The organism is Rhizobium sp. NLR8a (assembly GCF_019685235.1).
Classification (GTDB): Bacteria; Pseudomonadota; Alphaproteobacteria; order Rhizobiales; family Rhizobiaceae; genus Rhizobium.
Map to the genome: position 1 here is coordinate 109538 of NZ_JABDWI010000004.1, position 56892 is coordinate 166429.

The 56892-nt window shown below is 62.3% G+C and carries 56 protein-coding genes and 1 pseudogene (2 of these 57 only partly in view); 20 read left to right on the top strand and 37 right to left on the bottom strand.

Annotated features, from left to right (window positions below; genetic code table 11):
• The 3 genes from HJC04_RS08770 to ubiE all read right to left on the bottom strand — a co-directional run.
• Nucleotides 1-526, bottom strand: the beginning of a protein-coding gene (locus HJC04_RS08770; protein WP_221145793.1) for an aromatic amino acid lyase. 1052 nt of this gene lie to the left of the window's left edge; only the first 526 of its 1578 coding nucleotides appear in the window; its start codon is at nt 524-526; its stop codon lies beyond the left edge, outside the window.
• 88 nt (nt 527-614) lie between these two features.
• Complete coding sequence (ubiB, locus tag HJC04_RS08775; protein WP_221145795.1) at nt 615-2189, bottom strand: 2-polyprenylphenol 6-hydroxylase; 1575 nt, start codon at nt 2187-2189, stop codon at nt 615-617.
• Nucleotides 2190-2408: 219 nt separating this feature from the next.
• Nucleotides 2409-3185: a bifunctional demethylmenaquinone methyltransferase/2-methoxy-6-polyprenyl-1,4-benzoquinol methylase UbiE gene (gene ubiE / locus HJC04_RS08780; RefSeq protein WP_221145797.1), complete on the bottom strand. Its 777-nt coding sequence runs from the start codon at nt 3183-3185 to the stop codon at nt 2409-2411.
• Nucleotides 3186-3333: 148 nt separating this feature from the next.
• Here ubiE and mutM point away from each other — a divergent pair, with 148 nt between their 5' ends.
• From mutM to HJC04_RS08805, 5 genes are all read left to right on the top strand, one after another.
• Nucleotides 3334-4224, top strand: coding sequence for a bifunctional DNA-formamidopyrimidine glycosylase/DNA-(apurinic or apyrimidinic site) lyase (gene mutM, locus HJC04_RS08785; protein ID WP_221145799.1), 891 nt, complete (start codon nt 3334-3336; stop codon nt 4222-4224).
• 23 nt (nt 4225-4247) lie between these two features.
• A complete protein-coding gene (locus tag HJC04_RS08790; RefSeq protein WP_221122713.1) occupies nt 4248-5021 on the top strand; it encodes an enoyl-CoA hydratase in 774 nt (257 codons plus the stop codon).
• Nucleotides 5022-5212: 191 nt separating this feature from the next.
• Nucleotides 5213-5491, top strand: a complete 279-nt coding sequence (gene rpsT / locus HJC04_RS08795; RefSeq protein WP_064800423.1) for a 30S ribosomal protein S20 — start codon at nt 5213-5215, stop codon at nt 5489-5491.
• Between the two features lie 839 nt (nt 5492-6330).
• Complete coding sequence (gene dnaA / locus HJC04_RS08800; protein ID WP_210629463.1) at nt 6331-7881, top strand: chromosomal replication initiator protein DnaA; 1551 nt, start codon at nt 6331-6333, stop codon at nt 7879-7881.
• A gap of 124 nt (nt 7882-8005) precedes the next feature.
• Nucleotides 8006-9088 carry a saccharopine dehydrogenase family protein gene (locus HJC04_RS08805; RefSeq protein ID WP_210629462.1) on the top strand — a complete coding sequence of 361 codons (1083 nt, stop codon included), beginning with the start codon at nt 8006-8008 and terminating at the stop codon, nt 9086-9088.
• A gap of 61 nt (nt 9089-9149) precedes the next feature.
• Here HJC04_RS08805 and hemW read toward each other — a convergent pair whose 3' ends face one another.
• The 4 genes from hemW to rph are packed head-to-tail and all read right to left on the bottom strand — an operon-like array spanning nt 9150 to nt 12148.
• Complete coding sequence (gene hemW, locus HJC04_RS08810) at nt 9150-10352, bottom strand: radical SAM family heme chaperone HemW (protein ID WP_221145801.1); 1203 nt, start codon at nt 10350-10352, stop codon at nt 9150-9152.
• A gap of 9 nt (nt 10353-10361) precedes the next feature.
• The gene (rdgB, locus tag HJC04_RS08815) at nt 10362-11006 is read right to left on the bottom strand and encodes an RdgB/HAM1 family non-canonical purine NTP pyrophosphatase (RefSeq protein ID WP_210629460.1); all 645 of its coding nucleotides are present in this window, start codon (nt 11004-11006) and stop codon (nt 10362-10364) included.
• Entirely contained in the window at nt 11007-11432 is a 426-nt protein-coding gene (locus tag HJC04_RS08820; RefSeq protein ID WP_221145803.1) for a VOC family protein, read from the bottom strand. It abuts the gene before it with no gap.
• Nucleotides 11429-12148 carry a ribonuclease PH gene (rph, locus tag HJC04_RS08825; RefSeq protein WP_064809389.1) on the bottom strand — a complete coding sequence of 240 codons (720 nt, stop codon included), beginning with the start codon at nt 12146-12148 and terminating at the stop codon, nt 11429-11431. The genes HJC04_RS08820 and rph overlap by 4 nt, the downstream gene beginning before the upstream one ends.
• A gap of 126 nt (nt 12149-12274) precedes the next feature.
• Between rph and hrcA the strand changes: the two genes are divergently transcribed.
• The gene (gene hrcA, locus HJC04_RS08830) at nt 12275-13363 is read left to right on the top strand and encodes a heat-inducible transcriptional repressor HrcA (protein ID WP_210629458.1); all 1089 of its coding nucleotides are present in this window, start codon (nt 12275-12277) and stop codon (nt 13361-13363) included.
• Nucleotides 13364-13474: 111 nt separating this feature from the next.
• A complete protein-coding gene (gene grpE, locus HJC04_RS08835) occupies nt 13475-14110 on the top strand; it encodes a nucleotide exchange factor GrpE (RefSeq protein ID WP_210629457.1) in 636 nt (211 codons plus the stop codon).
• Between the two features lie 39 nt (nt 14111-14149).
• On the opposite strand, the gene HJC04_RS08840 is transcribed toward grpE, so the two are convergent.
• Nucleotides 14150-15094 (bottom strand): nucleoside hydrolase, encoded by a 945-nt coding sequence (locus HJC04_RS08840; RefSeq protein WP_210629456.1) that lies wholly within the window; start codon nt 15092-15094, stop codon nt 14150-14152.
• Between the two features lie 281 nt (nt 15095-15375).
• Between HJC04_RS08840 and HJC04_RS08845 the strand changes: the two genes are divergently transcribed.
• Nucleotides 15376-15801 carry an Hsp20 family protein gene (locus HJC04_RS08845; RefSeq protein ID WP_210629455.1) on the top strand — a complete coding sequence of 142 codons (426 nt, stop codon included), beginning with the start codon at nt 15376-15378 and terminating at the stop codon, nt 15799-15801.
• 47 nt (nt 15802-15848) lie between these two features.
• Nucleotides 15849-16106 carry a DUF1150 family protein gene (locus HJC04_RS08850; RefSeq protein ID WP_088684489.1) on the top strand — a complete coding sequence of 86 codons (258 nt, stop codon included), beginning with the start codon at nt 15849-15851 and terminating at the stop codon, nt 16104-16106.
• A gap of 139 nt (nt 16107-16245) precedes the next feature.
• Here the strand turns inward: HJC04_RS08850 and HJC04_RS08855 are convergent, their stop codons facing one another.
• The 16 genes from HJC04_RS08855 to HJC04_RS08930 form a co-directional block, all read right to left on the bottom strand.
• A complete protein-coding gene (locus tag HJC04_RS08855; protein WP_221122714.1) occupies nt 16246-16947 on the bottom strand; it encodes a tRNA (guanosine(46)-N(7))-methyltransferase TrmB in 702 nt (233 codons plus the stop codon).
• A complete protein-coding gene (gene metK / locus HJC04_RS08860; protein WP_210629453.1) occupies nt 16944-18197 on the bottom strand; it encodes a methionine adenosyltransferase in 1254 nt (417 codons plus the stop codon). The genes HJC04_RS08855 and metK overlap by 4 nt, the downstream gene beginning before the upstream one ends.
• 178 nt (nt 18198-18375) lie before the next feature.
• Nucleotides 18376-18795: a helix-turn-helix domain-containing protein gene (locus HJC04_RS08865; RefSeq protein WP_064707753.1), complete on the bottom strand. Its 420-nt coding sequence runs from the start codon at nt 18793-18795 to the stop codon at nt 18376-18378.
• Between the two features lie 147 nt (nt 18796-18942).
• Entirely contained in the window at nt 18943-20547 is a 1605-nt protein-coding gene (lnt, locus tag HJC04_RS08870) for an apolipoprotein N-acyltransferase (protein WP_221145805.1), read from the bottom strand.
• A gap of 111 nt (nt 20548-20658) precedes the next feature.
• Nucleotides 20659-21804 carry a hemolysin family protein gene (locus HJC04_RS08875; protein WP_210629451.1) on the bottom strand — a complete coding sequence of 382 codons (1146 nt, stop codon included), beginning with the start codon at nt 21802-21804 and terminating at the stop codon, nt 20659-20661.
• On the bottom strand, nt 21801-22316 hold the full coding sequence (gene ybeY, locus HJC04_RS08880; RefSeq protein ID WP_210629450.1) for an rRNA maturation RNase YbeY: 516 nt from the start codon (nt 22314-22316) through the stop codon (nt 21801-21803). Before ybeY ends, HJC04_RS08875 begins: the two co-directional genes overlap by 4 nt.
• Nucleotides 22316-23368 carry a PhoH family protein gene (locus tag HJC04_RS08885; protein ID WP_064707756.1) on the bottom strand — a complete coding sequence of 351 codons (1053 nt, stop codon included), beginning with the start codon at nt 23366-23368 and terminating at the stop codon, nt 22316-22318. The genes ybeY and HJC04_RS08885 overlap by 1 nt, the downstream gene beginning before the upstream one ends.
• 18 nt (nt 23369-23386) lie before the next feature.
• Nucleotides 23387-24796 (bottom strand): tRNA (N6-isopentenyl adenosine(37)-C2)-methylthiotransferase MiaB, encoded by a 1410-nt coding sequence (miaB, locus tag HJC04_RS08890; RefSeq protein ID WP_210629449.1) that lies wholly within the window; start codon nt 24794-24796, stop codon nt 23387-23389.
• Between the two features lie 49 nt (nt 24797-24845).
• Nucleotides 24846-25643, bottom strand: coding sequence for a 1-acyl-sn-glycerol-3-phosphate acyltransferase (locus tag HJC04_RS08895; RefSeq protein ID WP_210629448.1), 798 nt, complete (start codon nt 25641-25643; stop codon nt 24846-24848).
• 27 nt (nt 25644-25670) lie between these two features.
• The gene (locus tag HJC04_RS08900; protein ID WP_085776722.1) at nt 25671-26099 is read right to left on the bottom strand and encodes a Fur family transcriptional regulator; all 429 of its coding nucleotides are present in this window, start codon (nt 26097-26099) and stop codon (nt 25671-25673) included.
• An 81-nt stretch (nt 26100-26180) separates the two neighbouring features.
• Nucleotides 26181-26675 (bottom strand): GNAT family N-acetyltransferase, encoded by a 495-nt coding sequence (locus HJC04_RS08905; RefSeq protein WP_221122717.1) that lies wholly within the window; start codon nt 26673-26675, stop codon nt 26181-26183.
• A gap of 2 nt (nt 26676-26677) precedes the next feature.
• Nucleotides 26678-27340, bottom strand: a complete 663-nt coding sequence (tsaB, locus tag HJC04_RS08910; RefSeq protein ID WP_210629446.1) for a tRNA (adenosine(37)-N6)-threonylcarbamoyltransferase complex dimerization subunit type 1 TsaB — start codon at nt 27338-27340, stop codon at nt 26678-26680.
• 89 nt (nt 27341-27429) lie between these two features.
• Nucleotides 27430-27996 carry a NifU family protein gene (locus HJC04_RS08915; RefSeq protein ID WP_210629445.1) on the bottom strand — a complete coding sequence of 189 codons (567 nt, stop codon included), beginning with the start codon at nt 27994-27996 and terminating at the stop codon, nt 27430-27432.
• A 109-nt stretch (nt 27997-28105) separates the two neighbouring features.
• Entirely contained in the window at nt 28106-28597 is a 492-nt protein-coding gene (locus HJC04_RS08920) for a universal stress protein (protein ID WP_011423764.1), read from the bottom strand.
• Nucleotides 28598-28708: 111 nt separating this feature from the next.
• Nucleotides 28709-29773, bottom strand: coding sequence for a tryptophan--tRNA ligase (trpS, locus tag HJC04_RS08925; protein WP_221122718.1), 1065 nt, complete (start codon nt 29771-29773; stop codon nt 28709-28711).
• A gap of 87 nt (nt 29774-29860) precedes the next feature.
• A complete protein-coding gene (locus HJC04_RS08930; RefSeq protein WP_221122719.1) occupies nt 29861-30268 on the bottom strand; it encodes a VOC family protein in 408 nt (135 codons plus the stop codon).
• Between the two features lie 185 nt (nt 30269-30453).
• On the opposite strand from HJC04_RS08930, the gene HJC04_RS08935 reads away from it, so the two are divergent.
• On the top strand, nt 30454-30882 hold the full coding sequence (locus HJC04_RS08935; RefSeq protein ID WP_210629442.1) for a D-Ala-D-Ala carboxypeptidase family metallohydrolase: 429 nt from the start codon (nt 30454-30456) through the stop codon (nt 30880-30882).
• Between the two features lie 116 nt (nt 30883-30998).
• Here HJC04_RS08935 and murJ read toward each other — a convergent pair whose 3' ends face one another.
• The 4 genes from murJ to mutS form a co-directional block, all read right to left on the bottom strand.
• Nucleotides 30999-32579: a murein biosynthesis integral membrane protein MurJ gene (gene murJ, locus HJC04_RS08940; protein ID WP_210629441.1), complete on the bottom strand. Its 1581-nt coding sequence runs from the start codon at nt 32577-32579 to the stop codon at nt 30999-31001.
• Nucleotides 32580-32589: 10 nt separating this feature from the next.
• A complete protein-coding gene (locus tag HJC04_RS08945) occupies nt 32590-35493 on the bottom strand; it encodes a [protein-PII] uridylyltransferase (protein ID WP_210629440.1) in 2904 nt (967 codons plus the stop codon).
• Nucleotides 35494-35623: 130 nt separating this feature from the next.
• A complete protein-coding gene (locus HJC04_RS08950; RefSeq protein WP_210629439.1) occupies nt 35624-35899 on the bottom strand; it encodes a hypothetical protein in 276 nt (91 codons plus the stop codon).
• An 11-nt stretch (nt 35900-35910) separates the two neighbouring features.
• Entirely contained in the window at nt 35911-38637 is a 2727-nt protein-coding gene (gene mutS / locus HJC04_RS08955) for a DNA mismatch repair protein MutS (protein WP_210629438.1), read from the bottom strand.
• Nucleotides 38638-38750: 113 nt separating this feature from the next.
• Here mutS and HJC04_RS08960 point away from each other — a divergent pair, with 113 nt between their 5' ends.
• Nucleotides 38751-41033, top strand: coding sequence for an NADP-dependent malic enzyme (locus HJC04_RS08960; protein WP_210629437.1), 2283 nt, complete (start codon nt 38751-38753; stop codon nt 41031-41033).
• 201 nt (nt 41034-41234) lie between these two features.
• Here the strand turns inward: HJC04_RS08960 and HJC04_RS08965 are convergent, their stop codons facing one another.
• The 5 genes from HJC04_RS08965 to HJC04_RS08985 form a co-directional block, all read right to left on the bottom strand.
• A complete protein-coding gene (locus HJC04_RS08965; protein WP_210629436.1) occupies nt 41235-42110 on the bottom strand; it encodes a GNAT family N-acetyltransferase in 876 nt (291 codons plus the stop codon).
• A 110-nt stretch (nt 42111-42220) separates the two neighbouring features.
• Nucleotides 42221-44503: a hybrid sensor histidine kinase/response regulator gene (locus HJC04_RS08970; RefSeq protein WP_210629435.1), complete on the bottom strand. Its 2283-nt coding sequence runs from the start codon at nt 44501-44503 to the stop codon at nt 42221-42223.
• A 55-nt stretch (nt 44504-44558) separates the two neighbouring features.
• Entirely contained in the window at nt 44559-45062 is a 504-nt protein-coding gene (gene lspA / locus HJC04_RS08975) for a signal peptidase II (protein ID WP_064800454.1), read from the bottom strand.
• On the bottom strand, nt 45059-45919 hold the full coding sequence (locus HJC04_RS08980; protein ID WP_210629434.1) for an RNA methyltransferase: 861 nt from the start codon (nt 45917-45919) through the stop codon (nt 45059-45061). The genes lspA and HJC04_RS08980 overlap by 4 nt, the downstream gene beginning before the upstream one ends.
• Nucleotides 45916-47010, bottom strand: coding sequence for a class I SAM-dependent methyltransferase (locus HJC04_RS08985; RefSeq protein WP_221145807.1), 1095 nt, complete (start codon nt 47008-47010; stop codon nt 45916-45918). The genes HJC04_RS08980 and HJC04_RS08985 overlap by 4 nt, the downstream gene beginning before the upstream one ends.
• 223 nt (nt 47011-47233) lie before the next feature.
• Here HJC04_RS08985 and HJC04_RS08990 point away from each other — a divergent pair, with 223 nt between their 5' ends.
• Nucleotides 47234-47689 (top strand): carbon monoxide dehydrogenase subunit G, encoded by a 456-nt coding sequence (locus HJC04_RS08990; protein ID WP_210629432.1) that lies wholly within the window; start codon nt 47234-47236, stop codon nt 47687-47689.
• Between the two features lie 58 nt (nt 47690-47747).
• On the top strand, nt 47748-48182 hold the full coding sequence (locus HJC04_RS08995) for a GNAT family N-acetyltransferase (RefSeq protein ID WP_221102695.1): 435 nt from the start codon (nt 47748-47750) through the stop codon (nt 48180-48182).
• 20 nt (nt 48183-48202) lie between these two features.
• Here HJC04_RS08995 and HJC04_RS09000 read toward each other — a convergent pair whose 3' ends face one another.
• The 3 genes from HJC04_RS09000 to sppA form a co-directional block, all read right to left on the bottom strand.
• A complete protein-coding gene (locus HJC04_RS09000; protein ID WP_210629430.1) occupies nt 48203-48535 on the bottom strand; it encodes a LapA family protein in 333 nt (110 codons plus the stop codon).
• Nucleotides 48536-48664: 129 nt separating this feature from the next.
• Nucleotides 48665-48964, bottom strand: coding sequence for an integration host factor subunit beta (locus tag HJC04_RS09005; protein WP_003544934.1), 300 nt, complete (start codon nt 48962-48964; stop codon nt 48665-48667).
• A 29-nt stretch (nt 48965-48993) separates the two neighbouring features.
• Nucleotides 48994-49944, bottom strand: coding sequence for a signal peptide peptidase SppA (gene sppA, locus HJC04_RS09010; RefSeq protein WP_210629429.1), 951 nt, complete (start codon nt 49942-49944; stop codon nt 48994-48996).
• Nucleotides 49945-50168: 224 nt separating this feature from the next.
• On the opposite strand from sppA, the gene lptC reads away from it, so the two are divergent.
• From lptC to ptsN, 7 genes and pseudogenes are all read left to right on the top strand, one after another.
• Nucleotides 50169-50834, top strand: coding sequence for an LPS export ABC transporter periplasmic protein LptC (gene lptC, locus HJC04_RS09015; protein ID WP_210629428.1), 666 nt, complete (start codon nt 50169-50171; stop codon nt 50832-50834).
• A 15-nt stretch (nt 50835-50849) separates the two neighbouring features.
• Nucleotides 50850-51482, top strand: a complete 633-nt coding sequence (locus tag HJC04_RS09020) for an LptA/OstA family protein (RefSeq protein ID WP_210629427.1) — start codon at nt 50850-50852, stop codon at nt 51480-51482.
• A 37-nt stretch (nt 51483-51519) separates the two neighbouring features.
• Complete coding sequence (gene lptB / locus HJC04_RS09025; RefSeq protein WP_210629426.1) at nt 51520-52296, top strand: LPS export ABC transporter ATP-binding protein; 777 nt, start codon at nt 51520-51522, stop codon at nt 52294-52296.
• Between the two features lie 141 nt (nt 52297-52437).
• Nucleotides 52438-53997 carry an RNA polymerase factor sigma-54 gene (rpoN, locus tag HJC04_RS09030; protein ID WP_210629425.1) on the top strand — a complete coding sequence of 520 codons (1560 nt, stop codon included), beginning with the start codon at nt 52438-52440 and terminating at the stop codon, nt 53995-53997.
• Nucleotides 53998-54084: 87 nt separating this feature from the next.
• Nucleotides 54085-54991: pseudogene (locus HJC04_RS09035) on the top strand (DMT family transporter).
• 291 nt (nt 54992-55282) lie between these two features.
• A complete protein-coding gene (gene hpf / locus HJC04_RS09040; RefSeq protein ID WP_210631703.1) occupies nt 55283-55858 on the top strand; it encodes a ribosome hibernation-promoting factor, HPF/YfiA family in 576 nt (191 codons plus the stop codon).
• 73 nt (nt 55859-55931) lie between these two features.
• Complete coding sequence (ptsN, locus tag HJC04_RS09045; protein ID WP_011423788.1) at nt 55932-56396, top strand: PTS IIA-like nitrogen regulatory protein PtsN; 465 nt, start codon at nt 55932-55934, stop codon at nt 56394-56396.
• Between the two features lie 72 nt (nt 56397-56468).
• Here the strand turns inward: ptsN and HJC04_RS09050 are convergent, their stop codons facing one another.
• On the bottom strand, nt 56469-56892 hold the 3' end of the coding sequence (locus tag HJC04_RS09050) for a methyl-accepting chemotaxis protein (RefSeq protein WP_221145809.1). The gene runs 1931 nt beyond the window's last position; the window shows 424 of its 2355 coding nt (coding positions 1932-2355); the start codon falls outside the window, past its right edge — the gene reads right to left on this strand; the stop codon is at nt 56469-56471.

Genomic DNA, 56892 nt, shown 5'->3' on the forward strand with positions numbered 1-56892 from the left:
CCGCCTGCATCCGGCTGCCGCGGTAAACTGCTTCGCCGACGCCGGTCAACACCGCGCCGATCTGTCCCATCAGGCCGATATCGGCGCAGCCGATCGAGCCGGTGCGGCGCACGACTGGGATGAGATCGGCCTCGAGCATTCTGATATAGGCCTCGATCAGCTCCGGCGTGCAGCCGACCTGGCCGGTCAGCGCCGTGTTGACGCGGATGGCCATGGCGTTGCGGACCACATTGCAGGAAAAGGGCGTGCCGGTGCCGAAGTGATGGGCGCGCACCAGGCCGAGATTGAAGGTGTCGAGTTCGTCGGCCGACCACTCCACGTCCTTCATGGCGCCGACGCCGGTCGTCGATCCGTAAACGGGCGTGCCTGAAGCAATCGCGTCCTCGACGATCTCGCGGGCAATCGCGATGCGGGCCATGCCGGTCGGTGAAGCCGAAATCCTCGCCTTGCCGGCACCAATCGTCACCATCTCGGCAAAACCGAGCGGTCGTCCGGAAAGTTCGATGCCAAGGCGTTCGTGCTGCATGTGCCGTATCTCCTAAACTGCGAGACTAAGCCAGCCCTCCGTCACATGGGATATCCTAAATGCCGAACACAGCATGTTATCGGAACGGTCAGCTCAGCATCCAGGCAATATAGAGGAGCGTCAATGCAATCACCCAGAGCGCGATCCTGCCCGAGCGGTTGTGCCGCGCCTCGGCCTTGCCGATCGCCTCGGCCGTCTGATCGTCGAAACGCAGGCCGTGCTCGCTCATATGCAGCAGCTGATGGTGGAATTTCTCAGTTTTCGCCGCGATTTCCGGCGCGGCTTCGGCGAGCTTGACCGCCGCCTTCAGCCCGTCCTTGAGATCGGTGACGATCCGCTTCGGGCCGAGATTGGTGCGGATCCACTCGCCGACGACAGGCTCGGAGGCCTTCCACATATTGAAGCGCGGGTTGAGCATGCGCGACACGCCTTCGACCACGACCATGGTCTTCTGCAGCATCACCAGTTCCGGCCGTGTCGCCATGTCGAAGAGTTCGGTCACTTCGAACAGCAGCGTCAGGAGCTTGCCCATCGAGATCGTTTCGGCTGGCTGCCCGTGGATCGGCTCGCCGATCGCCCGGATCGCCTGGGCGAAGCTTTCGACATTGTGGTGGCCGGGCACGTAGCCGGCCTCGAAATGCACCTCTGCGACGCGGATGTAATCGCGGGTGATGAAGCCATAGAGGATCTCGGCCAGGAACCGTCGCTCCTTCTTGCCGAGCCGCCCGACAATGCCCATGTCGACGGCGACGATCAAACCGCCGGCATCGACGAAGAGATTGCCGGGATGCATGTCGGCATGGAAGAAACCGTCGCGCAGCGTGTGGCGCAGGAAGGACTGGATCAGCGTATCGGCGAGCAGGTTGAGGTCGTGGCCGGCCGCGCGCAAGCCCTCGACATCGGACATTCTCGTGCCGTCGATCCATTCCATGGTGATGACGTCGCGCCCCGTGCGCTCCCAGTCGACCTTCGGCACGCGAAAGCCGGGGTCGCTGCCGGTGTTTTCGGCAATCTCCGAAAGCGCTGCCGCCTCTAGGCGAAGGTCCATCTCCACCTTCGTCGTCTGTTCCAGCGTCTTCGTCACCTCGACCGGCCGCAGCCGCCGGCTGGACGGCATGAACCGCTCCTGCATGTGGGCGACCAGATACATTGCCTCGATGTCATGGACAAAACGCTGGCGCACGCCCGGCCGGACGACCTTGACGGCGACCTTCCTTCGGCCTTCTGCCGTTTCGACTTCGGCCGGATGCACCTGCGCGATCGAGGCGGCGGCGATCGGCTCGCCGAAGCTCGCATAGAGTTCGTCGACCGGCCGCCCGAGCGATCCTTCGATACTCGCCTTTGCGGCCGCCGAGGGGAAGAAGGCCATCCGGTCCTGCAACTGCGACAGGTCGTTGGCGAATTCGACGCCGACGACGTCGGGCCGCGTCGCCAGGAACTGACCGATCTTGACATAGGAGGGGCCGAGCCGCTCCACCGCCTGTGCCAGCCGATCGCTGCGCTTCTGATACCGCGCCCTGCCGCGCTCGAATATCGTGACGAAGGATTTGGCAAGCGCGACCGAAGGCGGCAGGCCTTCGGACGGCAGGGCCGACACGACGCCCTCACGCACGAGCACCCAGCCGACGCGCCAGAGGCGGAAATAGGCTCCGAAAGTGCTCATGCAGGCTGGCCTGCTTGTGAAGGCGCGGCCAATCTCTCCTCCCTCATTCCTGTGCTCGTCACAGGAATCCGGCCACCGCGCGTCTGCGCGGTGAATGAGTCAGGAAATATAAAAGAATCTTTTGCAGCCCGGGACCGGGCTGCGCTGGATTCCTGTGACATCCCTCGGGCAAAACCCGAGGAAGGGAATGAGGGAAAACGTGGAGACTGCATCATTCCCTCAGAGCTTCCAGCCGGAATGCAGCGCAGCGATGCCGCCGGTATAATTGGTGTAGGTGACGCGCGAAAAGCCGGCCTGGCGGATCATCGCCGCGAAGTTCTCCTGGTTCGGGAATTTGCGGATCGATTCCACCAGATACTGGTAGGGTTCGGCATCGCCCGTGATCACCTTGCCGAATTGGGGAATGGCGTTGAACGACCAGGCGTCGTAGATCTTGTCGAGAAGCGGCATGTCGACTTCGGAAAATTCCAGGACCAGCAGCCGTCCGCCGCGCTTCAACACGCGATGGGCCTCAGACAGCGCCTTGTCGATCCTCGGCACATTGCGGATGCCGAAGGCGATCGTATAGGCGTCGAAGCTGGCGGCCTCGAACGGCAGTTCCTCGGCATTCGCCTCGATGAAGGTGAGATTGTCGGAAAGCTTCTTCTTTGCCGCCCGTTCGGCGCCGACGCCGAGCATCGAGCCGTTGATATCGAGCACCGTCGCGTGTGCCTGCCGGCCCGAGGCCTCGATGATGCGAAAGGCGATGTCGCCGGTGCCGCCGGCCACGTCGAGCACCTTGTAGCCCGCCTCCTTACGCGGGTTGAGCGCCGAGATCATCGCATCTTTCCAGACCCGGTGCATGCCGGCCGACATAACGTCGTTCATGATGTCGTAGCGCTTGGCGACCTTGTGGAACACCTGGTTGACCAGGCCCTGCTTCTCGCCGCCCGGCACCTCGCGGAAGCCGTAGGAGGTCTCCATGCCGCCATCGGCGGAAGTGCGGCTTTCTGACATCAGGCTGCTCCGTTCCTTGAAGATCGGCGCGGCGACCGTAGCGAAAGACCGCGCGCGACGTTATCACTGGACCGCGCTCTCCGCGGCACACTGGCGCTATAGCGCACATCGTCCTCGGTTGAAACACGTTCAATAGAGATGGGTTAAGATGCCGGAATTGCCAGAAGTCGAAACCGTCAAACGCGGCCTGGCGCCGGCGATGGAAGGAGCTCTCATTGCCAGGCTGGAACTGCGGCGTAAGGATTTGCGCTTCCCCTTTCCCGATGCCTTGGCGGACAGGGTTTCCGGCCGCACCATCATCGGCCTTGGTCGGCGCGCCAAATATCTGCTGGTCGATCTCGACGACGGCAACACGCTGATTTCCCATCTCGGCATGTCCGGTTCCTTTCGCATCGAGAAGGGCTCCGCCTCCGCAATGGCGGGCGAATTCCACCACGCCCGCTCGAAGGATGAGAAACACGATCACGTCGTCTTTCATCTGCAGGGTCCGGACGGTGCGCGCCGCGTCATCTACAACGACCCGCGTCGTTTCGGCTTCATGGATATGGTCGGACGCGCCGATCTCGCCGCCCATCCCTTCTTCCGCGATCTCGGCCCGGAGCCGACGGGAAACGAACTCGGCGCCACTTATCTGGCCGAACGTCTTCGCGACAAGGCACAGCCGCTGAAGAGCGCGCTGCTCGACCAGAAGAACATTGCCGGTCTCGGCAATATATATGTATGCGAGGCGCTGTGGCGCGCGCATTTGTCGCCGCTGCGTGCTGCCGGCACGCTGGTGACGCCGGGCGGCCGGCCGAAGCAGCAGCTCGACCTGCTGGTCGCCTCGATCCGCGACGTCATCGCCGATGCGATCGCCGCCGGCGGATCGTCGCTGCGAGACCATATCCAGGCCGACGGATCGCTCGGCTATTTCCAGCATTCCTTCTCCGTCTATGATCGCGAAGGTGAGGCTTGCGGCACGCCCGGCTGCGGCGGTACGGTCGCCCGTGTCGCGCAGGCGGGCCGCTCCACCTTCTATTGCGCCGCCTGTCAGAAGTAACAGTGAGAAACCGGGAGAACAGCATGGCTTACGAGACCTTGATCGTCGAAACCCGAGGCACTGTCGGCCTCGTCACGCTGAACCGCCCGCAGGCGCTGAACGCGCTGAATTCTACCGTGCTGAGGGAGCTGAAGCAGGCCTATGCCGCTTTCCATGAAGACGATGCCGTCGGCGCGATCGTGCTCACCGGTTCCGAACGCGCCTTTGCCGCCGGCGCCGACATCAAGGAGATGCAGTCGCTTCAGTTCGCCGATATCTATAAGAGTGATTTCATCAGCGGCTGGGATGATGTCGCCAAGGCGCGCAAGCCGGTGATCGCTGCCGTCAGCGGTTTTGCCCTCGGTGGTGGCTGCGAGCTCGCCATGATGTGCGATTTCATCATCGCTTCGGAGACCGCGAAGTTCGGCCAGCCGGAGATCACCCTTGGCGTCATTCCCGGCATGGGCGGCTCTCAGCGGCTGACACGCGCCGTCGGCAAGGCGAAGGCCATGGATCTGATCCTGACCGGCCGCATGATGGATGCGGCCGAGGCGGAACGGTCGGGACTCGTTTCGCGTGTGGTGGCGCCCGAGCGTCTCATCGATGAGGCTTTGGCCGCCGCCGAAAAGATCGCCGCGCTGTCGCAGCCCTCGGTCATGATGGCCAAGGAGGCGGTCAACCGCGCCTTCGAGACGACGCTGGAGGAAGGGTTGCGGTTCGAACGCCGCCTGTTTCATAGTCTCTTTGCCACGGACGATCAGAAGGAAGGCATGACCGCCTTCATCGAGAAGCGCAAACCTGCCTTCAAGCACCGTTGAATGCTTTTCGGCGCTTGCCGCCGGAAAGCTTGAAAATCCGCGTTGACGTGGGCCGGCTTTAGGGTTATATGCCCGCCCACGGTTCGGAAAGCCGCTCTGGTTTTCCGCGATTGCTCCCGCATTGCTGGATTTGGTGGCCGCAGGGCCCGCGGTAATGGCGGAGTTTGTTCGAATTCTTGAGAGAGGCATCCATGGCCAATACAACTTCGGCGAAAAAAGCGACCCGCAAGATCGCCCGCCGTACCGACGTCAATAAGGCTCGTCGCTCGCGCGTTCGTACTTTCGTTCGCCAGGTCGAAGAGGCCATCGCATCCGGTGACGCCGACAAGGCGAAGGCAGCTTTCCTGGCCGCTCAGCCGGAACTCGCCCGCGCCGCCAGCAAGGGCGTGCTGCACTCCAACACAGCGTCGCGCAAGGTCTCTCGCCTGGCCGCTCGTGTGAAGGCTCTGTCGGTCTCCACGACCGCGTAATAATCCATTAACGACCTCCTCGTTATGATTAGCCCGGTAATTTTACCGGGCTTTTTCGATTCTGCCGAACGGCCTCTGCATGGTGAATCTCACGACTGTTTCGTGTCAGTGCCATGACAGGAAAAAGTGTTCAAAAACAATGACTTGCGCAAGGATGCTTTCTCACTGCGCGACTCTGGCCGAACCTTTGCGGATCAGGGGCGAGTCAAGCAGATTTTTATTTTTTTTCTTTCTTTGCGTGTCAAAATAGCCCGAACGGGGAATCTCGTTGATTCAACTGCGATTCTTTTTTGACGCTGGTGTGACGCCCGAAAAGGGTCGCTGGAGTCAATGGCCGCATCTTAATTTTGCGTAAAATTCATCGTTGATCTTGCCATTTGATCCTGCCTAAATGGCGTCCAACAGAGGGCGCGGACATCACCTGTAGAGTTCGGTCTTAACTGCCACGTCGGCAGGGCGATGAATTTGTGCCATCTGTTACGGAGCCTTGCGCTTCCGTTTTTTCAAGCACTTGACGGATTTGGGCCGTAACGTGGCTGTTACGGGGCAGGGACGTTTTGTGCCTATGGCAATCACACGTTTAGCGTGAGGCTGCCGGATAGGGGATAGTAATATTGCGTTCGGGCTGGTCGGCCGAAAACGAGGATTGACCGACAGCTTGGCATGGAAAGCCGATGAAGGCGCCGCATGAACGCGGTACCTGCAACGGGCTTCTGTGCCGTGTTTGAGTGAACCGGCAGGCGGGTGGCTTCATGAGGATGCCGCCAGCCCGTCAAAGCGGGGAATGATCGGGCGGCTGTTTTAGCGGAGGCCGCCCGGTGGAATTGAAAGGCGGCATTATGCAGATAAATACGATGATGGCGGGCGGGCTCGACAACGGGGATGCGGCACCGCAGGCGTTCGGCTCCATTCGCCAGGAAGTGGGGGAAGCAAAGGCGGAAATGAAGCAGAGCATTTTGTTTGAGCGTGTCAGCGCGCGCTTGAAGGCCCAGGTCGGTCCTGACGTCTATGCCAGCTGGTTCGCCAGGCTGAAGCTGCATTCGGTATCAAAGAGCGTTGTTCGCCTTTCGGTTCCCACGACCTTCCTGAAGTCGTGGATCAACAATCGTTATCTCGATCTCATTACCGGTCTGTTTCAGGCCGAAGACCCGGAAATCCTGAAGATCGAAATCCTGGTGCGCACGGCAACCCGCAGCGGCATGAAGGCCGTCGACGAGGTGGTCCAGCCCGAGCCGGCTGCTCCCGCGCAGATGCGCCGTCCGCCAAGCGCCCAGCCGGCCGGTCAGGCCGTCCAGCAGGCGGTTTCGGCCGTTGCCGCCGCAAGGCCCGCAAGCCTCGGTACGCCGCTGTTCGGTTCGCCGCTCGACAGCCGTTTCACCTTCGATACCTTCGTGGAAGGCAGCTCGAACCGCGTCGCGCTTGCGGCTGCCAAGACGATCGCGGAAGTTGGCTCCGGCGCCGTACGTTTCAATCCGCTCTTCGTCCATTCGACGGTCGGGCTCGGCAAGACCCATCTGCTGCAGGCGATCGCCAATGCGGCGGTGCAGAACCCGCGAGCCCTGCGCGTCGTATATCTGACGGCCGAATATTTCATGTGGCGCTTCGCCACGGCGATCCGCGACAACGACGCGCTGACGCTGAAGGATTCTTTGCGCAACATCGATCTCCTGATCATCGACGACATGCAGTTCCTGCAGGGCAAGATGATCCAGCATGAATTCTGCCACCTCCTGAATATGCTGCTCGACAGCGCCAAGCAGGTCGTCGTCGCCGCCGACCGCGCGCCATGGGAGCTGGAGTCTCTCGATCCGCGCGTCCGCTCACGCCTGCAGGGCGGCGTTGCCATCGAACTCGACGCGCCAGATTACGAAATGCGCCTCGAAATCCTCAAGCGGCGTCTGGCCGCGGCCCGTCTCGAGGATCCGTCGCTCGAAATTCCGGCAGATCTGCTTCAGCACGTCGCCCGCAACATCACGGCCAGCGGCCGCGAACTCGAAGGCGCCTTCAACCAACTGATCTTCCGCCGCTCCTTCGAACCGAACCTGTCGATCGAGCGCGTCGACGAATTGCTCGCCCATCTCGTCGGTTCGGGCGAACCGCGCCGCGTGCGGATCGAGGATATTCAGCGCATCGTCGCCAGGCACTACAACGTCTCGCGCCAGGAACTGGTCTCCAATCGCCGCACCCGCGTCATCGTCAAGCCGCGCCAGATTGCCATGTATCTGTCGAAGACGCTGACGCCGCGCTCCTTTCCGGAAATCGGCCGCCGCTTCGGCGGGCGCGATCACACGACCGTGCTGCACGCCGTGCGCAAGATCGAGGAGCTGATATCCGGTGACACCAAGCTTTCGCACGAAATCGAGCTGCTGAAGCGGCTGATCAACGAATAACCGGCGGACCTGTCGGGAAATTTGACGGCTGGAAGCGATTCCAGCCGTTTTCCTTTATAGGTTTTTTATTCTATACCTCCCGCATTCGAGAACGAGCGCCGAAAGGGCGCATGGGAGGGAATGAATGAGTTTCGAAAAGATCGCCGTTCTCGGCCTGGGCAAGGTCGGGCGGCTGGCGGCAACGCTTTTGCATGAAGGCGGCTTCGAGGTTATCGGTGTCGATGCGCAGCTGCCCCCGGGCGAGGTGCCCTTCAGATGCCGCGCAGGCGACGTATCCGATCCGCAGCTGATCGGCGAACTGCTCTCGAATGTCGAGGCGGTGCTGTCCTGCCTGCCCTATCATCTGAACATTGAGCTGGCCCGTGCCGCCCATTTTGCCGGCGTCCATTACTTCGATCTGACCGAAGACGTCCCGACCACCAATTTCATCATCGAGCTGTCGAAGACCGCCCGCGGACTGATGGCGCCGCAATGCGGCCTGGCGCCCGGTTTCGTCGGCGTCGTCGGGGCAAGCCTCGCCGATGGCTTCGATCGCTGCCGATCGATCCGCATGCGCGTCGGCGCCCTGCCGCAGCATCCGACGGGTCTCCTCGGCTATGCCTTCAACTGGTCGCCGGAAGGCGTCGTCAACGAATATCTGAACGACTGTGAGGTCATCGAAGGCGGCGTGCGCAAGCTCGTCTCGCCGATGGAGTGGCACGAGACCATCTATGTCGGCGGCGTCAAGCTCGAAGCCTTCACGACATCGGGCGGCCTCGGCACCATGTGCGACACCATGCTCGATAAGGTCGACAATCTCGACTACAAGACCATGCGTTATCCCGGGCACATGGAGCTGATGAACTTCTTCTTCCATGAGCTCTTGATGCGCGACAAGCGCAGGCTCGCCGGCGAAATCCTGACCAATGCCAAGCCGCCTGTTGAAGACGATGTCGTCTATGTCCATGTCGCCGCGGAAGGCACGGAGAACGGCAACCTGCGCCGCAAGGAATTCGTGCGCGCCTATTACCCGATCGAAATTGCCGGCGCCCGCCGCACGGCGATCGCCTGGACGACGTCGGCCTCCGTCGTCGCCGTCATAGAAATGGTCCGCGACGGCCTGCTGCCGGCGACCGGCTTCCTGCACCAGGAACACATTCCGCTCGAGATGTTCCTGAAGACGCCGACCGGCAGCCTGTTCAAGGCGGGCGCGACCAGCCACGGCTGAGACTTGTTTTCCGGCGCGGACGGCGATGTCGCTGCCGCGCCCGGATCAACCTCGTTGGATGTCAGCAGGCGAGATCAGCGACGACGGAATCGAGGATCAGCATGCCCGATGGAGTGCAGCGCAGGCGCGAATTGCCGATCCGCTCGACGAATTTATGTTCGAGCAGGAATTCCTCTCGTTTCGGGTCGAGCTCACGGCCCGAAAGCTGCTGCCAGCGGGCGAGATCGACGCCTTCCCGGAGCCGCAGTCCCATCAGCAGCAACTCGTCCGACTGTTCCTCGAAACCGAGCCGCTCCTGGTCGAGAATGCCGTGGCCGTCGCGCTCGACCATCTCGAGCCAGGCTTCCGGCTTGCGCTCGGTCGCCGTCGCAAGCTTCTCATGCCCACGCGTCAGCCGGCCGTGCGCGCCCGGACCGATGCCGGCATAGTCGCCGTAACGCCAGTAGGTCAGGTTATGGCGGCTTTCGGCGCCCGGCCGGGCATGATTGGAGACCTCGTAGGCGGGCATGCCTTCACGCGCCGTGATCTCCTGCGTCGCCTCGTAGAGCAGGGCCGATTGCTCGCCGTCCGGCACGATCAGCTTGCCCGATTTGTGCAGGCCAAAGAAGGGTGTGCCTTCCTCGATGGTCAGCTGATAGAGCGACAGATGGTCGACTGCATAGGAGATCGCTTCCTTCAGTTCCTTCTCCCATTCCTCGACCGTCTGGTCCGGCCGGGCATAGATGAGGTCGAAGGACATGCGCGGGAAGATCTCGCGCGCCAGCCGGATCGCCTTCAGCGCGTCGGCGACGTCATGCAGCCGGCCGAGGAATTTCAGATCCCGGTCGTTCAACGCCTGCACGCCGAGCGAGACGCGGTTGACGCCGGCCGCCCGGTAGCCGCGAAACCGCTCGGCCTCGACGCTCGACGGATTGGCCTCCATGGTGATTTCGATGCCGGCGGGCACATGCCAGTGCCGTGCGATGCCGTCAAGAATGGCATTGACCGTCTCCGGCTTCATCAGCGACGGTGTGCCGCCGCCGAGAAAGATGCTCGTCACCGTCTTCGGACCGCTCATTGCCCGGACTGCCGCCATCTCCTTCAAAAAGGCTGATGCAAAGCGCTCCTGGTCCACCGGCTGATGGCGTACATGGCTGTTGAAGTCGCAATAGGGACACTTCGCCGCGCAGAAGGGCCAATGCACATAGACGCCGAAGCCGGGCTCGCCGGTATCGGGCAGCAGCGCGGCGTCGCGCGAGAGGCTTGGCGTATCGAAATTGCCCACGAACAGACCTTATGCCTCCAGGCAGGTTTCGACGAAAAGTTTGAAGGCACGGGCCCGGTGCGACAGCGCCTGTGGCTTGCCGACGTTCCAGCCGTGTTTCTCCTCGCCGCTCATTTCGCCGAAGGTAACGTCGTAACCCTCGGGCTGGAAAACCGGATCATAGCCGAAGCCCTGGGTGCCCCGCGGCGGCCAGACGACGTTGCCTTCGACCTCGCCGCGGAAAAGCTCCGTGTGCCCGTCCGGCCAAGCCAGGCAAAGTACGCTGACGAAACGCGCCCCGCGCTGTTCCGGCGTCGTGGCGCCCGCATCCTGCAGCGCCTTTTCCACCTTGGCCATCGCCATGTCGAAGTCGCGCGTGCCGTCTGCCGTCTCCGCCCAGTTGGCGGTGTAGACGCCGGGATCGCCGCCGAGCGCGTCGACCACCAGGCCGGAATCATCCGAAAGCGCCGGCATGCCCGCGGCATTGGCTGAAGCGACCGCCTTGATCGTCGCATTCTCCTCGAAGCTCGTGCCGGTCTCGTCAGGTTCGACGAAATTCAGTTCGGCCGCAGACTTGGCGGTGAAGCCGAGCGGTCCGATCAGTTCCTGGATCTCGCGGATCTTGCCGGCATTGTGGCTGGCGACGACGATGGTTTTGGTTTCGAGCTTGCGCATTCAGATATCCTGTTCGATGCCCCAGATTTTTGCCTCCGCGCATTCCAGGCTGTTGCCGGCAGGGTCGCGGAAATAGATCGAGCGGCCGCCGTTTGGCCAGTGCACCTCGGATTCGATCGCGACGTCAGCCGCCATCAGCTGTTCGGCCATCGCATCGATATTGCGACCGGACACCCGGAAACAGGCATGGCCTTGCCCGGTCATGCCGTGCGGCGGCACCTGCAGTGCGTCGGGTGCCGGTGGCTTTATCGTTTCCTCGGGGTTGAAGATCAGGAGAACGCCAGGCCCACAGCGGAAGAAGACATGCCGATTGCCGGCGCGGGTGATCTTTTCAAGCCCGAGAACGTCTTCGTAGAACGTCTCGGCCTGATCGAGATCGCGCGCATAGAGCGCCGTTTCCAACATGCCTTCCAGCATGGGGTTCATCCCGCAATCGCCTCTTTCTGCAGGGCGACGAGTTCGCCGATGCCGTTCTTGGCAAGCCGCATCAGCGAACTGAATTCCTCTTCGCTGAACGGCGTGCCTTCGGCCGTGCCCTGGATTTCGACGATGCCGCCGGCGCCGGTCATGACGAAATTTGCGTCGGTCTCGGCCGAGGAATCCTCGAGATAATCGAGGTCGATGACCGGTTGGCTGGCGAAAACGCCGCAGGAGATGGCGGCGACGTGGTCCTTCAGGACCCGGTCGACCTTGATCATGTTGCGGCTTTCCATCCATTTCAGGCAGTCGTAGAGCGCGATCCAGCCGCCGGTGATCGAGGCCGTCCGTGTGCCGCCGTCGGCCTGGATGACGTCGCAATCGAGCGTGATCTGCTTTTCGCCGAGCGCCTGCAGATCGACGACGGCGCGCAGCGACCGGCCGATCAGCCGTTGGATTTCCTGCGTGCGGCCGCCCTGCTTGCCGGCGGCGGCCTCGCGCTTCATGCGCTCGCCGGTTGCCCGCGGCAGCATGCCGTATTCGGCCGTGACCCAGCCCTTGCCGGTGTTGCGCAGCCATGGCGGCGTCTTTTCCTCGAGGCTCGCGGTGCAAAGCACGTGCGTATCGCCGAATTTCACCAGGCACGAGCCTTCCGCATGCTTGGAAAAATTGCGCTCGAACGAGACCTTGCGCATCTGGTCGGTTTTTCTGCCTGAAGGCCGCATTCTCATCTCCTGGAGTTGTTGACCGCTTCTACGATTGGCGGCGCCCATTTGCAAATTCCCTTTTGCCACGGGTGCGAGTTTGACTATATTTTCGGGAGCATCATCAGCGTGGGTTTGAAAAGGTTCATGGGCATCAGGTCGACGTCGGTTTCGGATGCCGTTGCTGCACTGGACGAACGCTCCAGGGAAATTTTCCGCCGCATCGTCGAAGGGTATCTTGAAAGCGGCGAGCCGCTCGGCTCGCGCAATCTGTCGCGCCTGCTGCCGATGTCGCTGTCGCCGGCCTCGGTGCGCAACGTCATGAGCGATCTCGAAGAGCTCGGTCTCATCTATTCCCCGCATGTCAGCGCCGGCCGGCTGCCGACCCAGATCGGGCTGCGCTTCTTCGTCGATGCCTTCATGCAGATCGGCGATCTCTCCGCCGAGGAGCGTGCCAGCATCGATCGCCAGGTGCGGGCCGAAAGCGGCGGCAATCCGGTAGAATCGATGATGAACGAGGCGAGTCGCATGCTTTCCGGCATCTCGCGCGGGGCCGGCCTCGTCATCACCTCGAAAAGCGATCCGGTGTTGAAACATGTCGAGTTCATCCGGCTTGAGCCGACAAAGGCGCTCGCCGTACTCGTCGGCGATCACGATCAGGTGGAAAACCGCATCATCGAACTGCCGGCAGGCATCACCTCGTCGCAATTGACGGAGGCGGCGAATTTCCTCAACGCCCACATGTCCGGCCAGACGCTGCCGGAGCTGCGCAAACAATTAAGCCGTCTGAAGGATGATGTCCGTCACGAACTCGATGCGCTCTCGCGCGATCTTGTCGAGCGCGGCATCGCCGTCTGGGCCGGCAGCCCGGACGAGGGAAAGCCCGCCCAGCTGATCATCCGTGGCCGCGCCAATCTGCTGGAAGGCCTCGCCGGCGCCGAGGATCTCGACCGGCTGCGCATGCTGTTCGATGATCTCGAAAAGAAGGATAGCCTGATCGAGCTTCTTAACCTGGCCGAAAGTGGTTCGGGCGTTCGGATCTTCATCGGTTCGGAAAACAAGCTCTTCTCGCTGTCCGGCTCGTCGCTCATCGTCGCGCCTTATCGCGACGAGGACGACCGGATTGTCGGCGCTGTCGGTGTCATCGGCCCGACGCGGCTCAATTATTCCCGTATCGTGCCGATGGTGGATTATACCGCCCAGCTCGTCTCCCGCCTGTCGCGCAATCCGCTTTGATGTCATCACTGGCGAAGCTGCGGAATTTTCGCTTCTTCGTCACGCAGACTTGATTTTTTCCGGTCAAACCTCGATATCGGGCGCATCTGAAAACACCAACCGGAGACCGTCATGACCGATGAAACGACGAAAAACGGACCTGACGCAACTGCGGCCAACGCCGCAGCCGACGCTGCCGTCAACGTCGAAACAGCCACTGCCGGGCAGGAGGAGGCAAACCAGCCGGATCCGCTCGACCTCCTGAAGGCCGAGAATGCCGAGCTGCGTGACCGCTATCTGCGCCTTGCCGCCGAGATGGATAATCTGCGCCGCCGCACCGAGCGCGAGGTCAAGGATGCAAAATCCTATTCCGTCGCCGGTTTCGCCCGGGACATGCTCGCCGTCTCGGACAATTTGCGCCGGGCGCTGGACGCCATCTCTCCGGAGACCAAGGCCACGGCCGATGCCGGCCTCACCACGCTGATCGAAGGTGTGGAGATGACCGAGCGCGCGATGCTCGCGGCGCTGGAGCGCCACGGCGTTCGCAAGCTGGAGCCGGTTGGCCAGAAATTCGATCCGAATTTCCATCAGGCGATGTTCGAAGTGCCGAACTCCGAAGTGCCGAACAATACCGTCGTCCAGGTCGTGCAGGCCGGCTTCACCATCGGCGAACGCGTCCTGCGCCCGGCCATGGTCGGCGTCGCCAAGGGTGGCCCGAAGCCGGTCGAGGCCGAGATCAATTCCGTCTTCGACGAGAAGGACGCCTGAGCTCGGTTTCCCTCTCCGGCTCGGAGAAGGAGATAAAAATCAGATGCGGGCGAAGCGTTCGATCAGCAGATCGAAGAAGCCGTCCGCATCGACATGGCGCATGACCTTGGCATTGCGCTTGCGGTCGGTCACATGCCACCAGTCGACGACGGTCATCCCGACGGTGAGTTCGGACTGGACCTCGATTTCGACATTGCAGTCCCGGCCCTGGAAAAGCTCTGGTTTCAGCAGATAGGCGACAACCGTCGGGTCGTGCAGCGGCCCGCCGTCGGAACCGTATTTCTCGATATCGAAGCGTTCGAAGAATTCCAGCATTTCGACCATGGCCTTTGCCGGCGCCGTGCCGATCTCGGCCATGCGCTTGACCCGGTCCTTGCGGGTCAGCAGCTGGTGCGTCACGTCGAGCGGCATCATCACGATCGGGACGCCGGAGCGGAAAACGATGTCGGCGGCTTCGGGGTCGACATAAATGTTGAATTCGGCGGCCGGTGTGATGTTGCCGCCCTCGAAAAAGCCACCGCCCATCATCACCAGCTCGCGAACGCGGGCAACGATGTCGGGCGCCCTCTGGAAGGCCATGCCGATATTGGTGAGCGGCCCGAGCGTGCAGAGCGTCACTGTGCCCTCCGGCTCGCGGCGCAGCGTCTCGATGATGAAATCGACGGAGTGGCCGGGCTGCAGCGCCATCGTCGGTTCGGGCAGATCAGGGCCGTCGAGCCCGGTCTTGCCATGCACATGCTCTGCCGTCACCAGCTTGCGGGCGATCGGCCTATCGGCTCCGGCGAAAACCTTTACATCCGTGCGGCTGCAGAGCTCGCAGACGATGCGCGCGTTGCGGCTGGTGAATGACAGCGGCACGTTGCCAGCGACCGTCGTGATCCCCAGCACCTCGAGCTCATCGCGGCTGCCGAAAGCCAGCATGATGGCGGCCGCGTCATCCTGGCCGGGATCCGTGTCGATGATGATCTTTCTCGCGCTTGCCATTCCACTCGTCCCGTTTCCGCCATGCCGGTTGTCCCGGCAGACACCATCTCTTCATTTCCCGTCGCAAATCGGCACATTACGCGCGGGCATGTTTTGATGCGAGGCAGCAGGTCCTTTGTCAAGCAAGGAGGCGGCCGCGGCCATTCGAAAATTGACAGATGTTTAAATTGGGGAGGGTCGTGCGCGCCTTGCAGCGCCGTAATCATGCCCCCATATTAGCGGCATCCGGATGCTGCGCTTGAGGTCCGGGATGGTCGCTTGCATCAAGGACTTGAAAAGAGATGAGCCGCATTACGCCTTTCGCCAGCCCGTTGCTTCTGGGCTTCGACGCCATGGAAAAGACGCTGGAGCGCATTTCCAAGGCGAGCGACGGATACCCGCCTTACAATATCGAACGCATCGCCGCCGACAGCGGCGCCCCCGAACGTCTGCGCATCACCCTTGCGGTTGCCGGTTTCAGCGAGGAGGAGCTTGATGTCTCCACCGAGGAGAACCAGCTTGTGATCCGCGGCCGCCAGCTGGAGCAGGGCGAGCGGGACTATCTCTATCGCGGCATCGCCGCCCGCCAGTTTCAGCGCACCTTCGTGCTGGCCGACGGCATGCAGGTGCTTGGCGCCGGCCTCAAGAACGGTCTGCTCTCCGTCGATCTAATTCGTCCCGAACCCGCCCGCATGGTCAAGAAAATTAACATTTCGGTTTCACAGTAGCACAACGGTTTGTCGAACCGTTGGTCCCTTCTCCCGGAGGAACAGGAATGTTGATGAAAGAAGCCACGTCTCGCTTGACCAAATCCGAGCTTGCCCACATCGGCAACGGCGAGGTCGCCTATATCAGAAAGATGCGCACTGAAGAGGTCGCCAAGTGCTTCCCAGAGGCACCGGATATCGATCCGAACGTCGATCTCTGGGCACTCTTCGGCGCCGACGGCACGCCCATCCTTCTGACGGACAACCGCTCCAGCACCTTCTTCAAGGCGGCCGAAGACGAATTGAAGACGGTCAGTCTGCACTGACCGTCAAACGCCATCAGTGCCTATGAAAAACCAAATGCCATCATGCATTTGAAAGCCATACTGCTTCGGAACTAATCGTCGTTGGTGCCGCACGGCACTACATGGCCTTCAATTGCTTCCAGCGCAGTGTTCGCTGAAGTCAGATCTTCCTGAATGTCAGATAGGCCGAGGAACGGCCCTCGCGGCGCGCTTTCGTCTCGTAGCGCGTGCTCGGCCAGCCCTCATAGGGGGTCAGCCAATCCGCCGCGTTTTCCGCCATCCAGTCGAAGCCGCCATGGTCGCGGCATTTGATCAGCGTCCAGTTCACATAGGTGTCGATGTCGGAGGCGAAGCAGAAAAGGCCGCCGGGCTTCAGCACGCGATGAAAGCGGTCGAGATTGGTCTTCGAGACGAAGCGGCGCTTCCAGTGCTTCCGCTTCGGCCATGGGTCGGGATAGAGCAGATCAATCTTGTCGAGCGTGCCATCCGGCAGCCAGTCGAGCAGTTGCGTTGCATCGTCATTATAGACGCGGATATTGGAGGCACCGGTTTCGCCGATGCGCGACAAAAGCTTCTGCATCGAATTGACGAAGGGTTCGACGCCGATGAAACCGGTCGAAGGTCTTTCGAGCGCCCGATGAATCAGATGTTCGCCGCCGCCGAAACCGATTTCCAGCCGCAATGTCGTGACCGGGGTCGGGAAGAGGGATGTCAGCGGCTCCGGGGGAGCCGCCGAGAGATCGATGAGGAATGCCGGGAGCAGGCTGTTCAGCGTTTCCGCCTGCTGTTCGCGCAGGGCCTTTCCCTTGCGGCGACCGAAAAAGGCTTCGGTCGCCCGTCCCCGGCGCTCCATATCCGTCATGCAGCAGCCTTGGTCTTGACGGCTTCCTTGAGCGCCTTGACGAGGTCGGTGCGCTCCCAGGAGAACGAGCCGTCACGGCCGGCCTTGCGGCCGAAATGGCCGTAGGCCGAGGTCTTGGCGTAGATTGGCTTGTTGAGGTCGAGGTGACGGCGGATGCCCGATGGCGAGAGGTCCATATTCTGACGGATCGCCGCTTCGACCTGGTCTTCCGACACACCCTTGCCGGTGCCGTGCAGGTCGACATAGATCGACAGCGGCTGCGCGACGCCGATGGCGTAGGAGAGTTGGATCGTGCAGCGGTCGGCAAGGCCGGCGGCGACGACGTTCTTGGCGAGGTAGCGGGCGGCATAGGCAGCCGAACGGTCGACCTTGGTCGTGTCCTTGCCGGAGAATGCGCCGCCGCCATGCGGAGCCGCACCGCCATAGGTGTCAACGATGATCTTGCGGCCGGTGAGGCCTGCATCGCCGTCCGGTCCGCCGATGACGAACTTGCCGGTCGGGTTGATGTACCACTTGCAATCCTCGGCGATCTTCAGTTCGCCGAGTGCTTCGCGGATATAGGGTTCGACGACCGCGCGAACCTTCTTGGAATCCCAGCTCTCGTCGAGATGCTGGGTCGAAAGCACGATCGAGGTCACTTCCGACGGCTTGCCGTCGACGTAACGCACGGTCACCTGGCTCTTGGCGTCGGGGCCGAGCTTGGCGACTTCGCCGTCACCCTTCTTGCGGGCGGCTGCTAGCAGCTGCAGAATCCTGTGGGAATAATAGATCGGGGCCGGCATCAGGTCCGGCGTTTCCTTGCAGGCGTAACCGAACATGATGCCCTGGTCGCCGGCGCCCTCGTCGCCCTGCTGGTCGGCGGCGCTGTCGACGCCCTGGGCGATGTCGGCCGACTGAGAGTGCAGCAGCACGTCGATCTTTGCCTTCTTCCAGTGGAAGCCGTCCTGCTCGTAGCCGATATCCTTGATGGCGCGGCGGGCGGCGGCCTTGAACTTCGAGGGATTGATGACGTCCTTGCCGTCCTTGTCCTTCTTCATCAGGCTCGGTGGCAGGCGGACCTCGCCGGCAATAACGACGCGATTGGTTGTTGCCAGCGTTTCGCAGGCAATGCGCACGCCCCACGGATTGACGCCGGTCTTGGCCGCTTCGCGGTAGACCAGGTCGACGATCTCGTCGGAGATGCGGTCACACACTTTGTCCGGATGACCTTCGGCAACAGATTCGCTGGTAAAGAGATAATTCGCGCGCATTCCGGGATTCCCCTCAAAGAATAAAAGCCAGCTAGTAGGTACTCAGTTCGAGCGCCGATGACAAGCGCACAAGGACATAAATATATCTTTATATCCGCGGCGAAGTGACAAATTTTGCCCCAAAAACATAAAAAAAGCGGCCTTTCGACCGCCTTTCCATTTTGCAATGAGAGCTGGATCAGTCAGCGTCAGCTTCGGCAGCGAGCGCCTTGACCAGTTCCACGACCTTCCGGCGAACCTTGGGATCGGAAATCTTGACGAAGGCGCGGTTGAGCTGCAGGCCCTCCGAGGAGGAGAGGAAGTCTACGACGTAATTCGAGCTGGAGGCTTCGGCCATGCCGCCAACGGCGCCGGCATGTTCGCCGGGCGCATCTTCGAAGAAGAAGGAGACCGGAACATTGAGGATGCTCGAGATGTTCTGCAGACGGCTTGCGCCGACACGGTTGGTGCCCTTTTCATATTTCTGGATCTGCTGGAAGGTGATGCCGAGGCTTTCGCCAAGCTTTTCCTGGCTCATGCCCAACATCGTTCGGCGAAGGCGAATGCGGCTGCCAACATGGATGTCGATCGGATTCGGCTTCTTCTTATTTTCAATCATGGTCGTGCCCTAGCTACGAATTTCTGTTTCCAACCGGCATGCCCCTGATCCATCCCAAAACGCCACGTTGTAAGCGGCGGGAACCCGCCGACAAACATACGTTAAGAACGCCGATTGACACCACTATGCAATTTTAGGGGTTTTTGGTCAATTCAACCCTAAAATAAAACTTCCGCGTGAAATTAGCGCAATCAACATCAACAGTGCTTCGGTCAACCAGAAGTATGTCTCACGGGGGTATGTGGTTCCGAACCCATTGCCGAGCCCATCAACAGTTGCATCAATGAAGCCAGTCTCACCAAGATCGAGGCCCGCGATGATTTCCCCATGCGCGTTCACGATTGCCGAAATGCCGTTGTTGGCGTCGCGAATCAGCGGCAGGCCTGTCTCGATTGCTCGAACACGCGCCTGCTGGAAATGCTGGTAGGGCCCGGGCGTGATGCCGAACCAGGCATCGTTGGTGAGGTTGAGGAGCGCGTTGGCATCCACGATGTCGCCGGTCATTTCGCCCGGAAAGATGATCTCGTAGCAGATCAGCGGGTAGAGATTGAGACCGCCGGGCAACGCCAGCAGGTGCCGGCTTGCGGCGGCCGAAAAGCCGCCCGGTATCTCGACGACGTTCTGGATGCCGAGTTCGGTGAGGATGTCCTCGAAGGGCAGATATTCGCCGAAAGGCACGAGATGCACCTTGTCGGAGGCGGCGATGATCTGGCCGCGGCCGTCGATCACATAGATGGAATTGTAGTAGCGCACCGGTGTGCCAGGCCCGATCTCCTCGGCGCGCACCGCGCCGGCGATCAGAACCTGGTCGTCGTCGAGCGTATCGGCGATCCGCGTCAGCGCATCCTGGTTGTCGGTGAGGATGAAGGGGATCGAGGTTTCCGGCCAGACGATAATGTTGGGTTTGCGGCCGCCATTCCTGGGCGCTTCGGCGGAAAGCTTCAGATGGGTCTCGAAGATCGCATTGCGGTCGGCGTCGTTGTCCATCTTCGCCGCCTGGTCGATGGCCGGCTGCACCAGCCGCACCACCGGACGCTTGTCCTCGGGCAAGGGCTGCGGCCGCGGCGCCAGATGGACGGCATAGGCGCCGTAACCGAGGTGGGCGGCAAACAGCAGGGCGGCGAGCGCAATTCCCGACTTCGCGCCCTGTCGCGTTCCGATCAGCGCCGGGGCGGAAAAGACGAAGACGGCAAGTGCAGTCACCCCCATCGCACCGATCACATGCGCCGACTGCATCATCAGCGGAACGGGCATCAGGCCGTAGCCGATGGCATTCCAGGGAAAGCCGGTGAGGATCATGCTTCGAAGCCATTCCATCAGGCCGAAGCCGGCCGCCAGCGCGGCGATCCGTCCCATGCCGTCGGACCAGACGATCCGGGCAAGTGCAGTCGCCAGCCCGTAGAAGACCGCAAGGCCGGCCGGCAGTCCCAGGACTGCCAGGGGCAGTGCCCAGGCAAATTCCTCCGAATCGACCAGCAAGGCATGGCCGATCCACCAAAGGCCGGCGACGAAATAGCCGAAGCCGAACAGCCAGCCGACGGCAAAGGCCGGCCATAGCCTGCCGATCAGGCCGCTTTCAGGAGAAGCCGCCGCCCCGTCGAGCAGCCAGACGAGCAGCGTGAAGGAGAGAAACATCGCCGCGAAAAAACCGAAAGGCGGCAGCGCCAGAGCGGCGAATGCTCCAGCGGCGACGGCCAGCAACGACCGTTTTAACCCCCAGACGAGGATAACCCTGTCCGCAAGCCGCTCCATGCGCACTCCCATCAAACCGCGAATCAACCCATTCGCAGTCTTTCAAAAAAGCGGCTCTTTGTCCTGTTTCCGCGTCGGCCCGAAAGGCGATTCCGACTCTCGTACCGATGCCTAGTTGGTGGTCGATTCGGCCGGCCGGTCGTCGCCGGTCTCGGATCCCGGCGTGATGTCGCCAGCCTCTTTGGCGCGGCGGCGGATCGCGTGGCGCTTGCGGGTGATGCGCAGCCGCTTGATGCGGCGCGGATCGGCGTCGAGAATATGGAATTCGAAGTTCGGCAGAGCCTGGACCACTTCGCCGCGAACGGGGATGCGGCCGAGCGCGGAGAAGATCAGCCCGCCCAGCGTGTCGACTTCGTCGACCTGTTCGCTGATGTCGAAATCCGGTCCGATCGCTTCGGCGATCTCTTCCAGTTCGACACGGGCGTCGGCGACGAAAACGTCTTCGGCAACGCGCTTAAACATCACCTCTTCGTCGTCATGTTCGTCGTCGATGTCGCCGACCACCATTTCGACGATGTCCTCATGGGAGGCGAGCCCGTCGGTGCCGCCATACTCGTCGATGACGAGCGCCATTTGCGTACGGTTCACCTGCATCCGGCGCAGCAGGTCGGAGGCCAGCATCGACGGCGGCACGAACAGGATCTTGCGGATGATGCCGGCCTCGGCCAGCGTCTTCTGCAGGTCGACCCGGGCAAGATCGAAATTCGGCTTGGTCGAGCGCGGCGGCTTCTGGATGTTCTCCGGCGCGACGTCGATCGCCGGCGCTGCAGCGGCCGGCTTTGCCGGGCCGCGGCGCTTGTTGCGCGCCTGCTTGGCGACATAGGAGAGCAGGTCGCGGATATGCACCATGCCGCGCGGGTCGTCGAGCGTATCGGCATAAACAGGCATGCGCGAGCGGCCGGATTCCTCGAAAAGGATCATCAGTTCGCCGATGGTGATATTTTGGTCCACCGCCTCGATATCGGCGCGCGGCACCATCACGTCGGCGACGCGCACCTCGCGAAAGCGCAGGATATTGTGCAGCATCGCCCGTTCGTCGGGCGAAAAAGCGTCGTCGCCGGCCGCATCGGTCATCAGCGCGTCGGCAAGATCCTCGCGCAGTCGCGAGCCCTGCTGCGGGCGGAGAATGCGGGCGGCGCGCGACCAGAAGGATTGGGATCGGCCGGATGGCCGACTACTACTGCCTACCTCATCCGAAGAAGATGATGATTCGGAGTCCTTGGCGTCTGTCGCCGGCTTCGTCGTAAAGTCGCTCATGGTTCCATTTTAAGGTCTTGACCCTCGTAGGGATCAGATAGGCCGAGCTGCGCCAAAATGCGAGTCTCCAGCCCCTCCATAATTTCGGCTTCGGCATTATTCATATGGTCGTAGCCGAGAAGATGCAAGAAACCGTGCACCAGAAGATGGGTCAGGTGGTCGTCGAAGCTCTTGTCGAGTTCCTGGGCTTCCCGCTCCACCGTCTCCCGGGCGATGATGATGTCGCCGAGCATCGGCCCGGGCATCTTGCCGCGCTCAACCGGAAAGGCCGGGAAGGAGAGGACATTGGTCGGCTTGTCCTTGCCGCGCCATTCGGCATTGATGTCCTGGATCGAGGCATCGTCGGTAAAGACCAGCGAAACTTCCGGCGGCATCTTCGGAAAGGGCTGCTTCTCATTGTCGCTGAGATAGACCGCGGCGGCCCCGAGCACGCGCTCGCAAAAAACCAGCAGCGTTTCCTCGCCGGGCCAGCCGATGTCCTCGATGCTGATCTGGATATCGAGTTCGGCCATCAGTCCTGCCGACCGACGTCTTCGGCTTCGACAAGATAGGTGGCGTCATAGGCTCTGACGATGCGGCCGACCAGCGGATGGCGCACGACGTCGGTGTCCTTGAAGCGCACGATCGAGATGCCCTCGACGCCGTTCAGCAGCTCCAGGGCCTCGACGAGGCCGGATTTGACGCCCCGCGGCAGGTCGATCTGGCTCGGGTCGCCGGTGACGATCATGCGGGCATTTTCGCCGAGACGCGTCAGGAACATCTTCATCTGCATCGATGTCGTATTCTGCGCTTCGTCGAGGATGATGGCGGCGTTGGCGAGCGTGCGGCCGCGCATGAAGGCGAGCGGGGCGATTTCAATGACGCCGGCGGTGATCGCCCGATCGACCTTGTCGGCCGGGATCATGTCGTAGAGCGCATCATAGAGCGGGCGAAGATAGGGATCGACCTTTTCCTTCATGTCGCCTGGCAGGAAGCCGAGGCGCTCCCCGGCCTCGACGGCCGGGCGCGACAGGATGATCTTTTCGACCGCGCCGCGCTCGAGCATCTGGGCGGCATGGGCAACGGCGAGATATGTCTTGCCGGTGCCGGCCGGGCCGACGCCGAAGACGAGTTCGGCGCGCTCCAGCGCCCTGATATAGGCGTCCTGCGTCGGCGTGCGGGCGATGATCGTCTTCTTGCGCGTCGAAATCTGCGCCATTGTCAGCTTGGCCTTGCGCTCCATGGTGGGAAGGCTGAGCTGATCGTCGGCGGCGACCGCCATGCGGATTGCGCCCTCGACGTCGGATCGTTCCACGCTGCCGCCTTTCTGAAGCTTTTCATAGAGATAATCGAGCGTGCGCCGTGCCTGATTGGTGGTCACGACATCGCCCGATATGACGACGGAATTGCCGCGCGCCCGCGCATCGATGTTCAGCCGCTCCTCGAGCAGCTTGAGGTTCTGGTCGAACTGGCCGAAGAGTTCGCTGGCGAACCGATTGTTCTCGAACGTCAGGACGAAGTGATTGGTGTCGCTCGGCGTGCGGGGGTGGCGCGGTGAAGAAGAAACCAATTCTTGTCCGTTCAAGCGGTCGGGCTCCTTGGGTTAGACCGCAGCCTCTGCGCGTTCGGCAAACAGGCTGTTCGTTCCGGTTCCGGTGATTCGCACTTTGATAATGTCACCGATTTGCGATGCTTTTGCATCAACATTCACGGATTGAAGCCAGGGAGAACGTCCGATCAGCTGGCCCGGCATGCGGCCGGGTTTTTCGAGCAGCAGATCGATCTCCTTGCCGATGCAGGATTCGGCAAACTCCTGCTGCTGCTTCAAAAGAAGCGCTTGCAGGCGTTCCAGCCGTTCTGCCTTGATCTCTTCCGGCACCTGGTCCTTCAGTTCCGCGCCGGGTGTGCCCGGCCGAGTCGAGTATTTGAACGAGAAGGCCTGCGCATAGCGCACCTCCTCCACAAGTCTGAGTGTATCCGCAAAATCCTTGTCTGTCTCCCCCGGAAAACCGGTGATGAAATCGCCCGACAGCGCGATGTCCGGGCGCACGGCGCGGATGCGCTCGATCAGACTGAGATATTCGGCCGCCGTATGACGCCGGTTCATCGCCTTCAGGACACGGTCGGAGCCCGATTGCACCGGCAGGTGCAGGTAGGGCATCAGCGCCCTGAGGTCGCGATGCGCCTCGATCAGCCGGTCGTCCATGTCGCGCGGATGGCTTGTGGTGTAACGCAGCCGCGCCAGGCCGGGGATCTCGGCAAGGCGGTAGAGGAGGTCGCCGAGGCTCCACGCCTCGCCGCGCGGTCCGGCGCCATGCCAGGCGTTGACGTTCTGGCCGAGCAGGGTGATTTCGCGCACGCCGGCTTCGACGAGCTTTTCAGCCTCCTCGACGATCTGCGAAACCGGCCGCGACACTTCCGAGCCGCGCGTATAGGGCACGACGCAGAAGGTGCAGAACTTGTCGCAGCCCTCCTGCACCGTCAGGAAGGCGGTGACGCCGCGGGCGCGGATCTTGCGGCTCTCGGCGAGCGGCAGGTGCTCGAACTTGTCCTCGATCGCATATTCCGTATCGACGACACGCTGGCCCTCTTTGGCCCGGCGCAGCGCCTCCGGCAGGCGGTGATAGGTCTGCGGCCCGATGACGACATCGACGGCGGGCGCGCGGCGCAGAATCTCTTCGCCTTCGGCCTGGGCGACGCAGCCGGCAACGCCGATCATCATCTCCCGGCCGTCGGCGGCCTTTTTCTTTTTCATCTCGCGCAGCCGCCCGAGCGCCGAATAGACCTTCTCCGCCGCCTTCTCTCTTATATGACAGGTGTTGAGCAGAACGAGATCCGCCTGTTCCATGTCTTCGGTCGGTTCGTAGCCGTCGCGGGCAAGCGCATCGCTCATGCGCGTGGAATCATAGACGTTCATCTGGCAGCCATAGGTCTTGATGAAGACCTTGCGGCTGTTGCTGCCGTCGCGGAGAGAAACCTCCGGGGCCTGAAGAAGGGCGTTATCCTGTGTCATGGCGCGCTATTTAGTGGTTTTTGCCGCCCGAGAAAAGAGACCTCTCGGCTTAGCCGATATCGCGACCGCGCAGGCTTGTGATGAGAAGGCTGCGGATGCGCGAGGCGATCGTCGCGCTTACCTCCTTGCGATTGCTGTCGGCGCGGTATTCCACCGCCTCGCCGAAGGAAATTTCCGCGTCGATGGCGCCGCATCTGAGAATGTCGATCAGATGCGGCAGGAGCTCGATATCCCCCGGCCAGGCGGCAAGCGGCCGGTGGTAGCGTCCCATCGGAAGGCCGTGCACTCTGGTATAAGCAACGGCCACCGGCTGCACCACGACGGTTCCCGTCGGCGAATAAGGCACCGCCATCGCGGCAGCGCCGAACAGCGACGACTTGACCTCCAGCAACCGGTTGCCGTCCGAGGTCGTGCCCTCGGGGAAGAGCACGACAATCTCGCCGTCGGCCATGCGCCCGGCGATTTCATTTGCCTGATGGCCGGTCTTGCGCCTCTCCTCGCGCACGACGAACACGCTCTTCTGCAGCTTGGCGAGGGTGCCGAAGATCGGCCAATCGGCGACTTCGATCTTGGCGATGAAGGCGACGTCGGCGACGGCCGACATCACCATGATGTCGAGCCAGGACGAATGGTTGGAGCAGAGCATCAGCGGTCGGCGGTCTTCCAGCCTGCCTGTCACCCGGACGCGGAGGCCGAGACAATAACAGATGATACGGTGCCAGACGCGCGGAAGACTACGGCGCAGCCGCCAATCGAAACGCAGGGCCAAGACCTGCAGCGGCATGAGCACGATGCTGACGGCAAGGATGACGACCGCAGCGAAGGCAATGCGCAGCCAGGCAATCAAATGCGGCACTCCCGGGCTGCCATCGCTTCAGAGATCTTCCTTCTTCAACGGAATGCCGTAGAGCTCCAGGCGGTGGTCGACCAGCTGGAAGCCGTGCTCGCGGGCGATGCGCTCCTGCAGCGCCTCGATCTCAGGCGAACGGAATTCGATGACCGTGCCGGTCTTCAGGTCGATCAGGTGGTCATGATGCTCTTCCGGCACCGTTTCGTAGCGCGAGCGCCCGTCGCGGAAGTCGTGGCGGGCGATGATGCCGGCATCCTCGAACAATTTGACGGTGCGATAGACCGTGGAGATCGAGATCTTCGCATCGACCTTCACGGAACGGCGGTAAAGCTCTTCGACGTCAGGATGGTCTTCCGACTCTTCGAGGATGCGCGCGATCACGCGGCGCTGCTCGGTCATGCGCATGCCACGTTCGGCGCAAAGCTCCTCGAGGGTCTTGGCTACGTCGGTCATGGCCCGCCTTCAAAAATAATCGCGTTTCCACAATGCCTGCACGGCGTTTGCGCCGGTCCGCATGTCATGCTCTGCAGGGAACTATCGAAGAACGCGCTTCATGACAAGCGCCGTGGAACGGGCGCCGTTTTCCTGCTTGTAGTAGCCCTGGCGCTCGCCGACCTTTTCAAAGCCGAGCTTGCGGTATAGGCCGAGCGCCGCCGTATTGCCGCTGTCGACCTCGAGAAACATGCTCTCGCCGCCACGCGCCCGCGCCTCGCGCATCGCCGCCTGCATCAGCCGCCAGCCCAGCCCGGCACGGGCGACCTTCGCCTGCACGGCAATCGTCAGGATCTCGGCCTCGCCGGCGACTTGGCGGGCAAGGATAAAGCCGGGAAGCGGCTTTTTCAGGATGGCATTGGTCTGGCGCGCGACGAAGCCGAAAACAGACTCCTGCGACAGCAGGCTGTGGAATTCGCCGTCGCCCCAGGGCCGGGCGAAACGCTCGCCATGCAGGACGGCGACGTCGCGGCAATCCTCGCGCTCCATGGCGATGATTTCAAATTCCGGCTTCAGCGTCAGATAGGCTTCCAGCATGGTCACACTCGTCGCGCAATCGCATATCCGGCCTGCGGCTTGGCATCCGGTCCGCGCAGATAAAGGGGCTTGGGCTTTCCGGCATCGGCAGGGGCGGCAGCCCCCAGACGCGCGACAATCGAAATCGGAAAGACGTTGGGGTGATCGCCACCGGCGCTGGCCTTCAGGAGCGGCGTTGCCGAACCGGTGATTTCACCGTCGAAGCCGGCCGCTAAAGCCTGGGCCTCGGCGACGCTTGCCGCCCGCGGCTGATCGAGCGGGGAACCATCGGCTGCGAAGGACTGGAGATAGATTTCGTCCCGCTTGGCGTCCATCGCCGCCAGCACGGCGCGGCCGGGCGTCTTCTCACGCTGGGCGGCGGCCATCACCTCGAGCGTGGTGACGCCGACGACGGGCACATTGAGGGAAAGCGCAAAACCGCGGGCTGCGGCAACGCCGACGCGGATACCGGTAAAGGAGCCGGGGCCGATCGTGACGGCAACGCGGTTGATCTGAGAAAGTGTCACTCCCGCCTGATCCAGCACGCGATCGACGATACCGATCAGATGTTCAGCATGCCCCTTGCCGATCATGTCCGATGCCTCCCCCAGCACCGTATTCCTGCCGCTGTCATAAATGGCGGCAGCGCAATCCACACCTGCCGTGTCGAGCGCCAGAACGATCATGCCATCAATTTCCGAATAAATTGTTTGTCGCCTAACCATAAACCGTCCGGCCGAACCTGAGATGAACGGCCGGAGCGAATTCGAAATTCTTAAGCGGCAATCACTTCCTGCACTTCGGGAACGAAATGGCGCAGCAGGTTCTGGACGCCGTGCTTCAGCGTCGCCGTCGAAGACGGGCAGCCGGAGCAGGAGCCTTTCATGTTCAGATAGACCTTGCCGTCCTTGAAGCCGCGGAAGGTGATGTCGCCGCCGTCCTGGGCGACGGCCGGGCGCACGCGGGTCTCCAGAAGCTCCTTGATGGTCAGCACGATCGATTCATCGGCTTCATCAAAGAACTCGTCGCCGGCATCGGCATCCTCGGAAAGGATGGAAGCATCCCCCATGACCGGCTTGCCGGACATGAAATGCTCCATGATCGAGCCAAGGATAGCCGGCTTAAGATGCTGCCATTCGGCGTTGTCCTTGGAGACGGAAATGAAATCATAGCCGAAATAGACACCGGTCACACCGGGAATATCGAACAGTCGGGCGGCGAGCGGCGAGGCTTCAGCCTCTTCGGCGCTGCGGAATTCGGCGGTGCCGTTTTCCATGACGACCTTGCCTGGCAGGAACTTCTGTGTGGCGGGGTTCGGCGTGGCTTCGGTCTGAATGAACATCTGGCTCTCCATGTGACAGGCTCGAGACCTCGGCCGTCTTTAGAATTCTTCAAAAGAAGATAAGCCCATTGCCTGATCTAATCAAGAGACTTGCACTCAAGAAATAGGCTCAGCAAAGGGCGTCGATTTCCTCGTTGGTCAGCGTATCCGGCAGGACGGTAACGGGGATCGGAAACGCCGCCGCGCGTCCGGCGACCGACGAAACAAGCGGTCCCGGACCTTCTTTTGCCGAGCCGGCGGCAAGAACGAGGATCGCCACATCGCGGTCTTCCTCGATCACGGCGTTGATCTGCTCGGCGGCACTGCCTTCACGGATGACGACCTCAGGCTCGATGCCGATCGTCTCGCGCACGATCTGGGCGATCTTGGCAACGGTTGCCTCGGCTTCCTCGCGCGCCTCGGCCCGCATGATCTCCTCGACGCCGAGCCATTGCTGGAAATCGCCGTTGGGGATCACATAGAGCAGCACCAGGCCGCCATTGGAATTCTTCGCGCGCCGGCCGGCATAATGAACGGCGCGCTGGCATTCGGGTGTCCCGTCGATCACCGCCATGAATTTGCGGCGGTGGCCTTCGAGCCGTGAGAGTCGCTTCGATACCATGGGGCGGACTCTGACACCCGAAGCGGAAAAATTGCAAGCGCAGTTTTCTGGCGCCTCTCGCTCTGACGGAGATCCTCTTCTCCCCCAAGAAGGCAGAAGAAGAGATCTGCCTCAGTAGAGGAAGCCGATGACGTCGCGTACTTGGCTCATCGTTACTTCGGCGCGGGCTCTCGCCCGTTCGCCGCCCTTGCGCAGGATCGCGTCGATATGGCTGGTATCGTCCATCAGCCGGCGCATCTCGCCGGTGATCGGCGCCAGCACATGGATGGCGAGATCGACCAGTGCCGGCTTGAAGACGGAGAACTGCTGGCCGCCAAAGTCGGCCAGTACCTCCGCCTTCGATTTGTCGGCGAGCGCGGCATAGATCGCCACCAGATTGTCGGCTTCCGGACGGCCCTGCAACCCGTCAACCTCGCTCGGCAAACCGTCCGGATCGGTCTTGGCCTTGCGGATCTTCTTCGAGATCGCGTCCTCGTCGTCCATCAGATTGATGCGCGAAAGGTCGGAGGGATCGGATTTCGACATTTTTTTGGTGCCGTCGCGCAGCGACATGACGCGCGGCGCCGGTCCGCCGATCAGCGGTTCGACCATCGGGAAATAGGCATGCACCGGCTCGTCGCCGACGATGATGTCGATGCCGTAGCCGCTCTTGCGAATATGCTCGGCATAATCGAGGTTGAACTTCATCGCGATGTCGCGGGCAAGCTCCAGATGCTGCTTCTGGTCCTCGCCAACCGGCACATGAGTGGCGCGATAGACGAGAATGTCGGCGGCCATCAAGCTCGGATAGGCGTAAAGGCCGAGCGAGGCCTGCTCGCGGTCCTTGCCAGCCTTGTCCTTGAACTGCGTCATGCGGTTCATCCAGCCGATGCGGGCGACACAGTTGAAGATCCAGGCGAGTTCCGCGTGCTGCGGCACAGCCGACTGGTTGAAAACGATATGTTTTTCCGGATCGATGCCGGCGGCGATGAAGGCGGCGGCGATCGAGCGCGTCTGGCTCGGCATGTCCTCGTGCACCAGCTGGGCGGTGAGCGCATGCATGTCGACGACGCAGTAGATGCAGTCGTTGCCTTCCTGCAGCGCCACGAACCGGCGAATCGCACCGAGATAATTGCCGAGATGCAGATTGCCGGTCGGCTGCACGCCGGAGAATACGAGTTTCTTGAATTCGCTCATGTCGTCCTCAATAGGCTGGTGGAGGGCCCCAAGGCTTCTCGCCTATGTTGCTAACGCCGCGGCTTATGCACGGGCGGCCGGTCGCAATCAAGAGGTTCGGGCTGCGGCATGCTGGATCAGGTCGAAGGTGTTGCCGTAAGGATCCGCAAAGACCGCGACCGTACCGTAAACCTCATGTCTGGGCTGCTCGAGAAAACGCACGCCGGCGCCGAGCATGGCGGCATGATCGCGAGCGAAATCGTCGGTCTTCAGGAAGAAGCCGACGCGGCCACCCGTCTGGTTGCCGATCGCCGCGCGCTGCGCCTCGTTGGCCGCCTGCGCCAGCAGAAAGGCGGCGCCATCCCCGCCTTTCGGCTTCACCACCACCCAGCGTTTGCCCTCCGGCTGGGGCTCGTCCTGAAGGCAATCGAAACCGAGGGTGCCGCAATAAAAGCCCTTGGCGCGGTCGTAATCGTCGACGACGAGCGTGACGAGAAAAAGAGACTGAAGCGTCATGTGATCTCCCATGTTTGGATGTTTATTCCACCTAGGACGCGAATGAAGCTCACTTTTAAGCCGAATTGATCAGCGCCATTAGTTAAAATTGAGTATAAAATTTCACAGAAAAGCTTTTATTGAACTGAGAATCCTCGGCCGCGCTGGCCAATCCAACGATCGCCAGCTAACCGCCCGGAGGGACCATGCAGAACGTCAGTTTGCTCGCCATGGCAGGCCTTTTCGCCCTACAATCCGCAACCGGCGCCGTCGGTCAAGACAGCAAGAGACCGGCCATTCATCTTCCCACGCATGAGGCGCGTCTCGCCTATGCGGTCCAGACCGTCAGCGTGCGCGCCGGCTGTTTTCCAGAGCGTCTGCGAGCGATCCTCTCGCATATCGCCGCAAAGACCGGACGCCGCCCGATCGTCACCTCCGGCCTCCGGCCGCATCCCCGCCGTCATGGCTCCCTGCATGGAAAATGCCTGGCGGCCGATATCCGGGTGCCCGGCCTCTCGGAACGAACAATCATTGCTGCCGCCAGGACAGCTCCAGGCATCGGCGGCATCGGCAGCTATTGCAACGGCATCATTCATGTCGATGTCGGCCCGCAACGACGATGGGTCGATTGTTAAAGCAATTTGAGAAACGTGCGGCTCGGCCTTGTGCAAGAGCTGTCCGGTTCGGACCCGCCCAAAGCCGTCGGTGGCGGCAGCCGGGTGAGGGGCAGGTTTCGCCAATTTCCCTCGTTTCACGCGTCCTTCGCCGGCACCGGCTTGCGGTTGAGGTTGCGCCTTATCATGCCAAGATCCGCCCCGCCGATCAGGAAGGCGGCGGCGAAATAGATGAGCATGGCGATTGCGATCAGCAGCCCCAGCGTACCAACCTTGCTCAGAAGCGGCGCGCCGGAGGCGAGCCATGGCGCCCAATAGTGCTTGAGGAAGACGATTGCCGCGCCCATGACGGCCGAGGCGACGATCAGCAGGGCGGCGCGTTTTGCCAACGCCCATTCCCATGTCAGATGGCCGCGGCGCAGAAGCGTGGTGAACAGCAGCAGCGTGCTGATCCAGCCGGCTGTGGCTTCGGCGACGGCGATGCCGGGCGCGCCCATAAAGGGAAAAAGGGTCAGCGCCGTCGCGCAGTTGGTTCCCACCGCGATGGCCGAGAAGCGCATCGGCGTCTTGGTGTCCTCGCGGGCATAAAAGCCCGGCTGCAGCGCCTTGATCAGCACGAAGGCGGGCAGGCCGATGCCGTAGATCGCCAGGATCGAGCCGACCACCGCGGTGTTCTCCTGATGGAAGGCGCCGCGCTCGTAGAGCACGCGGATGATCTCGTCGGAGAGGATCCAGAGCGCGAAAGCGGCGGGGATGGTCAGGAACAGCACGAATTCGATCGAGCGGTTCTGCAGGTTTGCCGCTTCGCGTAGCGCCCCGCCCTTCAGTGCCCGGGCGAGCTCCGGCAGCAGCACGACGCCGACAGCGACGCCGACGACGCCGAGCGGCAGCTGATAGATGCGGTCGGCATATTGCAAGGCGGCAATCGCGCCGTCGCGGGAGGAGGCGATCGCCTGGCCGATCAGCTGGTTGATCTGGGTAATGCCGCCGGTGACGGCGGCCGGCACGGCGAGGATCAGCAGCCGCTTGACATTCGCAGTCATTTTCGGGAAGCGCAGGCTGATGCTCATGCCGGCCGCCAGCACGCCGACATAGACGACGGCGAGCTGCAGCACCCCGGCGGCAAGAACGCCCCAGGAGAGATACCAGGCCGTCGCGAGCGGATCGGCGCCGGTATAGAGCGAATAAAACAGCGCCCCGATCATCACCACGTTGAGGAAGACGGGGGCGATGGCGGCGGCGAAGAAATGATGCAGCGAATTCAGCATGCCGCTCATCATCGCCGTCAGCGACATGCACATCAGATAGGGAAACATCACCGCCGCCATGCGGATCGTGATCGAGAATTTCTCGGCATCGTCGGCAAAACCCGGCGCGATGATGAAGCGCACCAAGAGCGGCATGGCAAGCTCCATCACAATGGTGATGAGGAGCAGCACCGAAAACAAGACGCCGAAGACTTCTTCCGAAAAGCGCTTGGCGCCGTCCGTGCCGTTCGCCTCGATTTCCTTGGCAAAGAGCGGCACGAAGGCGGCATTGAAGGCGCCTTCGGCAAACAACCGCCGGAAGAGGTTCGGAAAACGGAAAGCAGCGTAGAAGACGTCGGCCATCGGTCCGGTGCCGAGCGCCGCCGCCATCAGCGTTTCACGGGCGAACCCGAAGATCCGGCTGCCGAGAGTGGCGCCGCCGACGGTCGCGAATTTCTTGACGAGGCTCATGCTTTGGGGCTCATGCGGGGGAATCGGCTTTCTTTTCGGCGGCGGGCGATGTTCGGGTGGCGGCGGGCGCGATGATGCCGGAGGGCATGCGCTCGCGCAGCTCGTCCTGCTCCTCTGCCATCACGGCCTTCATGCGGGCGGTGATATTGGCGCGCTTGCTGTCGCCCGATATTTTCTGACCCACGAGATCGGTGACGTAGAAGGTGTCGATCACCTTCTCGCCGAAGGTGGTGATGCGCGCCGACTGGATGTCGAGCGACAGATCGGAGAGCACGGCGGTGATCTCCGACAGCAGGCCCGGCCGGTCGAGGCATTCGACCTCGATGACCGTGAACTTGTTCGACAGGCTGTTGGTGATGTTGACCGAGGGCGGAATGTCGAAAGCCTTGCTTTTCTTGCGGTTGCGCGTGCGCGTGGCGATGACCTCGGGCAGGCGCTTGCGGCCGGCCAGTACATCCTCGATCATCCGCCCGATCGTGCCGGCGCGGCGAAGCTCGTCGGCGTCGTCGGAAAATTCACGGCTGACATGGATCGTATCGAGCGCCCGTCCATCCGAGGTCGTGAAGATCTGTGCGTCGACGATGTTGGCGCCGGCCGCAGCACAGGCGCCGGCAATGACGGCGAGCAGTCTGGGATGGTCGGGCGACAGCACTGTGATTTCAGTGATGGCGTGGAAACTGTCGGTGCGCACCATGGTGGCGAGCGCCTGGCCCGCCTTGTCAGCCTGGCGGATGAAGTCGGCGTGGCGGAGCTGGTCTTCCAACGGCACGGACAGCAGGTAGGGCTGGTAATGCAGCTTCGTATAGGTGTTGCGGTCCTTCTGGCTCCAGGCGGAAAGGGCGCCGCGCAGCGCCTCGGCGGCGGCATTGGCCCGCTCCTTGCGGGAGACCTCCGAAAAGCCGCCGGCCAGCAGCAACTCGGTTTCGTAATAGAGCGTGCGCAGCAACTGGCCCTTCCAGCCGTTCCAGACGCCGGGCCCGACGGCGCGAATATCGCAGATCGTCAGGATCAGAAGCATCTTCAGCCGGTCGAGTGACTGTACGCGGTCGGCAAAGTCGATAATGGTCTTGCGATCGGTGAGGTCGCGGGTCTGCGCCACCATCGACATCGTCAGATGTTCCTCGATCAGCCAGACGACGAGTTCCGTCTGCTTCTGCGACAGTCCGAAGCGGGCGCAGAGCTTGCGGGCGACGCGGGCGCCGGCGATCGAGTGATCCTCCTGGCGGCCCTTGGCGATGTCGTGGAGCAGAACGGCGACGTAGAGCGCCTCGCGATCCTCGATGTTCGAGATCAGCTTGTTGGCAAGCGGATGCAGATCCTCGGCGCGTCCCTTGTCGATCTCGGAGAGAACGTCGACGGTGCGGATCAGATGCTCGTCGACGGTGTAGTGGTGATACATGTTGAACTGCATCATCGCGACGATCTTGCCGAAATCGGGGATGAAGCGGCCGAGCACGCCGGCCTCGTTCATCCGGCGCAAAATCAGCGCCGGGTCGCGCTTCGACGTCAGGATCGACATGAAGAGGCGGTTCGCTTCGTCGTTTTCCCGTAAGCTGTTGTCGATCAGCGCGAGCGAACGGGTGACGCGTTTCAGCGCATCCGGATGGAATTCCAGCCCGTTGATGTCGGCGACGTGAAAGAGCCGGAGGATGCTGACCGGATCGCGCTTGAAGACATCGGCGTCGGCGAGAGCGATGCGGCCGCGGTCTTCGACGAATTCGACGCTGCCGGCGATTTTGCGGGTGCGATGGGTAAAGCGGCTGATGACGCCGGTGAGGCCCGGGATCGACTTCGCCTGCTGGTCTTCGAGCGCGGCGCACAGGATGCGTGTGAGATCGCCGACGTCCTTGGCCACGAGGAAATAGTGCTTCATGAAACGCTCGACCGCCGAAAGGCCCGGGCGGGTGTGATACCCGAAGGCTTCGGCGATCTCGCGCTGGATGTCGAAGGACAGGCGCTCCTCGGCCTTGCCTGTCAGGAAGTGCATATGGCAGCGCACCGCCCAGAGAAAATCGTCGGCTTTCTCAAGCAGGCGATATTCGTGTTTTGACAAGACGCCGAGCTTGATCAGCTCCGCCTGGTCGCGCACGTGGTAGTAATATTTCGAGATCCAGAACAGCGTGTGCAGGTCTCGAAGCCCGCCCTTGCCTTCCTTGACGTTCGGCTCGACGAGGTAACGCGTGTCGCCCGCCTTGCGGTGGCGCTCGTCGCGCTCGGCCAGTTTGGCGGCGATGAATTCGGGGCCGGTTCCGGTGACGATCTCCTTGTCGAAACGGGCCTCGAGCTCGGTTTCCAGCCGCTGCAGGCCGCAGATATAGCGCATCTCGAGGATCGCGGTACGGATCGTCATGTCGGATTTGGAAAGCGCGATGCATTCTTCCACCGTGCGGGTGGCGTGGCCGACTTTGAAGCCCATGTCCCAGAGCACGTAGAGCATGAATTCGACCGCCTTGTGCGTCTCCTCCGAAGGCCGCGGCGGGAAGAGGAAGAGCAGGTCGATATCGGAGCCCGGTGCCAGCGTGTCGCGGCCGTAGCCGCCGACGGCGGTGACGGCGAACTTGTCCTTCTGCAGCGGAAAAATACGGGCAGTGGCGAAATTGTAGAGGACGGTGATGATCTGGTCCTGCAGCCAGGATATCCGAAAGGCGCAATTAAGACCGCTGCCGTCGGCGGCAAGGGCTGCGCGCGCCTTCTGCCGGCCGTCCGCGCTCGCCTTTTTCAGCGCCGCGAGAAGATCGGCGCGCATGATGTCGGGCCGGTTCCGATTGGCTTCGGCAACGGCGTCGCACTGCGTCTGCAAGAGCTCGGTGTCGAGGATCTCCGAGAAATCGAGGTTGCGCGTCGCGCTCACAGGGGTGGTTTCCTGTCCATGCCGGGCTGCCTGATCGGGGCTCGCCTCACGTTTCGTCTGCATGCGCTATAACCTCTTTGCCCGGCGATTGACACGGGCCTTCATATTGCAAGAACCTTTAAATTTGGCGAAATGGTGTTGCCATGCTGCGATGCGGGACGCTTTGCCGCAAGCGGCGGCCTTTCCCTAAAGCCTAGTCTGCGATCTGCGCATGCAGCGAATACAGCACCTGCCGGGTCTCGCGCTGGATCTCCTCGAGCGTCGCCCTGTCGCACTCGCGGTAGCCCGCCTTAGCGATCGACGTTCCAAGTTCAGAGATCATAGCGCAGGAGCGGGTGATTTTCAGCAGGCCGATCGGCGATGTCCAGCCGCGCGCGTTGCGGTCTTTGTCGGCGCGCCGCATCGTGTCGAGCATGGAGCAGATGAGCGAGAGGCGCTCGGTTTCGCGGACCAGCTTCGCCATGAACATCGGCTGCGCTCCTATTTCAGCTTTTTCTTGAGATCGTAAAGCGCATCAAGCGCCTCGCGCGGCGTCATGTCGTCGAGGCTCATCGCCTTCAGCGTCTCCTCGACCTTGGAGGGGCCGCGGGCAGTGTCCTCGCGGCGCACCGCCACCTGGAAGAGCGGCAGGTCGTCGATCAGCTGGCTCGCCGGGTTCTTGCGGTCGGCATCTTCGAGGCGGGTGAGCACGTCGCGGGCCCGCGACACGACCGAGGCCGGTAGTCCGGCAAGCCTAGCGACCTGGATGCCGTAGGAGCGGTCGGCGGCACCCGGCCCGACCTCGTGCAGGAAGATCACGTCGCCGTCCCATTCCTTGACACGCATCGTCGCGTTCGATAGCCGGCCAAGCTTTTCCGACAGCACGGTCAACTCATGGAAATGCGTGGCGAAGAGGCCGCGGCAGCGATTGGCCTCATGCAGGTGCTCGACGGCGGCCCAGGCGATCGACAGCCCGTCGAAAGTGGCGGTGCCACGGCCGATCTCGTCGAGGATCACGAGCGAGCGGTCGCTCGCCTGGTTGAGGATAGCAGCCGTTTCCACCATCTCGACCATGAAGGTCGAGCGCCCGCGCGCCAGATCGTCGGAGGCGCCGACGCGGGAGAACAGCCGGTCGACGATGCCGATATGGGCCGATGTCGCCGGCACGAAGGAACCCATCTGCGCCAGGATCGCAATCAACGCGTTCTGACGCAGGAACGTCGATTTACCGCCCATATTCGGGCCGGTGAGCAGCCAAATCGCCCCGTCCTTGTCGCCCGTTTTCGGCGACAGATCGCAATTGTTGGCGACGAAGGGGCCGCCCGCCTGGCGGCGCAGCGCCTGTTCGACGACCGGATGGCGCCCGCCCTCGATCGCAAACATCTTCGAGCCGTCGACCTGCGGCCGGCAATAGGCCTGCTCTTCGGTGAGCAGCGCCAGGCCTGCGGCGACGTCGATCACCGCAAGCGCCCGCGCGCCCGCCTTGATCGCTTCGGCCTGCGCCACGACGGCCGCCGTCATCCTGTCGAAGGCTTCGAGTTCGATCGCGAGCGCCCGGTCGGCTGCGTTGGCGATGCGGCTTTCGAGATCGGCAAGTTCGGTCGTGGTGAATCGCATGGCGCTTGCCATCGTCTGGCGATGGATGAAGCGGGCCTTCGCTTCGGCCGTGTCCGTCATCGGAGCTGCGTTGCCGGCGGTCACCTCGATGAAATAGCCGAGGATATTGTTGTGCTTGATCTTCAGCGACCGGATGCCGGTTTCTTCGGCATATTGCAATTGCAGCCCGGCGATGACGCGGCGCGACTGATCGCGCAGCGCCCGGACCTCGTCAAGCTCGGCGCTGGCGCCGTCGCGCAGGAAACCGCCATCGCGTTTCAACAGCGGCAATTCATCGGCGAGCGTCTCGGCAAGCAGGGTTTCGAGGCCCGCCGGAAGGGCTTGCAGCCCGGAGAGCGCTTGATCAAGCTCTTCCGGCAGCATCGCGCTTGCAAGCAGATCGGCAAGTCCGCCGGCCGCTTGCAGGCCCTGGCGAATTGCCCACAGATCGCGCGGTCCGCCGCGGTCGAGCGCCAGGCGGGAGAGCGCGCGCGGCATGTCGGGCACATGTTTCAGCGTGTCGCGGAGCTTGCCGCAGAGCGCGGGCTCTTCGATCAGGAAGCCGATCGAATCGAGCCGCGCATTGATGCGGGCGGGGTCGGTGAGCGGCGACATCAGCCGTTCGGCGAGAAGTCGCGCGCCGCCGCCGGTGACGGTGCGATCGATCGCCTTCAGCAGCGAACCATTGCGATCTCCGGAGAGCGTTCGGGCAAGCTCCAGGTTGGCGCGGGTGGCCGGGTCGATGAAGAGCGTCGACGCGGCACTTTCCCGCTCCGGCCTGCCAAGCGGCGGCCGTTCGGCGATCTGCGTCTTCTCGACATAGGCGACGGCGGCTGCGGCCGCCGCCAGCTCGGCGCGCGAGAAGCTGCCGAAGCCGTCGAGGGTCGAGACGCCGAAATAGCGCGCGATCCGGCCTTCGGCGCTGGCGCTGTCGAAGAGCACGGAAGGCTGTGGAACCGCCGTGCGGCCAAGCACGTCGAAGACCGGCTTGAGCTCGGCATCGTGGAAGATCGTGTCGGGCAGGATCAATTCGCGCGGATCGATGCGCAGGATGTCGGCCAGCAGCCGCGCGCTTTCCGTCTCGGCAAGCCGGAAGACGCCTGTGGAAATATCGATCCAGGCGAGCGCCAGCTGCGGTTCGCCGCCGCCGCGGATGCGGGCAAGCGCCATCAGATAGTTCGATTCCGAAGGCGAGAGCAGCTTCTCCTCGGTGATCGTGCCGGGCGTGACGAGACGGATCACGTCGCGTTTGACGACCGATTTGGCGCCGCGTTTCTTGGCCTCGGCCGGATCCTCGATCTGTTCGCAGACGGCGACGCGGAAGCCGAGCGAAATCAGCTTCTGCAGATAGTCGTCGGCCGCATGCACCGGCACGCCGCACATCGGGATATCCTGACCCATGTGCTGGCCGCGCTTCGTCAGCGTGATGCCGAGCGCGCGGGAGGCTTCCAGCGCATCCTCGAAGAACAGTTCGTAGAAATCGCCCATGCGATAGAACAGCAGCGAACCCGGATTGTTCGCCTTGATCTCGATATATTGCTCCATCATCGGCGTCGCCGAGGCGCGGCTTTCCGCCGTGGCGAGCTCGGCAGCCGAAAAGGCTTCATTCCCAATGTCTATACGTGCGTTCACGGAGGTGCAGTTTTTCCCAAAAAAACAGGTGCCAACCCTATCCGCGCGCCGCTATAGATGACAACTGCATTTGAGGAAGAGCGAAGCGTCGCCCACAGGACGTTGGAGGATTTATGCCCGATATCGACAAGAAGGACCGACCGGTGACCTCGGTGACCGATCAGGAGGCGCTTGATTTTCACGCCATGGGCCGCCCCGGCAAGCTGGAGATCAACCCGACCAAGCCCATGGCAACGCAACGCGATCTCTCGCTCGCCTATTCCCCGGGCGTCGCCGTCCCGGTCAAGGCGATCGCCGCCGATCCGCAGACCGCCTATGACTATACCGCACGCGGCAATATGGTCGCCGTCATATCGAACGGGACGGCGATCCTCGGCCTCGGCAACCTCGGCGCGCTTGCCTCCAAGCCGGTCATGGAAGGCAAGTCTGTGCTGTTCAAACGCTTCGCCGATGTCGATTCCATCGACCTCGAGATCGATACGGAAAATGTCGACGAGTTCATCAACTGCGTGCGCTTCCTCGGCCCCTCCTTCGGCGGCATCAATCTCGAGGATATCAAGGCGCCGGATTGCTTCGTCATCGAGAGCCGGCTGCGCGAGCTGATGGACATTCCCGTCTTCCACGACGACCAGCATGGCACCGCGATCATCGCCGCCGCCGGCCTGATCAACGCGCTCGAACTGACCGGCCGCGACCTGAAGACGACGAAGCTCGTCTGCAACGGCGCCGGCGCTGCGGCGATCGCCTGCGTCGAGCTCATCAAGGCGATGGGTTTTGCACCCGAAAACGTCATCCTTTGCGATACCAAGGGCGTCATCTATCAGGGCCGCACCGAGGGCATGAACCAGTGGAAATCGGCGCATGCGGCAACGACTGACGCGCGCACGCTGAAAGAGGCGATGAACGGCGCCGACGTCATTTTCGGTCTGTCGCAGAAAGGCGCCTTCTCGGCCGAGATGATCCGCTCGATGGCCGATCGGCCGATCATCTTCGCCATGGCCAATCCCGATCCCGAGATCACCCCGGAGGAGGTCGCCCGCATCCGCGACGACGCCATCATGGCGACGGGGCGTTCCGATTATCCGAACCAGGTCAACAACGTCCTCGGTTTTCCCTATATCTTCCGCGGCGCCCTCGATGTGCGCGCCTCCACCATCAACGACGCGATGAAGATCGCCGCCGTCAAGGCGCTGGCAAACCTTGCCCGTGAGGACGTGCCCGATGATGTCGTCGCCGCCTACCAGGGCAACCGCCCACGTTTCGGGCCGCAATACATCATTCCCGTTCCCTTCGATCCGCGCCTGATCTCGGCAATCCCGGTGGCGGTCGCTGAGGCCGCGATCGAAAGCGGCGTCGCCCGCAAGGTGATCACCGACATGGCCGGCTACGCCCGCGAGCTCTCGGCGCGCCGCGATCCGATCGCCTCGACGCTTGCCAGCCTCTACGAACGTGTCCGCCGCCGCCCGAAGCGGATCGTCTTTGCCGAGGCCGAAGAAGAACAGGTCCTGCGCGCCGCCATGTCCTACGCCAACCAGCAGCTCGGCACCGCCATCCTGCTCGGCCGCGAGGACCTGATCCGGGCGACGGCGGAGCGCGCCGGCATCGATCTCAACCGGCCGGGCCTTGAGATCGTCAACGCCCGTATCTCGACCCGCGTCGAGGCCTATATCGATTATCTCTATGCCCGGCTGCAGCGGCGCGGTTATCTCCATCGCGATGCTCAGCGCCTGATCCACAATGACCGCAACCACTTCGCCGCCACCATGGTGGCGCTCGGCGACGCCGACGGCATGGTGACGGGCATCACCCGCAACTATTCCACCGCGCTCGAGGATATACGCCGCTGCATCGACGAGAAGCCCGGCCACCGTGTCATCGGCGTGTCGCTGGCGCTCTGCCGCGGCCGCACCGTCTTCGTCGCCGATACGGCCGTGCATGATATGCCGACGTCCGAAGAGCTTGCCGATATCGCCGAAGAGGCCGCCGGTCTCGCACGGCGCATGGGTTATCAGCCGCGCGTCGCCTTGCTTGCCTATTCCACCTTCGGCCATCCCTCCGGCGAACGGTCCGAGCGGGTGCGCGAAGCGGTGAAGATCCTTGACCGGCGGCGCGTCGATTTCGAATATGACGGCGAGATGGCGGCCGATGTGGCGCTGAACCGCAAGGTGATGGAGCAATATCCGTTCTGCCGGCTCTCCGGCCCCGCCAATGTCCTCGTCATGCCGGCCTTCCACTCGGCCTCGATCTCGACGAAGATGCTGCAGGAACTCGGTGGCTCCACCGTGATCGGCCCGATCCTCGTCGGCCTCGACAAGCCGGTGCAGATCACCTCGATGGGCGCCAAGGACAGCGACATCGTCAACATGGCGGCGATTGCCGCCTATGGCGGATCATAAGGCCATCTGCTCGCACAGCGAGCTATTCAGTGACCGGGGAGTTCGGCGAATCGGCCCCTCAACCGCCTGCCGGCACCGTGCCGCGACCTCTCAGTTCCTCGCAGGTCTATCATAGGGTACGTCCACTCTCCCCGTCATTACGGGGAGAGGGTTAGAGTGGGGCAGCCATTGAGCCTACCAGACGTCAGTGCGACGAAGCGATCAGCTTGCGAAGCGGCCGGCGTCGGCGCCGTAGTAGTTCAGGTAGCGGTCGGAAATGCTGGAGATCGGCAGCACGATCAGCACGTCGGTCGTGTTGAAGGCATGGTCGATGACCGCGCTGGAGCCGACCATCGCGCCGAGACGCAGATAGCCCTTGATCAGCGGCGGCAGGGCCATCAGCGCCCGTTTCGGGTTGACGGCCTCGGCCGGCATCAGGTCCATGGTGCGGGCGAGATGCGGCAGTGCGCCGATGGCCCACTCGTCCTTCGCCAGCACATTGTGGTAGAGGAAGGACAGCGCCAGCGCGTGGCTTTCGAGATAGACGCCGGGAAACGAGGCGCAGCCGAACATCGCGCTCATGCCGTGCTTCAGCGCATAAGCCCAGTTGCCCTGCCAGAGAAGCTCGACCGTGCGTTTGGTGCGGTATTCCGGCAGCACACAGGAGCGTCCGAGTTCCATGAAACGCTTGTCCGGATGCTTGACGAGGAGGCTCTCGATTTCGAATTCGGAAGCCGAATAGAAACCGCCATTGGCGATGGCGACGTCCTGGCGCAGCAGCCGATAGGTGCCGACGATCTGGTCTTCCGGATCACCCTCGAGCGAGCGGTCGAGAACGAGAAGATGGTCGCAGAAAGCGTCATAGGCATCGAAATCGCGTTCGCGACGCATGGCTTCCGGCGGCAGCTGCGCCTTCATCTCGTCGACGAAGACGCGGTAGCGCACGGCCTGGGCCGCATCGATCTCACGTGCCGTGCGGGCAAGGCGGGTTTCGAGATTGCCGATCCGGCCGAGGATGTCGCCGTCTTTCTGCGCAGCCGCCGACGGCCGTGCAGCCTCCGCGGTAACGTCGTGATTCAGGATGTCGATGGAGGACATGGCGATTCTCCCGTTGCCGGCTTATCGACGCCATAAAACACTTCTGTACGACAGGAAAGTGACATATTGAATTTCCCGGCGCAAGCAGCGCGCGCAGTCAATCCAGTGACCTATCGCGCCTCTGCCCGGCGGGCGGAAAGAGCGGCGACCGCCTGAACTTCCGTCAGCAGCCGCACCGGGTCGACCGGCTTTACCATGACGCGGTTGGCGCCATTGAGCAAGACCTGGCGGCGCGACTCGTCGCTCTTGTCGGCGGTGAGCACGATCACCGGCACCGGGTCGAGATCGAGTCGCCTTTCGTGGCCGCGCAGGCGTCCCAGCATGTCGATGCCGTTGCCGCCGGGCATCGATAGATCGCTGATGATGATGTCGGGCCGAGCGTTCGCCTCGCCGAGGGCGCAATCGAGAAGCGTCTCGAAATCCTCGACATGGTGCACCTTGTGTCCGCCCTTTTCGAGCATGACGCGCACCAGCATAGCATTGATCGGATCGTCCTCTCCGAGCAGGATGCGCAGCCCGTGTGCGGCAACCACGGTCTCGGCCATCGGCAGGCCGAAACCCGGCTGGTTGTCGTTCAGCGCGTCGCGCTTCTCCATGCCGCGCATGCGCCCGCGCAGCACATCGATCAGCGACTGTTCGCGCAGCGGCCGGATGAGCCAGGCGTCGAACAGGTCGAGCGGATGGGCGCTGCGCTCTTCCGGATTGACGAGCAGGACTTTGCGCAGGCCGAGGGCAGCGATCTCGGCGCGATCGGCGAGATGCGCTGAAAATTCCGCCGACATACGATGATCGACGATGATATCGGTCGGCCGGCGGCCGCCGCTCGCCATTCCGAGCAGCCTCGCGCGCGCAGCCTCGCCGGTGTCGACCAGATGGCAGATCCCGCCGAGCGCGGTGATCGTTTCGGCAATGGCGGAGCGGGCGGCCCCCGCCGGCGCCAGCAGCACGACGCTGTTGCCGGCAAGCAGCGTGTTTCGCCGCTCGGATCGCTCGCTGTCGAGTTCGATGGGGAAGCGGATGGTGAACGTGCTGCCTTTGCCCTTTTCGCTGGTGACCGTCAGGGCGCCGTCGAATTCGCGCATGATGCGGGCTGAGATGGCAAGGCCGAGCCCAGTGCCGCCGCTCTTGTCGGCAACGTTTCCACCCTGTTCGAACTCGCCGAAGACGCGCGCCTGCTCCTCCGCCGTCATGCCCGGACCGGTGTCGGTGACGGTGATCAGGAGGTTGCGGGCATCGAGCGATACGCGGATGAAAACGCCCCCAGCCTGGGTGAATTTGACGGCATTGCCGATGACGTTGAACAGAACCTGGCGCAGCCGCGCCGCATCGAAGTTCATTTTCTCCGGAACGTCTGATGACACGGTAGCGCCGATCTCGATCCCCTTTTCATGCGCCCGGTGAGCGAGCATTTCGACGACGCTTTCCAGAAGCTTCCGCAGCGATTCCGAGCGCGGGTGAAGCTCGAATCGGCCGACCTCGATGGTGGAAAAATCGAGCAGATCCTCGACGAGCTGCGTCAAGGCGTGGCCTGACTGGCGGATGTTGGCCAGATAATTCTGCTGTTCCTGCGTCAGCCGCGTTTCCGCGAGCAGATGCGTCATGCCGAGAATGCCGGAAAGCGGCGTGCGCACTTCGTGGCTGACGGTTGCAAGCAGCCGCGATTTCGCGGCGCTGTTATACTCGGCTTTCTGGCGGGCCGACTCGCGGCTCTGCGCGATGAGCCGCTCCTCCGTGACATCACGGGCGACGCTCTGCAGCAGTAGGCGCCCGCTGCCCGGATCGCGGGTGACAACGTCGCGCCAGAGGAAAATGCGCTGGCCTTCCGGCGTCGATATCTCGACGTCGTAGCAGTGCGGGATCGGGCCGGGGCGGAAGGCAAGCCCGATCTCTTCGCAGGTCCGCCCTTCCGGACGCAGCCGGCCGGTCAGACGGCGAAACGTGTCGTTGGCCGAGATGATGCGCCGGTCCATGGCGCGGGTGAGGGTGATGTCGCCGAGCACGTCATGCACCTCGGCGAAGAGCTTCGCGCCATCATCGCCGTTCGGAGTGGATCGACCGGCCGGCTGCCGGCTTCTCTGCCGGCGAACCATCAGCACGGCATAACAGGCGATGACGGCAAGGCCGAGAGCAACAAGACCGCCCGAAAGGAGCAGCGGCTCGCCGGCATGAGCAAGCAGCGTCAGGATCATGGCGGCCAGAAAGCCGACGCCGCTCAGCCAGTAGAACAGCATGCGCCGCGTCGCTGCAGGCCCTGATAGGGAAGCGGCACCCGGGTGCGCTGTCGATACGCCGGGACGCGGAGAGGGTTCCTCCGTCCGCTCCTGAGGCGGCTTGACGGCGGTTCCGCCGAAGGCGGCGGACAATCTTTCCTGCAACTGTCCCAAACTCTGCATGGTATCTGGATAACATGAGGCTTGTTCCGAATGCCTTCAGGAATTCGATACAATTTTAGCGGCCGGCCTTTTTCGGCAGCAGCAGTTCCTCGAGAATGACGCAGCCGGCGCCGATGGTGATGAAACTGTCGGCGAGATTGAACACCGCAAACGACCAGCTTTCGGTGTAAAAGAGGATATAGTCGATCACATGCCCGTAGGCGAAACGGTCGACAAGGTTGCCGATCGCCCCGGCAATGATCAGCGCATAGCCGAGATGGGCGAGCCAGCGGTCTTTTGCCGTGCGGTACCACAGCCAGATGACGAAGGCGACGATGACGAGCCGCATGCCGACGATGAACCAGCCGTCCATGCCCTCCAGCATCGAAAAGGCGACGCCGAGATTATAGGTGCGATAGAGCGCCAGCATCGGAATGACGGGCACGGCTTCCTGCAGCGGCAGGTAATGATCGACGGCGACCTTCACGACCTGGTCGATCAAAACGGCGAAGAGGATGAAGAAGAGGATCGGCGCCGGGCGCGAAAACAGGGCGGGGCGTGCATGCGTCGGTTCGGTCATTTGCCCTCGGCAAGTGAGAGGAGATGGCGGCGCGCCTCGAAAAGCATGATGGCGGTGGCGACGGCGAGGTTGAGGGAGTCGGCGCGGCCCTGCTGCGGGATGCGGGCGAGCGCATCGGCTTCCCCAGCGAGCTGGTCTGGCAGCCCGGATTGTTCGTTGCCCATCAACAGCACGACGGGCTTCTTCCGATAGTCGATCGTGCGATAGTCGACGGCGCCGGCCAGATGGGTGGCGATGATGGAAACGCCGGCCGACTTCCGCCAGGTGAGAAATTCTTCCGGCGTCGCCCGTGCGACCGGAACGGCGAAGACCGAGCCCATGGTTGCCCGCACGGTCTCCAGCGAGAAGGGATCGGTGGTCTCGCCGATCAGAATGATGCCGGACGCACCGGCCGCATCGGCCGTCCGGATGATGGTGCCGAGGTTGCCCGGATCGCGCACCCGGTCGAGCGCCACCCACGTCTCACCCTCCTGCGGCCGGATGCCCTTGAGCGGCGCCCAGCGCTGCTCGAAGATGCCGACGACCATTTGCGGGTTGTCGCGCCGGGTGATCGCGGCAATGACTTTTTCGCTGACTTCGAGCACCAGCCCGCCGGAGGCGACGGTCCTTGCCGCCATCTGCTCGACCAGCGGCTTGCCTTTGGCCGCCTTGGCATAGACCAGCGTGCGGATCGTCCAGCCGAGCTCTATCGCATCGATGACGAGCTTCAGCCCTTCGGCGAGGAAAGTCCCGCTTTCCTCCCGCGACTTCTTGTTGGTCAGCGCCTTGATGTCCTTGATGATCGGATTGGCGAGCGAGGTGACTTCCTTCACCTGCCCGACCCTGCGCGGCCCCTGATCGTGGAAGTCCTTGCTCATTGCGGCACCCAGCGGGAAAAGAGGGAGGTGGAAAGCGCGCGGCCCGGCGTTTTGCCGTCGAGGCCTGCCTCGCGAATCACCAGCTCGCCGGATTCGACCGCGCCGCCGGCGCCGCGCATCGTTTCACGCATCAGCTCGTGGATCGAATAGAAGCTGGCGCGGATCGAATAAGCCGTCAGCACCAGGCCGACCGCCTTCGGCGACAGGATCTCGCGGCAGATATCGAGCATCAGGGGCAGATGCTCGAAGAGATGCCAGACTTCGCCATTGGGGCCGCGGCCGAATTTCGGCGGATCGGTGAGGATGATGTCGTACTGGCTGCCGCGGCGTTCCTCGCGCAGGATGAATTTCATCGCATCCTCGCAGATCCAGCGGATCGGCAGCTTCTCCATGCGGCCGAGCGCCTGGTTCTCGCGCGCCCAGCCGATCGCCTTCTTCGACGCGTCGACATGGGTGACCTCGGCGCCGGCGGCGGCGGCGACCAGCGAGGCGACGCCGGTATAACCGAAGAGGTTCAGCACCTTCAGCGGCCGGCCGGCCTTTTCGACCGCCTCCCTCATCCAGCTCCAGTGGACGATCTGCTCGGGAAAGACGCCGACGTGACGGAAGGAGGTGAAGCGGCCGAGGAAATCGACGCCGAGCAGGTTGAGCGGCCAGGCCTCGCCGAGCGCCTCCTCGGGGAAACGCCAGCGGCCGGTGCCTTCCTCGTCAGTGTCGCCGGTGAACACGGCATCGACCTTCTCCCAGATCTGCGGTGCTAGCGAAGGCCGCCACAGCGCCTGGGCTTCCGGGCGGATGATGCGGTAGGGGCCATATTGCTCCAGCTTTTGGCCGTCGCCGCTGTCGATCAGGTGGAAATCGCCGGCGCCGAGCGATTCGAGAATGACAGGCACGCGCTCCGCCGGCCGATCGCCGCTGCGCGCCATGAGCGGGCGCGAAACCGCGGCCGGCGCAGTCTCGCGAACCGTGTCGCGTGTGGCCGCAGGCCGTGCCGCGGACTTCGGTGCTCGGCCGGCCCGATCGTCTCTGCGGCTTTCACCGGCGGGACCCGATGTCTTCTTCTGGCCCGGCCGGCGTTCTCTTTGTTTCAACGTGCTCTTCCGCGTCTCTGTCGGGGTGGCGTGATAGCGCTGCGTCCTCGGCAGCACCTTGTATTATGCAGTAGCCCAGAAAACCGTACCGGATCAACTGCGCATGGGTGCGGGCGTCATTCCACGCGCGGGATCGCAAGCCAGCCAGATAACATTCCCCTCCGCCGTAGCAAAGCGCTTTACCGCTGGGATAAGATGGGCGAATCGCAGATGGGGCTATCGAATGGATTTCACCGGCGAAGAACGCATCGCCGCGCCGCGGGACATGGTCTGGGAAGCGCTCAACGATCCGGAGATCATGCGTGGCTGCATTCCCGGCTGCCAGGGCATTGAGCGACTGTCGCCAAGCGCTTTCGAGGCGACGATCAAGGTCAAGTTCAGCCTGTTCTCCGCCAGCTTCCATGGGGTGCTGACGCTTTCCAATATCGATGCGCCGGAAAGCTATACGCTATCGGCCGAAGGCAAGGGCGGCCTTGCCGGCTTCGCCAGGGGCAGCGCCGATGTCGTACTCAAGGCGAGGGGCGAGGAGACGATCCTGCACTACCGGGCCAAGGCCGAGCTCGGCGGCAAGCTTGCCCAGCTCGGCGCCCGTCTGCTCGACTCGACTTCGCAGAAGCTCGCTGAAGGCTTCTTCTCGGATTTCAATGCTGCGGTCGTTGCAAAAATGGCTGCGGATTGAGCGCCAAAGGCTTTCGCTGCGGCTTGGCGCGGACCTGCGCCTGAGCTATTCCGGCAGGATGACATGGACCATCAGGCCGCCGCGGGCGGAAGACCAGGAAATGCTCGCGGACATCTATCTTGCCGTGCGTCGCCAGACATTCGTCTGGGTCGATCCCGGCAAGTTTCACCGCGAGGATTTTTCGGCTCATACCAACGGTGAAACCATCCTCGTCTGCGAACATACCGATGGTAGCCTTGCCGGTTTCCTGTCGCTCTGGCCGGAGGATGATTTCATTCATATGCTTTATGTAAGGCCGGAATTCCAGGGGCTCGGCGCCGGCACGGCGCTGCTCAGGGCGCTGCCGGAATGGCCGCGACATAAGTACCGGCTGAAATGCCTGGTGAACAACCGGCGGGCGAAGGCCTTCTATCTTTCCCACGGTTTTGCCGTGACCGGCAATGGCGCGTCGCCGGAAGGCGATTATGAGGAGCTGAGTTTTTCTCCGATTTGACGCGGGCGGTAAAGCCGATCTTACCGCGACGGCAGCTGGCCGGCGATATCTTCTGCGCGGCTCCTGTGACGATCGGCCTCGCCCTGCCAGCGAATGGCTTCCTTGGCCTCGGTGCGGGCACGCTTGCGGTGTTTGCCCTGGCTGAACCAGGTAGCGGCCGAACCGATCAGCATGCCTGCTATCAGCGCGATGAACAGGAAGACGAAGAAGGGCGCGGAAACTGCAAGCACCTGGTCTTCGGGCCTGAAGGGATTGAAGGCGAGCGTGACGCTCTGCCGGTTGGCGACGCAGAAGACGATGAGGATGACGCCGAGCGGCAGCAAAATCAACAGGTTGACGATCTTCTTGGCCATTTGAGCTCTCCATGCGCCTGATATGCACCGGCCCGAAAATCGATTCCGACTTTCAGGCCGATGCGCTAGCAGAATAGGAAAACGGTGTTCAAGTTCAAGTGCGGTTTCGCCGCAGGCGGCTCGCGCCGCTCAATCCTCTTCGTCGGCCTGGCCGGGATTGAGCCGCTCGCGCAGTTCCTTGCCTGTTTTGAAGAAGGGAACCCACTTCTCTTCGACGAAGACGGTATCGCCGGTGCGCGGGTTGCGGCCGGATCGGGACGGGCGGTTCTTGACCGAAAACGCGCCGAAGCCGCGCAATTCGACGCGGTTGCCCGCAGCCAGTGCATCGGTGATCTCGTCGAGAACCGCGTTGACGATATTTTCGACGTCGCGATGATAGAGATGTGGGTTGCGTGCCGCAACAATCTGCACCAATTCGGACTTGATCACAGTCGCCCCCTTAAATTATTGATTTCTTATCAATCGCGGCCAACCTGCCAAACTGAAAGCAGCCCGTCAAGAAGCAACTTTGGGGGCAGGATTCCGTTGATATCCTGGCCTTTGACCAGATCATCATAACCCAGGATAGTAATGAGCCGCGAAACAGCTCCAGCGAGCAGAAAAGGCGTGTTGCTCTTCTTGTCCCAATCGACCATCGGCAGATCGGTGTCGATGCCGCGCGACTTGAGATAGGCGCGGATTTCCGCCTCGCCGCCGATCGTATCGACGAGCTTTGCCTTCAGCGCCTGCCGGCCGGTATAGATTGTGCCGTCGGCGAGTTTCAGCACCTCCTCGCGCGGCAGCTTGCGCCGGTCGGCGACCAGGTCGACGAACCAGTTGTAGCTGTCGACCACCATGTTGCGGATCATTGCCTTGGCCTCCTCGCTCGCCTCGTGGAAGGGCGAGGGCTCGGCCTTCAGCGGCGAGGACTTGATCTCCTGCAGCGATACGCCGATCTTGTCGAGTAGCGGCTGGATCTGCGGGTACTGGAAGATAACGCCGATCGAGCCGGTGATCGAGCTGTCGCCGGCAATGATCGTGTCGCCGGCGGTGGCGACCATATAGCCGGCGGAGGCGGCCAGCGTGCGCACGTCGGAGACGACGGGCTTCTTGGCTGATATGGCCCGGATCGCCTTGAAGATTTTTTCCCCGCCATAGGTCGTGCCGCCGGGCGAGGAGATCGAAATCACCGCGGCCTTCACCTGATCGCTGGTCTCGACCTTCTTTAGCCGCTCCAGCAGCTCGTCGTCATCGACGATCAGCCCCGATATCGTCACATGGGCGATATGCGGACTTGCCGTGCCGGCCTCGCCGACGGCGAAACGGTAGAAAGCGAAACCGAGCGCCACGACGAGGGCGACCGCGACGATGCGCCAGAAGCCGAGCTTGCGGCGCAGCCGCCGGCGATCCGCGATGATCGAACTGTCCATAGAAACCTCCAGCGCTGGCCCAGGGTCGGCATGGCGCCGATAGGCCCGGTGAAATTGGTGGAAGCGGCGCGTATGAATGCCACTTTTGTATGTTTTTCCGTTTTGTTGCTTGTTGCAGAAAAAATTCCGTATTGGCAAGCCAATGTAATAATGCGAAACGAACTGTGATTGCCGGCCGGCTTTGTTACGCAGGCGAGGCAATCACCGCACATGGAACGAGACCTATGCTCGATACCCTGAAGAACAACGGACATGCCGCTTATGCGGGCTCCGGCAGGAGCCCCTATGGCGATGCGTTGTTCCATTCCGCCCGCGTGCGGCGGCTGAAGATTTTGCTGCCGTTGGCTGCCCTTGTCGTCGCCGGCGCCCTCACGACGGTGGCCTTGGTGAGCCTGTACCTGCCTGAAAACGTCAAGTTTGAAGGCGCCAAGATCGAGAACGGCAAGGTCGTGATGGAAAAGCCGGCAATTGCCGGACGCAACTCCGACGGCGTCAATTATTCCATGCTTGCCGAAAGGGCGCTGCAGGATATCCGCAATCCCGATCTCATCACCCTCGAGACCATCAAGGCCGCTGTTCCGATGAATGACGGGCTGGTTGCCCGCGTCATCGCTTCGACTGCCGATTATAACCGCGCCACCGACAATCTGCATATGACGGCTCCCTTCACCCTGGTGCTGAGCAGCGGCCTCAACGCACAATTCCAGTCCGCCCGGCTCGACATCAAGGGCGGCAACATGCGCAGCGACGATCCCGTCACCATCACCAAGGACAATGCTTCCATTGTTGCGAAGACGCTGGAGATAACCGATAAGGGGCGCGTGATCACATTCGAGGGGAATGTTCGCATGAATGTCGATCCATCCACCATTCATAAACAGGGCACTTAACCAGCCGGGTCACCCATGACAAAAGATTGTCGCATTTCAGCTTGCAAGACGGGCATCGCATTCGTTGCCGGCGCATTTGCCCTTATTCTGACGGTCTCGGGCGCGGGGGCGCAGTCGACGACCATGTCGGGCATGAAGCTTTCCAACGACCAGCCGATCCAGATCGAAAGCGACAAGCTGGAGATTCGCGACCAGGAGCACACGGCGCTCTTCACCGGCAACGTCAAGGTCGTCCAGGGCACGACGACGATGCAATCCGGCAAGATGACTGTCTATTACAAGGACAAGGCGGCAAAGTCGGGCGCCGGCGCGCCGGCCCAGCCCGAGGCGAAACCCGAGCAGTCGGCCTCCCTGGCGTCGGGAAGTGCGGATATCGACAAAATCTTGGTGACGGACAAGGTCTACCTGGTCTCGGGCACGCAGACGGCGACTGCCGACGATGGCAATTTCGACATGGCCTCGCAGACATTCATCCTGACCGCGGATCAGGGAAACAAGGTCATCCTGTCGGACGGTCCGAACGTCTTCACCGGTTGCAAGCTGACCGTTCACATGCAAACCGGCCAGGCGGAGCTTGAAAGCTGCGGCGGTCGTGTCCAGATTCAGCTCGATCCGAAATCGCAGCCGAACGCGCAGAAGCAGAACTGAACCGGCCTCCCACGTGAAATTATCATCGCTATCCACCATGTTCGGCAGGCCTGAGCCGCAAGCTGCGGGTGCCGCCGACAAGAGCCGCTATCAGGGGACGCTGATCGCCCGTGGTCTGACCAAGACCTATGCGACGCGCCGTGTCGTCAACGGCGTCTCCCTGGTCGTGCGTCGCGGCGAAGCCGTCGGCCTGCTCGGCCCGAACGGCGCCGGCAAGACGACCTGCTTCTACATGATCACCGGCCTGGTACCGGTGGATGAAGGCACGATCGAGATCGATGGAAACGATGTCACGACCATGCCGATGTACCGCCGCTCGCGGCTCGGCGTCGGTTACCTGCCGCAGGAAGCCTCGATCTTTCGCGGACTGACGGTTGAAGAAAATATCCGCGCCGTCCTCGAAGTGCATGTGAAGGACAAGGCCGAGCGCGAGCAGAAGCTGAACGAGCTGCTGGAGGAATTTCATATCCAGAAGCTGCGCAAGAGTGCCGCCGTCGCCCTTTCCGGCGGCGAACGCCGCCGTCTCGAAATCGCGCGAGCGCTTGCAACCGACCCGACCTTCATGCTGCTCGACGAGCCCTTCGCCGGTGTCGACCCGATTTCGGTCGCCGATATCCAGAACCTCGTCCACCACCTGACGGCGCGCGGCATCGGCGTTCTCATTACCGACCACAATGTGCGTGAGACGCTTGGCCTCATCGACCGCGCCTATATCATCCATGCCGGCGAGGTGCTGACCCACGGCCGGGCGAACGACATCGTCAACAATCCGGAAGTGCGCCGACTCTATCTCGGCGACAAGTTCAGCCTCTGACCCCGCGCTGATTCACCTTCCCGCGTAGTTCCGCTTGACCAAATGAGATAAAAAAGCAATTTTTGGGCCAACTCGGATTTCCGTGGCCTGAAGCGTGGATCGGGCGCGGTTTCCTGGAGTCGAGGGAGTTTCGCGTCCGTCATGGCACTGTCCGCCAATCTATTTCTGCGCCAGAGCCAGTCCCTGGTCATGACGCCGCAACTGATGCAATCCATCCAGTTGCTGCAGATGACCCATTTTGAGCTCAACCAGTTCATCGCTCAGGAAGTGGAGAAGAACCCGCTGCTCGAATTTCCGTCGAATGACGGCGAGGCGGGCGACGAACGGGCGGCAGGCGAGGACGAGCAATTCGGTCACACGCCGGAGGATGCCGGCTCGGACGACAGCGCCGACAATCGCGCCGAGGCGCTGTCGAGCGACTGGTACGATAATGGCGGCAGCGAAAGCAGCAGCCGGCTGAACGACGAGCTCGACGCCAATTACACCAATGTTTTTCCCGATGACGGTGGTCCGCAGCGCCTCGATGCACCGGAACTCGTCGGTCAGTGGAAGTCCATGCCGGGCAGCGCCGACGGCGCCGATTACGATCTCGATGATTTTGTCGCCGGTCAGGTGTCGCTGCGCGATCATCTCGCCCAGCAGATCCCCTTCGTCCTGCCCGATATGAGCGATCGGCTGATCGCCCAGAATTTTATCGATCAGCTTGACGATGCCGGTTACATCCAGCTCGATCTCGTCGAGACCGGCGAGCGGCTCGGCACGGGTCTCACGCAGGTCGAACACGTGCTCGCCGCACTCCAGACACTCGATCCGCCGGGTGTTTTCGCCCGCAGCCTCGCCGAATGCCTGGCGATCCAGCTCCGGCAGAAGGACCGTTACGACCCTGCCATGCAGGCGCTGGTCGAAAACCTCGAACTCCTGGCGCGGCGTGACTTCGTCACGCTGAAGCGGCTCTGTGGCGTTGACGAGGAAGATCTTCTCGACATGCTCGGCGAGATCCGCCAGCTCAATCCGAAGCCCGGCAGCGGATTCGAGACGGGTGTTTCCGAAGCGATCATGCCGGATGTCGTTGTCAGGCCCTCCGCGGAGGGTGGCTGGCTGGTCGAGCTCAATCCGGATACGCTGCCGCGCGTGCTTGTTAATCAGTCCTATTTTTCCCGCGTGACCCGGAACGGTGAGGATCATGCCTTCCTTTCCGAGTGCCTGCAGAGCGCCAACTGGCTGACCCGCAGCCTCGACCAGCGGGCAAAGACCATCATGAAGGTGGCAAGCGAGATCGTCCGCCAGCAGGACGCCTTCCTGCTGCACGGTGTCGACCACCTGCGGCCGCTGAACCTGAAGACGGTGGCCGAGGCGATCAAGATGCATGAATCCACCGTCAGCCGCGTCACCTCGAACAAATATATGCTGACGCCGCGCGGCCTCTTCGAGCTCAAATATTTCTTCACCGTGTCGATCGGCGCCGTCGAGGGCGGCGACAGCCATTCGGCCGAGGCAGTGCGTCACAAGATCCGCGCGCTGATCATGCAGGAGAGCCCGGACGCGGTGCTCTCCGATGATGACATCGTCGACATGCTGAAGAAGGGGGGCGTCGATCTCGCCCGCCGCACGGTCGCGAAATACCGGGAAGCGATGAACATCGCTTCCTCGGTCCAGCGCCGCCGCGAGAAACGGGCGCTCGCCAAGGTCGCGGGCTTCTGACGCAGCAGGACGCTTCGATCTTGATCGAAGCATCCACTTCGCAATTGGCCTATTTCTCCCGTGTCTTGAACGAATATCGACGTGTCTATGACGCCGCAAAAGCCGAAGCTTGCCAGAGAACTTGTCCTGCTTTTGGTGCTGGCGACCCTCTGGGGTTCTTCCTACACCTTCATCAAGATCGGGGTCGAAACGATCCCGCCGGTGACCTTGATCGCCGTGCGCACACTGATTGCCGGCGCCATTCTGCTGGCCGTGCTTTGCCATCGGCATGTCCGCCTGCCGCGCGATGGCGCGACATGGCGCCTGTTCGTCGTCCAGGCCTGCCTGAACAGCGTCATTCCTTTCACGCTGATCGCCTGGGCGGAGCAGTCCGTCGATGCCGGACTGGCGGTGATCTTGAATTCGGCGACGCCGATCTTCACCTTCCTGCTGACCGTGTCGATAACCCGCCATGAGCAGGCGACGGCGCGAAAGCTCTTCGGCGTCGTCTCCGGGCTTGCCGGCATCTGCCTTGTCATCGGCGTCGAAGCGCTCGGCGGTCTTGGCGAAAGCCTGATGGCGCAAATCGCGATCATCCTGGCGACCATCTGTTATGCCGGGGCCGCGATTTTCAGCAAGAACTTCAGAGGCCTTGATCCTGCCGTGCCGGCGGCCGGCTCGCTGATCTCGGGCGCGGTCATTCTGATGCCTGTGAGCCTGCTCGTCGACCGGCCGTGGGGGCTCGATCCCTCGGCCGCAATCGGTGCTGGCGCTGCTTGCCCTTTCCGCCTTCTCGACGGCGCTTGCCTTTACGATCTATTTCCGTCTCGTTCAGACGCTGGGTTCGGTCGGAACCACATCGCAAGCCTATCTCCGCGTGCCGATCGGTGTCGCGATCGGCACCATCTTCCTCGGCGAAAGTCTAAGCCCGACGGCCTTGATCGGGCTCACCTGCGTCATTCTCGGTGTCATCGCCATGACGATGCCGCGCACAACGCAGGCGCGAAGCGCGTGAGATCATGAAAGGAAAGTCGCTGGAAGGCTCCTTCCGCAAGAGATTTGCCACACCTTCTGCGAGCGCGCCCGGGCCTGATTCGACGTCCTATTGACTTTCCGGTAACCTGTGGCTAGAAGCCCGCCGCAATCGGCGCCGTGAACGGCGTTTTGAAGTTATCCCCATCATCCCAAGGGAACCGAGGGCCCACAGGCCTACGCCGATCTTGCTTGAGATTGCGCGAAGTGCTTGGATGAACCCGAGGCTTGGCGTAAACTGATACCCGCAAACGACCATAAGAAGGGAAACTCCATGAGTGTGCGTGTATCCGGGAAACATATGGAAATTGGTGAATCCTTCCGTCAAAAGATCGAGGACCAAATTGCTACGGCCATCACGAAATACTTCGATGGGGGGTATTCCGGTCAGGTGACCGTCGAAAAGGCGAGTTCTCGTTTCTCGGCAGACTGCAAGCTTCATCTCGACAGCGGGGTGGTGCTTCATGCCGCCGGCGAAGCCACGGATCCGCAGCTTGCTTTCGACGCCGCTTCCGAGCGCATCGAGAAACGCCTGCGTCGCTACAAGCGCAAGCTGAAGGACCACCATGCCGGAAACCACCTGAATGGCTTTGCAGAAGTCTCCTACACGGTCATGGACTCCGTTCCTGATCACGAGGATGAAATCCCCGACGATTTCGCCCCGGCGATCGTCGCTGAAAGCACGAAGCAGTTGAAGACCATGTCCGTCGCCACCGCCGTGATGGCGCTCGACATGACCGATGAGCCGCTTCTCCTGTTCCGCAGTCCCGGCAAGGAACATCTGAACATCGTTTATCGTCGGCACGACGGAAATATTGGCTGGATCGATTCGGCCAATATCAAAGCCTGAGATCAGGGCGGTGAGCGGCGGTATCGCCGCCGCTCCTCGCATCAACTGATCCCGGCGACAGAAGGAAAAAGAAATGGCATTGGCAGATTTGCTCCATCAGGATGCGATCATTCCCGCCCTCAGAGTAAATTCCAAGAAACAGTTGCTTCAGGAATTGGCGGCAAGAGCCGCGAGGATCACCGGGCTCTCCGAACGGGAGATCTTCGACGTCATCCTGCAGCGCGAACGCCTGGGTTCGACCGGCGTCGGCAACGGTATCGCCATTCCCCACGGCAAGCTGGTGAACATTCATTCCATCGTTGGCATCTTCGCCCGGCTGGAGCAGCCTGTTGATTTCGAAGCGCTGGACGACCAGCCCGTCGACCTCGTCTTCCTGCTGCTTGCGCCGGAGGGCGCCGGCGCCGATCATCTCAAAGCCCTGTCGCGCATCGCCCGCGTCCTGCGCGATCAAGACCTGGTTGCAAAGCTGCGCGCCACCGATTCCGCCTCGGCGATCTATGCCTTCCTCAACGAGGAGCAGACGTCGAACGCTGCCTGAGCTGCATAGATACCCAAACGAAAAAGGCGCCTGATTTCGCAGGCGCCTTTTTGTTTATGGAGGGCTGAACGGTCAGAACTCTTCCCAGTTATCCCCAGCCAGGGCAGCCGAGCCATGCGATTGAGGTGTGGTGCGGCGGGTCGCCGGGGCGTGGCGAACGGCGGGAGCGGCCGCGAAATGCGAGGGGGCTGCAGCCGGCGCACGCATCTGCCTTGCCACGGAGGCGAGTGCAGTCGCATTGGCGGAGCCGGAGACGCTGAAGCGCGTAGCGAGCGCCTTCAGTGTCTGCGCTTCGTCGTTGAGCGCCACGCTGGCGGCAGTCGCTTCCTCCACCATCGCCGCATTCTGCTGCGTTACCTGATCCATCTGGTTCATGGCCTGGTTGATTTCCTTCAGCCCGACCGCCTGTTCGCTGGCCGACGCCGAAATCTCCCGGATCAGGCTGTTGATCCCCATCACTTGCTCGGCGATTTTGTGCAGCGCACCGCCGGCGCGC

Coding starts and splice junctions, on each gene's coding strand:
- HJC04_RS08915 (WP_210629445.1), bottom strand. CDS start 27,996: ATGTTCATTCAGACCGAAGCCACGCCGAACCCCGCCACACAGAAGTTC.
- HJC04_RS08965 (WP_210629436.1), bottom strand. CDS start 42,110: ATGTCCTCCATCGACATCCTGAATCACGACGTTACCGCGGAGGCTGCA.
- HJC04_RS09020 (WP_210629427.1), top strand. CDS start 50,850: ATGACAAAAGATTGTCGCATTTCAGCTTGCAAGACGGGCATCGCATTC.
- HJC04_RS08805 (WP_210629462.1), top strand. CDS start 8,006: ATGAGTTTCGAAAAGATCGCCGTTCTCGGCCTGGGCAAGGTCGGGCGG.
- hpf (WP_210631703.1), top strand. CDS start 55,283: ATGAGTGTGCGTGTATCCGGGAAACATATGGAAATTGGTGAATCCTTC.
- HJC04_RS08900 (WP_085776722.1), bottom strand. CDS start 26,099: ATGACCGACGTAGCCAAGACCCTCGAGGAGCTTTGCGCCGAACGTGGC.
- tsaB (WP_210629446.1), bottom strand. CDS start 27,340: ATGATCGTTCTGGCGCTCGACACGGCAGGTGTGGATTGCGCTGCCGCC.
- miaB (WP_210629449.1), bottom strand. CDS start 24,796: ATGACACAGGATAACGCCCTTCTTCAGGCCCCGGAGGTTTCTCTCCGC.
- ptsN (WP_011423788.1), top strand. CDS start 55,932: ATGGCATTGGCAGATTTGCTCCATCAGGATGCGATCATTCCCGCCCTC.
- HJC04_RS08820 (WP_221145803.1), bottom strand. CDS start 11,432: ATGAACCCCATGCTGGAAGGCATGTTGGAAACGGCGCTCTATGCGCGC.
- ybeY (WP_210629450.1), bottom strand. CDS start 22,316: ATGGCCGAACTCGATATCCAGATCAGCATCGAGGACATCGGCTGGCCC.
- HJC04_RS08970 (WP_210629435.1), bottom strand. CDS start 44,503: ATGCAGAGTTTGGGACAGTTGCAGGAAAGATTGTCCGCCGCCTTCGGC.
- rdgB (WP_210629460.1), bottom strand. CDS start 11,006: ATGCGCAAGCTCGAAACCAAAACCATCGTCGTCGCCAGCCACAATGCC.
- mutM (WP_221145799.1), top strand. CDS start 3,334: ATGCCGGAATTGCCAGAAGTCGAAACCGTCAAACGCGGCCTGGCGCCG.
- HJC04_RS08990 (WP_210629432.1), top strand. CDS start 47,234: ATGGATTTCACCGGCGAAGAACGCATCGCCGCGCCGCGGGACATGGTC.
- HJC04_RS08840 (WP_210629456.1), bottom strand. CDS start 15,094: ATGGCAAGCGCGAGAAAGATCATCATCGACACGGATCCCGGCCAGGAT.
- HJC04_RS08850 (WP_088684489.1), top strand. CDS start 15,849: ATGTTGATGAAAGAAGCCACGTCTCGCTTGACCAAATCCGAGCTTGCC.
- HJC04_RS08905 (WP_221122717.1), bottom strand. CDS start 26,675: ATGCTGGAAGCCTATCTGACGCTGAAGCCGGAATTTGAAATCATCGCC.
- HJC04_RS08945 (WP_210629440.1), bottom strand. CDS start 35,493: ATGCAGACGAAACGTGAGGCGAGCCCCGATCAGGCAGCCCGGCATGGA.
- lnt (WP_221145805.1), bottom strand. CDS start 20,547: ATGGAGCGGCTTGCGGACAGGGTTATCCTCGTCTGGGGGTTAAAACGG.
- HJC04_RS08930 (WP_221122719.1), bottom strand. CDS start 30,268: ATGACGCTTCAGTCTCTTTTTCTCGTCACGCTCGTCGTCGACGATTAC.
- rph (WP_064809389.1), bottom strand. CDS start 12,148: ATGCGGCCTTCAGGCAGAAAAACCGACCAGATGCGCAAGGTCTCGTTC.
- HJC04_RS08875 (WP_210629451.1), bottom strand. CDS start 21,804: ATGAGCGACTTTACGACGAAGCCGGCGACAGACGCCAAGGACTCCGAA.
- rpsT (WP_064800423.1), top strand. CDS start 5,213: ATGGCCAATACAACTTCGGCGAAAAAAGCGACCCGCAAGATCGCCCGC.
- lptC (WP_210629428.1), top strand. CDS start 50,169: ATGCTCGATACCCTGAAGAACAACGGACATGCCGCTTATGCGGGCTCC.
- metK (WP_210629453.1), bottom strand. CDS start 18,197: ATGCGCGCGAATTATCTCTTTACCAGCGAATCTGTTGCCGAAGGTCAT.
- HJC04_RS08950 (WP_210629439.1), bottom strand. CDS start 35,899: ATGTTCATGGCGAAGCTGGTCCGCGAAACCGAGCGCCTCTCGCTCATC.
- dnaA (WP_210629463.1), top strand. CDS start 6,331: ATGCAGATAAATACGATGATGGCGGGCGGGCTCGACAACGGGGATGCG.
- grpE (WP_210629457.1), top strand. CDS start 13,475: ATGACCGATGAAACGACGAAAAACGGACCTGACGCAACTGCGGCCAAC.
- HJC04_RS08960 (WP_210629437.1), top strand. CDS start 38,751: ATGCCCGATATCGACAAGAAGGACCGACCGGTGACCTCGGTGACCGAT.
- HJC04_RS08845 (WP_210629455.1), top strand. CDS start 15,376: ATGAGCCGCATTACGCCTTTCGCCAGCCCGTTGCTTCTGGGCTTCGAC.
- HJC04_RS08865 (WP_064707753.1), bottom strand. CDS start 18,795: ATGATTGAAAATAAGAAGAAGCCGAATCCGATCGACATCCATGTTGGC.
- HJC04_RS08935 (WP_210629442.1), top strand. CDS start 30,454: ATGCAGAACGTCAGTTTGCTCGCCATGGCAGGCCTTTTCGCCCTACAA.
- hrcA (WP_210629458.1), top strand. CDS start 12,275: ATGGGCATCAGGTCGACGTCGGTTTCGGATGCCGTTGCTGCACTGGAC.
- HJC04_RS08790 (WP_221122713.1), top strand. CDS start 4,248: ATGGCTTACGAGACCTTGATCGTCGAAACCCGAGGCACTGTCGGCCTC.
- HJC04_RS08980 (WP_210629434.1), bottom strand. CDS start 45,919: ATGAGCAAGGACTTCCACGATCAGGGGCCGCGCAGGGTCGGGCAGGTG.
- lspA (WP_064800454.1), bottom strand. CDS start 45,062: ATGACCGAACCGACGCATGCACGCCCCGCCCTGTTTTCGCGCCCGGCG.
- trpS (WP_221122718.1), bottom strand. CDS start 29,773: ATGAGCGAATTCAAGAAACTCGTATTCTCCGGCGTGCAGCCGACCGGC.
- ubiB (WP_221145795.1), bottom strand. CDS start 2,189: ATGAGCACTTTCGGAGCCTATTTCCGCCTCTGGCGCGTCGGCTGGGTG.
- ubiE (WP_221145797.1), bottom strand. CDS start 3,185: ATGTCAGAAAGCCGCACTTCCGCCGATGGCGGCATGGAGACCTCCTAC.
- murJ (WP_210629441.1), bottom strand. CDS start 32,579: ATGAGCCTCGTCAAGAAATTCGCGACCGTCGGCGGCGCCACTCTCGGC.
- HJC04_RS09000 (WP_210629430.1), bottom strand. CDS start 48,535: ATGGCCAAGAAGATCGTCAACCTGTTGATTTTGCTGCCGCTCGGCGTC.
- sppA (WP_210629429.1), bottom strand. CDS start 49,944: ATGGACAGTTCGATCATCGCGGATCGCCGGCGGCTGCGCCGCAAGCTC.
- rpoN (WP_210629425.1), top strand. CDS start 52,438: ATGGCACTGTCCGCCAATCTATTTCTGCGCCAGAGCCAGTCCCTGGTC.
- lptB (WP_210629426.1), top strand. CDS start 51,520: ATGTTCGGCAGGCCTGAGCCGCAAGCTGCGGGTGCCGCCGACAAGAGC.
- HJC04_RS08920 (WP_011423764.1), bottom strand. CDS start 28,597: ATGGTATCGAAGCGACTCTCACGGCTCGAAGGCCACCGCCGCAAATTC.
- HJC04_RS08855 (WP_221122714.1), bottom strand. CDS start 16,947: ATGACGGATATGGAGCGCCGGGGACGGGCGACCGAAGCCTTTTTCGGT.
- HJC04_RS08995 (WP_221102695.1), top strand. CDS start 47,748: ATGACATGGACCATCAGGCCGCCGCGGGCGGAAGACCAGGAAATGCTC.